This window comes from Thalassovita sp. ABM4_323, assembly GCF_056158665.1.
In genome coordinates, this window is the sequence record NZ_JBSWTS010000006.1 from 1 (window position 1) to 56,903 (window position 56,903).

The 56,903-nt window shown below is 58.2% G+C and carries 55 protein-coding genes and 1 pseudogene (1 of these 56 running past the window's edge); 15 read left to right on the forward strand and 41 right to left on the reverse strand.

The annotated features are described in order from the left end of the window. The 22 genes from ACXADQ_RS01830 to ACXADQ_RS01935 all read right to left on the reverse strand — a co-directional run. On the reverse strand, nt 1-384 hold a 384-nt coding region (locus ACXADQ_RS01830), incomplete at its 3' end, for a CoA transferase (RefSeq protein ID WP_475314532.1). Between the two features lie 9 nt (nt 385-393). After that, the gene (locus tag ACXADQ_RS01835) at nt 394-1,164 is read right to left on the reverse strand and encodes an SDR family NAD(P)-dependent oxidoreductase (protein ID WP_475314536.1); all 771 of its coding nucleotides are present in this window, start codon (nt 1,162-1,164) and stop codon (nt 394-396) included. A gap of 12 nt (nt 1,165-1,176) precedes the next feature. After that, a complete protein-coding gene (locus ACXADQ_RS01840) occupies nt 1,177-2,313 on the reverse strand; it encodes an acyl-CoA dehydrogenase family protein (RefSeq protein WP_475314541.1) in 1,137 nt (378 codons plus the stop codon). Nucleotides 2,314-2,327: 14 nt separating this feature from the next. Next, nucleotides 2,328-3,566: a thiolase family protein gene (locus ACXADQ_RS01845; protein WP_475314545.1), complete on the reverse strand. Its 1,239-nt coding sequence runs from the start codon at nt 3,564-3,566 to the stop codon at nt 2,328-2,330. Between the two features lie 13 nt (nt 3,567-3,579). Beyond that, nucleotides 3,580-4,362 (reverse strand): enoyl-CoA hydratase/isomerase family protein, encoded by a 783-nt coding sequence (locus ACXADQ_RS01850; RefSeq protein WP_475314548.1) that lies wholly within the window; start codon nt 4,360-4,362, stop codon nt 3,580-3,582. Between the two features lie 538 nt (nt 4,363-4,900). Continuing rightward, the gene (locus ACXADQ_RS01855) at nt 4,901-6,160 is read right to left on the reverse strand and encodes a TRAP transporter large permease (RefSeq protein WP_071974192.1); all 1,260 of its coding nucleotides are present in this window, start codon (nt 6,158-6,160) and stop codon (nt 4,901-4,903) included. 3 nt (nt 6,161-6,163) lie between these two features. Further along, on the reverse strand, nt 6,164-6,649 hold the full coding sequence (locus tag ACXADQ_RS01860) for a TRAP transporter small permease (RefSeq protein ID WP_071974191.1): 486 nt from the start codon (nt 6,647-6,649) through the stop codon (nt 6,164-6,166). A 12-nt stretch (nt 6,650-6,661) separates the two neighbouring features. After that, the gene (locus tag ACXADQ_RS01865) at nt 6,662-7,657 is read right to left on the reverse strand and encodes a TRAP transporter substrate-binding protein (protein WP_071974190.1); all 996 of its coding nucleotides are present in this window, start codon (nt 7,655-7,657) and stop codon (nt 6,662-6,664) included. 34 nt (nt 7,658-7,691) lie between these two features. Further along, nucleotides 7,692-8,774 (reverse strand): GlxA family transcriptional regulator, encoded by a 1,083-nt coding sequence (locus tag ACXADQ_RS01870; protein WP_475314552.1) that lies wholly within the window; start codon nt 8,772-8,774, stop codon nt 7,692-7,694. A 22-nt stretch (nt 8,775-8,796) separates the two neighbouring features. Further along, nucleotides 8,797-9,438: a hypothetical protein gene (locus ACXADQ_RS01875; protein ID WP_475314554.1), complete on the reverse strand. Its 642-nt coding sequence runs from the start codon at nt 9,436-9,438 to the stop codon at nt 8,797-8,799. A gap of 31 nt (nt 9,439-9,469) precedes the next feature. After that, a complete protein-coding gene (locus ACXADQ_RS01880) occupies nt 9,470-9,745 on the reverse strand; it encodes a BMC domain-containing protein (RefSeq protein ID WP_475314556.1) in 276 nt (91 codons plus the stop codon). A gap of 30 nt (nt 9,746-9,775) precedes the next feature. After that, a complete protein-coding gene (locus ACXADQ_RS01885) occupies nt 9,776-10,024 on the reverse strand; it encodes a EutN/CcmL family microcompartment protein (protein WP_475314559.1) in 249 nt (82 codons plus the stop codon). Then, entirely contained in the window at nt 10,021-10,467 is a 447-nt protein-coding gene (locus tag ACXADQ_RS01890) for a hypothetical protein (protein ID WP_475314561.1), read from the reverse strand. Before ACXADQ_RS01890 ends, ACXADQ_RS01885 begins: the two co-directional genes overlap by 4 nt. Then, nucleotides 10,464-11,084, reverse strand: a complete 621-nt coding sequence (locus tag ACXADQ_RS01895) for a hypothetical protein (RefSeq protein WP_475314563.1) — start codon at nt 11,082-11,084, stop codon at nt 10,464-10,466. The genes ACXADQ_RS01890 and ACXADQ_RS01895 overlap by 4 nt, the downstream gene beginning before the upstream one ends. A gap of 8 nt (nt 11,085-11,092) precedes the next feature. Beyond that, on the reverse strand, nt 11,093-12,577 hold the full coding sequence (locus tag ACXADQ_RS01900; protein WP_475314565.1) for an aldehyde dehydrogenase family protein: 1,485 nt from the start codon (nt 12,575-12,577) through the stop codon (nt 11,093-11,095). Nucleotides 12,578-12,591: 14 nt separating this feature from the next. Then, a complete protein-coding gene (locus ACXADQ_RS01905) occupies nt 12,592-13,644 on the reverse strand; it encodes a TauD/TfdA dioxygenase family protein (RefSeq protein WP_475314567.1) in 1,053 nt (350 codons plus the stop codon). A gap of 774 nt (nt 13,645-14,418) precedes the next feature. Further along, a complete protein-coding gene (locus tag ACXADQ_RS01910; RefSeq protein ID WP_475314730.1) occupies nt 14,419-16,434 on the reverse strand; it encodes a type IV secretory system conjugative DNA transfer family protein in 2,016 nt (671 codons plus the stop codon). Between the two features lie 8 nt (nt 16,435-16,442). Next, nucleotides 16,443-18,710: a relaxase/mobilization nuclease domain-containing protein gene (locus ACXADQ_RS01915; RefSeq protein ID WP_475314571.1), complete on the reverse strand. Its 2,268-nt coding sequence runs from the start codon at nt 18,708-18,710 to the stop codon at nt 16,443-16,445. Then, nucleotides 18,697-19,290 (reverse strand): transposase, encoded by a 594-nt coding sequence (locus ACXADQ_RS01920; protein ID WP_475314575.1) that lies wholly within the window; start codon nt 19,288-19,290, stop codon nt 18,697-18,699. Before ACXADQ_RS01920 ends, ACXADQ_RS01915 begins: the two co-directional genes overlap by 14 nt. Before the next feature lie 422 nt (nt 19,291-19,712). After that, nucleotides 19,713-19,940 carry a hypothetical protein gene (locus tag ACXADQ_RS01925; RefSeq protein ID WP_475314578.1) on the reverse strand — a complete coding sequence of 76 codons (228 nt, stop codon included), beginning with the start codon at nt 19,938-19,940 and terminating at the stop codon, nt 19,713-19,715. Then, the gene (locus ACXADQ_RS01930) at nt 19,937-20,296 is read right to left on the reverse strand and encodes a DUF2958 domain-containing protein (protein ID WP_475314582.1); all 360 of its coding nucleotides are present in this window, start codon (nt 20,294-20,296) and stop codon (nt 19,937-19,939) included. The genes ACXADQ_RS01925 and ACXADQ_RS01930 overlap by 4 nt, the downstream gene beginning before the upstream one ends. A gap of 70 nt (nt 20,297-20,366) precedes the next feature. Further along, complete coding sequence (locus tag ACXADQ_RS01935; RefSeq protein ID WP_090063199.1) at nt 20,367-20,567, reverse strand: hypothetical protein; 201 nt, start codon at nt 20,565-20,567, stop codon at nt 20,367-20,369. A gap of 303 nt (nt 20,568-20,870) precedes the next feature. Here ACXADQ_RS01935 and ACXADQ_RS01940 point away from each other — a divergent pair, with 303 nt between their 5' ends. Next, on the forward strand, nt 20,871-21,626 hold the full coding sequence (locus ACXADQ_RS01940; RefSeq protein WP_475314586.1) for a hypothetical protein: 756 nt from the start codon (nt 20,871-20,873) through the stop codon (nt 21,624-21,626). Nucleotides 21,627-21,788: 162 nt separating this feature from the next. Here the strand turns inward: ACXADQ_RS01940 and ACXADQ_RS01945 are convergent, their stop codons facing one another. Both ACXADQ_RS01945 and ACXADQ_RS01950 read right to left on the reverse strand, forming a co-directional pair. Beyond that, nucleotides 21,789-22,583: a hypothetical protein gene (locus ACXADQ_RS01945; protein ID WP_475314590.1), complete on the reverse strand. Its 795-nt coding sequence runs from the start codon at nt 22,581-22,583 to the stop codon at nt 21,789-21,791. Nucleotides 22,584-22,742: 159 nt separating this feature from the next. Next, complete coding sequence (locus tag ACXADQ_RS01950; protein WP_475314592.1) at nt 22,743-23,639, reverse strand: ArdC family protein; 897 nt, start codon at nt 23,637-23,639, stop codon at nt 22,743-22,745. A gap of 446 nt (nt 23,640-24,085) precedes the next feature. Between ACXADQ_RS01950 and istA the strand changes: the two genes are divergently transcribed. Next, entirely contained in the window at nt 24,086-25,651 is a 1,566-nt protein-coding gene (istA, locus tag ACXADQ_RS01955; protein WP_008335500.1) for an IS21 family transposase, read from the forward strand. Continuing rightward, the gene (gene istB, locus ACXADQ_RS01960) at nt 25,584-26,312 is read left to right on the forward strand and encodes an IS21-like element helper ATPase IstB (RefSeq protein ID WP_083783480.1); all 729 of its coding nucleotides are present in this window, start codon (nt 25,584-25,586) and stop codon (nt 26,310-26,312) included. The genes istA and istB overlap by 68 nt, the downstream gene beginning before the upstream one ends. Before the next feature lie 171 nt (nt 26,313-26,483). Here the strand turns inward: istB and ACXADQ_RS01965 are convergent, their stop codons facing one another. From ACXADQ_RS01965 to ACXADQ_RS01980, 4 genes are all read right to left on the reverse strand, one after another. After that, complete coding sequence (locus tag ACXADQ_RS01965; RefSeq protein WP_475314594.1) at nt 26,484-26,753, reverse strand: hypothetical protein; 270 nt, start codon at nt 26,751-26,753, stop codon at nt 26,484-26,486. A 39-nt stretch (nt 26,754-26,792) separates the two neighbouring features. Continuing rightward, the gene (locus ACXADQ_RS01970; protein WP_475314596.1) at nt 26,793-27,956 is read right to left on the reverse strand and encodes an ATP-binding protein; all 1,164 of its coding nucleotides are present in this window, start codon (nt 27,954-27,956) and stop codon (nt 26,793-26,795) included. A 71-nt stretch (nt 27,957-28,027) separates the two neighbouring features. Beyond that, nucleotides 28,028-28,630 carry an SMC-Scp complex subunit ScpB gene (scpB, locus tag ACXADQ_RS01975; protein WP_475314600.1) on the reverse strand — a complete coding sequence of 201 codons (603 nt, stop codon included), beginning with the start codon at nt 28,628-28,630 and terminating at the stop codon, nt 28,028-28,030. 2 nt (nt 28,631-28,632) lie between these two features. Then, nucleotides 28,633-29,517 carry a DUF1403 family protein gene (locus tag ACXADQ_RS01980; RefSeq protein ID WP_475314604.1) on the reverse strand — a complete coding sequence of 295 codons (885 nt, stop codon included), beginning with the start codon at nt 29,515-29,517 and terminating at the stop codon, nt 28,633-28,635. A 517-nt stretch (nt 29,518-30,034) separates the two neighbouring features. On the opposite strand from ACXADQ_RS01980, the gene ACXADQ_RS01985 reads away from it, so the two are divergent. The 3 genes from ACXADQ_RS01985 to ACXADQ_RS01995 are packed head-to-tail and all read left to right on the forward strand — an operon-like array spanning nt 30,035 to nt 31,718. Then, complete coding sequence (locus tag ACXADQ_RS01985; RefSeq protein ID WP_293706865.1) at nt 30,035-30,292, forward strand: CopG family ribbon-helix-helix protein; 258 nt, start codon at nt 30,035-30,037, stop codon at nt 30,290-30,292. 8 nt (nt 30,293-30,300) lie between these two features. Next, nucleotides 30,301-30,645, forward strand: coding sequence for a type II toxin-antitoxin system RelE/ParE family toxin (locus ACXADQ_RS01990; protein ID WP_293706867.1), 345 nt, complete (start codon nt 30,301-30,303; stop codon nt 30,643-30,645). A 29-nt stretch (nt 30,646-30,674) separates the two neighbouring features. Beyond that, nucleotides 30,675-31,718, forward strand: a complete 1,044-nt coding sequence (locus ACXADQ_RS01995; RefSeq protein WP_293706910.1) for a tyrosine-type recombinase/integrase — start codon at nt 30,675-30,677, stop codon at nt 31,716-31,718. Nucleotides 31,719-31,730: 12 nt separating this feature from the next. Here ACXADQ_RS01995 and repC read toward each other — a convergent pair whose 3' ends face one another. From repC to ACXADQ_RS02015, 4 genes are all read right to left on the reverse strand, one after another. Further along, nucleotides 31,731-33,014: a plasmid replication protein RepC gene (repC, locus tag ACXADQ_RS02000; RefSeq protein ID WP_293706868.1), complete on the reverse strand. Its 1,284-nt coding sequence runs from the start codon at nt 33,012-33,014 to the stop codon at nt 31,731-31,733. Between the two features lie 234 nt (nt 33,015-33,248). Beyond that, a complete protein-coding gene (locus ACXADQ_RS02005; protein ID WP_293706869.1) occupies nt 33,249-34,292 on the reverse strand; it encodes a ParB N-terminal domain-containing protein in 1,044 nt (347 codons plus the stop codon). Then, entirely contained in the window at nt 34,289-35,644 is a 1,356-nt protein-coding gene (locus ACXADQ_RS02010; RefSeq protein ID WP_367176498.1) for a ParA family protein, read from the reverse strand. The genes ACXADQ_RS02005 and ACXADQ_RS02010 overlap by 4 nt, the downstream gene beginning before the upstream one ends. A 226-nt stretch (nt 35,645-35,870) precedes the next feature. Continuing rightward, nucleotides 35,871-36,209 (reverse strand): DUF736 domain-containing protein, encoded by a 339-nt coding sequence (locus ACXADQ_RS02015; protein WP_293706871.1) that lies wholly within the window; start codon nt 36,207-36,209, stop codon nt 35,871-35,873. 400 nt (nt 36,210-36,609) lie between these two features. Between ACXADQ_RS02015 and ACXADQ_RS02020 the strand changes: the two genes are divergently transcribed. Continuing rightward, nucleotides 36,610-36,837: a DUF6429 family protein gene (locus ACXADQ_RS02020; RefSeq protein WP_293706873.1), complete on the forward strand. Its 228-nt coding sequence runs from the start codon at nt 36,610-36,612 to the stop codon at nt 36,835-36,837. 255 nt (nt 36,838-37,092) lie between these two features. On the opposite strand, the gene ACXADQ_RS02025 is transcribed toward ACXADQ_RS02020, so the two are convergent. Beyond that, entirely contained in the window at nt 37,093-38,958 is a 1,866-nt protein-coding gene (locus ACXADQ_RS02025; RefSeq protein ID WP_293706875.1) for a ParB/RepB/Spo0J family partition protein, read from the reverse strand. Nucleotides 38,959-39,079: 121 nt separating this feature from the next. Beyond that, nucleotides 39,080-39,448, reverse strand: coding sequence for a hypothetical protein (locus ACXADQ_RS02030; protein WP_475314627.1), 369 nt, complete (start codon nt 39,446-39,448; stop codon nt 39,080-39,082). Nucleotides 39,449-40,118: 670 nt separating this feature from the next. Between ACXADQ_RS02030 and ACXADQ_RS02035 the strand changes: the two genes are divergently transcribed. From ACXADQ_RS02035 to ACXADQ_RS02045, 3 genes are all read left to right on the forward strand, one after another. Beyond that, nucleotides 40,119-40,583 (forward strand): helix-turn-helix domain-containing protein, encoded by a 465-nt coding sequence (locus ACXADQ_RS02035; protein WP_293706878.1) that lies wholly within the window; start codon nt 40,119-40,121, stop codon nt 40,581-40,583. After that, on the forward strand, nt 40,580-41,149 hold the full coding sequence (locus ACXADQ_RS02040) for a PIN domain-containing protein (protein WP_293706880.1): 570 nt from the start codon (nt 40,580-40,582) through the stop codon (nt 41,147-41,149). Before ACXADQ_RS02035 ends, ACXADQ_RS02040 begins: the two co-directional genes overlap by 4 nt. A 147-nt stretch (nt 41,150-41,296) precedes the next feature. Continuing rightward, nucleotides 41,297-43,072, forward strand: a complete 1,776-nt coding sequence (locus tag ACXADQ_RS02045; RefSeq protein ID WP_475314637.1) for an ATP-dependent nuclease — start codon at nt 41,297-41,299, stop codon at nt 43,070-43,072. 54 nt (nt 43,073-43,126) lie between these two features. Here ACXADQ_RS02045 and ACXADQ_RS02050 read toward each other — a convergent pair whose 3' ends face one another. The 4 genes from ACXADQ_RS02050 to ACXADQ_RS02065 form a co-directional block, all read right to left on the reverse strand. Next, nucleotides 43,127-43,597 (reverse strand): hypothetical protein, encoded by a 471-nt coding sequence (locus ACXADQ_RS02050; protein WP_293706882.1) that lies wholly within the window; start codon nt 43,595-43,597, stop codon nt 43,127-43,129. A gap of 241 nt (nt 43,598-43,838) precedes the next feature. After that, a complete protein-coding gene (locus ACXADQ_RS02055) occupies nt 43,839-44,783 on the reverse strand; it encodes a toll/interleukin-1 receptor domain-containing protein (protein ID WP_475314639.1) in 945 nt (314 codons plus the stop codon). 8 nt (nt 44,784-44,791) lie between these two features. After that, the gene (locus ACXADQ_RS02060; protein WP_293706886.1) at nt 44,792-45,100 is read right to left on the reverse strand and encodes a WGR domain-containing protein; all 309 of its coding nucleotides are present in this window, start codon (nt 45,098-45,100) and stop codon (nt 44,792-44,794) included. After that, nucleotides 45,090-45,908, reverse strand: coding sequence for a BrxR family helix-turn-helix transcriptional regulator (locus tag ACXADQ_RS02065; protein ID WP_293706888.1), 819 nt, complete (start codon nt 45,906-45,908; stop codon nt 45,090-45,092). The genes ACXADQ_RS02060 and ACXADQ_RS02065 overlap by 11 nt, the downstream gene beginning before the upstream one ends. Nucleotides 45,909-45,980: 72 nt before the next feature. On the opposite strand from ACXADQ_RS02065, the gene ACXADQ_RS02070 reads away from it, so the two are divergent. The 4 genes and pseudogenes from ACXADQ_RS02070 (at nt 45,981) to ACXADQ_RS02085 (ending at nt 50,482) form a co-directional block, all read left to right on the forward strand. Next, nucleotides 45,981-47,126 (forward strand): exonuclease SbcCD subunit D, encoded by a 1,146-nt coding sequence (locus tag ACXADQ_RS02070; RefSeq protein ID WP_293706889.1) that lies wholly within the window; start codon nt 45,981-45,983, stop codon nt 47,124-47,126. Between the two features lie 17 nt (nt 47,127-47,143). Beyond that, nucleotides 47,144-47,788 (forward strand): annotated as a pseudogene (locus ACXADQ_RS02075) (AAA family ATPase); the annotation flags it as partial. Between the two features lie 2,014 nt (nt 47,789-49,802). Beyond that, the gene (locus ACXADQ_RS02080) at nt 49,803-50,177 is read left to right on the forward strand and encodes an SbcC/MukB-like Walker B domain-containing protein (RefSeq protein ID WP_475314648.1); all 375 of its coding nucleotides are present in this window, start codon (nt 49,803-49,805) and stop codon (nt 50,175-50,177) included. Nucleotides 50,178-50,329: 152 nt separating this feature from the next. After that, entirely contained in the window at nt 50,330-50,482 is a 153-nt protein-coding gene (locus ACXADQ_RS02085; protein ID WP_293706911.1) for an HNH endonuclease domain-containing protein, read from the forward strand. Nucleotides 50,483-50,559: 77 nt separating this feature from the next. Here the strand turns inward: ACXADQ_RS02085 and ACXADQ_RS02090 are convergent, their stop codons facing one another. From ACXADQ_RS02090 to ACXADQ_RS02100, 3 genes are read right to left on the reverse strand one after another with little or no spacing between them, the layout of a single operon-like run. Beyond that, complete coding sequence (locus ACXADQ_RS02090; protein WP_475314652.1) at nt 50,560-52,743, reverse strand: DEAD/DEAH box helicase; 2,184 nt, start codon at nt 52,741-52,743, stop codon at nt 50,560-50,562. Between the two features lie 9 nt (nt 52,744-52,752). Continuing rightward, complete coding sequence (locus ACXADQ_RS02095; RefSeq protein WP_293706894.1) at nt 52,753-54,063, reverse strand: ATP-binding protein; 1,311 nt, start codon at nt 54,061-54,063, stop codon at nt 52,753-52,755. Further along, nucleotides 54,050-56,641 (reverse strand): TerB N-terminal domain-containing protein, encoded by a 2,592-nt coding sequence (locus tag ACXADQ_RS02100; protein ID WP_475314661.1) that lies wholly within the window; start codon nt 56,639-56,641, stop codon nt 54,050-54,052. The genes ACXADQ_RS02095 and ACXADQ_RS02100 overlap by 14 nt, the downstream gene beginning before the upstream one ends. Nucleotides 56,642-56,860: 219 nt before the next feature. Here ACXADQ_RS02100 and ACXADQ_RS02105 point away from each other — a divergent pair, with 219 nt between their 5' ends. After that, a protein-coding gene (locus ACXADQ_RS02105; protein ID WP_293706898.1) for a beta/alpha barrel domain-containing protein crosses the window boundary here: on the forward strand, nt 56,861-56,903 show its 5' end (the start). The gene runs 713 nt beyond the window's last position; only the first 43 of its 756 coding nucleotides appear in the window; it begins with the start codon at nt 56,861-56,863; its stop codon lies beyond the right edge, outside the window.

Sequence of the window (56,903 nt, forward strand, 5' to 3'; positions counted from 1 at the left end):
CGCCAGCGGACCGCTCTGTCCCCAGCCAGTCATCCGGCCGTAAACAAGCGCGGGGTTGCGCCGGAGCACGTCATCCGGGCCAAATCCCAGCTTTTCCATCACGCCGGGGCGAAAACCCTCGATCAGGATTTCAGCCCGCTCCAGCAACTGCCAAAGATCGGCCCGACCATCTTCTGACCGCAGATCCAGAACCACCGATCTGCGTGAGCGGTCGTATATGTTGAACTTCTCCTTGATCGGGAAGGGAAACTTCTGGCCCGGGCGCGCGACCCGCACCACCTCGGCGCCGAGATCGGCAAGATGCATGGCCGAAAACGGCGCGGGTCCAAGCCCGGCCATTTCGACCACGCGAACACCTTTCAGTGGACCACTGCGAAGTTGCATCCGCCTACCTCACCGTGCTTTCAACCGGGTCGCCGCGTCGAGCCGCAGCGTCTCGCCGTTGACATAGGCATTTTCAATCAGGAAGGCGCAGGCATGGGCGAACTCTTCCATACGGCCCACGCGTTTGGGGGCCTCACAGGCCTCGATCAGGCTGTCGATCACCTTTTGGTCAAACGACATGACCATGGGCGTGCCAAAAAGGCCCGGCGCGATTGCGTTCACCCGCACACCATAGCGGCCCAACTCGCGCGCGGCGGGCATGTTCAGCCCGATCACGCCGTTTTTCGAACTGGCATAGGCCGCCTGCCCGATCTGTCCCTCGTATGCGGCCCCGGACGAGACGTTGATCACGACGCCGCGTTCCTCGCCATCCTCGGGGTCATTCTTGGCCATCTGGGCGGCGCATTTGGACATCATGTTGAAGGTGCCGACAAGGTTGATGTCGACGGTCCGGCGGTAAGCGTCAAGTGAGGTCGCATTGCCCTCGCGGCCGATGATCTTGCCCGGCGCAGCGACGCCTGCGCAGTTGATGCAGACATGCACGGCGCCGAATTTCTCGACCACCCGCGCGATCACATCTGCGGCTTCTTCGTCGCTGGTCACATCCAGCCGGGCGAACATGGCGCGTTCACCCAGTTCCGCAACCAGCGCATCGCCAGCCTCGGCATTCATGTCGCAGGCCACGACGTTGGCGCCCTTCCCGTGCAGGTAACGCATGGTCTCGGCCCCAAGGCCCGAGGCGCCGCCGGTGATGATGATGGTCTTTCCCTCGATTTGCATGACGGGCCCCCTTTAGAACGCCGCGATGCCGGTCAGGGCGCGCGCGATGATGAGTTTCTGAATTTCCGTGGTCCCGTCTGGGATCGGCCCAATCAGGGATTCCCGCGCCAGCCGTTCAACGATGAACTCCTTGGTCACGCCGTTACCGCCATGGATCTGCAGCGCATCACGTGCGGCGGTGATGGCAATCTCGGTACCGTACCACTTGGCCATGGCACATTCCGCATCACAGCGTTCGCCCGCGTCGATCATCGCGCCTGCCCGCATGGTCAACAGGCGCGCGGCGTCGATCTTGGTGGCGTTGGTGGCGATCTTGTCGGCAATCAACTGGTGCCCGGCGATCATCTTGCCGTGCTGGCTGCGTTCCTGACTGTACTTGATCGCCTCGTCATTGGCGCGACGCCCCACCGCGTAACCCCAGACCGCCATGTGACAGCGGGCGCGCTCAAACACCACCAAGGTCTGGCGCAGGGCCTGTCCGGCATCACCGATCACGTTGGTCACGGGCACCCGTACCTCGTTCAGGAAGACCTGCGCGGTGGATTGACCATTGAGCGCGATTTTCTTGATATCGCGGGTTTCGAATCCGTGTTCCTCGCGGTCGATCAGGATATGACTGAGCCCTTCCTCAGTGCGGCAGGTGCAGATGAAAATGTCAGCAAAGCGCCCACTGGAAATCCAGGTCTTTTCGCCCGAGATCACGTAGTGGTCCCCATCGCGCACGGCGCGGGTTTTCACCGCCGCGACGTCCGATCCTACGTCCGGTTCCGAAATACCGACGCTGACGAATTTCTTACCCGACAGCAGGTCCGGCACGTAACGGTCGCGCAATTCCGGCGGGGCAAGGCGGATCAGCAGGTCGGCGGCAACCACGTTGATCAGCAGCGGCACGGCCAGATCGAGCGAGGAATAGACCACCTCTTCGAACAGCATCAGGTGCGTCACCCAATCCATGCCATAGCCGCCATGTTCTTCGGGGTGGGGCGCGGTCAGCAACCCGAACTCGGACAATTGCCCGGCCCAATCGCGGAATTTCTCGTCCGGGATAACTTCATCGTCATATTTGCGGATTTCCGGCTCCAGTTTCTCGTCGAGAAAACGGCGCAGGCTGTCCACGGCCATCTGTTGTTCTTCGGTCTTGCGATACATGCTCCTGCCCTTCCTCAGCGTGCCAAAACGGTGATGGCCGCCACGGCCTCTTCCAGCCCGACAAGCCCGCCGCCGTTTTCGGCCACGGCCACATTGGCGCCTTCGACCTGCCGTGCACCGCATTCGCCGCGCAACTGGCTGACCAGCTCGTAAATCTGCCCCAACCCTGTCGCCCCGATGGGATGGCCCTTGCTTTCAAGCCCGCCCGACGGGTTCACCGGAACACGGCCGCCAATGGTGGTGACACCCTGCTCGGAGGCCGGGCCACCTTCGCCCAACGGCACAAGGCCAAGGTTTTCGATCTGAATGATCTCGCCCATGGCGGTTGCATCATGCACCTCCGCCACCGACACGTCTGACGGCGAAATTCCCGCGATTTCGTAGGCATCGCGGGCCGCGCGGGCGGTGATGTGATTGCTGAAATCCTCTGCCAGCCGGTCCGTCCCGGTGCGGATGATCGAGGCTTTCACCTCGATCGCCCGGTCGCGCGAGAGACCGAGCCGTTTAAGCCCCTCTTCGCTCACCAGCACTGCTGCCGCTGCGCCGTCCGAGATCGGGGCGCACATGGGCAGGGTCAGGGGATAGGTGATCGGCGGCGCCGCCAATACCTGTTCAACCGTATAGGGATCGCGATACTGCGCCTTTTCATTCTGGACCGAATGGCTGTGGTTCTTGGCGGCGACGGCGGCAATCTGTGCCTGGGTCGTGCCAAAATGCTTCATGTGCAGCCGGCAGAAGGCGGCGTAGACATCCATGAAAACGCTGTAAGGTTTGGGCGAGGTCGTGCCTTCGGGCACCTCAACCCCTTCACCAAGCGCCAGAAGCTGTGCCTTGTTGGCCTCGACCGTGGATATGTCCCAGGCGCCGTCAAAGACGCTGAACATCCGTTCGCGGTCGGTCGAAAACATCTTTTCAGCCCCGACAGCCAGGACAATGTCGCCATCACCTGCACGCAGGAACTGGTTGGCCATGGAAAAGGCCGTCGCCGCGCTGGCACAGGCATTTTCGACGTTGACCACCGGAATGCCGCCTACGCCCATGGCGCGCAGGGCGACCTGACCGGGGACCATCAACTGGCCTTCCATGTGGTTCTGGGTGGCGTTGGAAAAATAGGCGCCCTGCAGGTTGGATTTCTGGACCCCGGCATCGGCCAGCGCCGCATCGACCGCGTCTTGGGTCAAGGATTTCACCGTGCTGTCGGCCTGTTTGCCCATCCGGGTCATGCCGACGCCTATGACATATGTCTTGGTCATTCTTGTCTGATCCTTATTGCCCGGTGAAGACCGGTTTGCGTTTCTCGGCAAAGGCCGCGAGGCCCTCCTTGATGTCATCCGACCGGAAGTGATTGCGTAGCGTTTCCAGCTCGAGTTGCAGCGCGCCCGATTGCGACATTTCCATCGATTGGTTGGCGACCGATTTCATCCGGCGCAGCACCAGCGGGCTTTTCACCGCCAGTTTCTCGCCAAAAGTCTGCAGCCGCGCCGCCAGTTCGTCATCGGCCACGACCTCCTGCACCAGCCCCATCTCCATCAGGCGGCGCGCGGGCAGCGCATCACCGGTGAACAGCAGGTATTTGGCATTGTTGAGCCCGATCCGTTCAGGCAGCACCGCCGCGCCGCCGGCACCGGGGAAAACACCGAAATTCGAATGCGCGTCACCGATCCGGGCACTTTCACCGGCAATCAGAACGTCACAGCACATGGCAAGTTCGAGCCCACCCGCCATTGTGATCCCGTTCAGCCCGCCAATCACGGGCATCGGCACATTCCGCAGGCGCCTGAACAATACAGCAATCACATCAAGAAAATCTCGCTTGCCGGGCACGCCCACGGTATCGAGAACTTCTTTCAGATCCGCGCCGGCACAAAATGCCGAACCCGTTCCTGTGATCACCAGGGATCGTACCCCATCCTTTTCCTCGATCCGGCTTAGCGCGTCGGCGAGCTCATCGATCATATCGAATGACAAAGCATTCATCTGCTTGGCACGCGATAACCGGATCGTGGCAACGCCGTTGGTCTCAGTCACTGCGATGGTTTCGTACGCCACGTCGGCCCTCCACGTCTTGATTATTTATTAATTACCAGTCGGTAATATAAATCAATAGAAAAATTTCCCTCAAAAAACCAATGAGTTACGATGATTCCACCACAAGACGATGGTGTTTTACGGACTCCAATGATCTTCGGAGTCCTGACGATTTCCGATTCGAAAGACCGATTTTTTAGTGATGGTGCCGCGGGCGAACCGCGAACTATTGGCGCATAGCCTTGGCACTGGTCATATCCCCGACCCGCTGAATCCGTCCTGAACCAACTTTGCATGTTGGCACACGTGCGACACATTTCACGTGGCCTGCGTTTTCAGCGATGAAGACATCACTGACTTCGGCGGAACTGCACTCTTCAGAGCCCCATTGTCGCCATTGCAGAAGCCTGCAACACCGACTTTGACCGTTGCAGAAGGAAGCCATGCCGACGTTGAAGACGATCTAGAGAAGATCGACGAAAGCAGTCGCTGACACTCGGTCTCCACACAGTTCAGACAGGCCAATCTGGTCGCTACGTGGCGCTCGAAACACTTGGCCTCAACGAAGCAGCCAAAGCGAAATTCCCGGAATGAACGTAACCATCATCAACACCGTCACGATCAGGGCCATGAACGGCAAGACCGAAAGGCAGATTTCCGAGAACTTCTCGCGGAAGGCCGTTGTCGCAACGAAGAGGTTCAACCCGATGGGCGGGGTCAGGAACCCGATTTCCAGGTTGATGACCATCATCACCCCGAAATGGATCGGGTCGATGCCATAGCTCATCGCCGGAACCAGAAGCAGGGGCGCCAGGATCAGGATGGCCGAGATCACGTCGATGAAACACCCGATCACAAGCAACAGAAGGTTCACCGCAATCAGGAAGGCGATTTTGCTTTCGGTGATCGAAGTGATCCACATAGCCAGCTCGTGTGGCACGCGTTCGATGGTCAGCACCGACTTCAGGCTGAGCGCCACTGCTATGATCGGAAAGAGCATGCCCAGCATCACGGCCGTATCCAGCGTGGTCTTGCGAAAATCCGCGAAGCTGAGTTCGCGGTGAATGAAGGCTTCGACCAGGAGCCCATAAGCCAGCGCCACAGCCGCCGCCTCGGTCGGAGAGAAGTATCCGCTATAGATCCCCCCCAGAAGGATCACCGGCAAAAGCATCGACCAGATGCCCTCTTTCAAGGCAATCACAAAGGCCGGCAGATCAAAGGATTTCGACGGCAGATGCCGATTGACCCAGAACGAGTACCCAGCCAGCACCGCCGTCAGCAGGATACCCGGTCCGATGCCCGCAATGAACAGGTCGGCAACGCTTTTTTCCGTGACAAGCCCATAGACAATCAGCGGGATTGAAGGCGGGATCACGATCCCAAGGGTTCCCCCCGAGGTGATCGCTCCAAGGGAGAACCGTTTCGAATAACCCGCCTCGCGCAGGGCCGGATAGAGGATTGCGCCAACAGCCAGCAGAGTGACGGGCGACGACCCGCTGATTGCGGCGAACAGAGCGCAGGAAAGCACCGTCGCCACCCCCATGCCCCCGGGCAACGGGTCGGTGGCCAGCATCGTGACCCGGATCAGACGTTTTGCGATTGACCCGCGTGTCATGATGTTCCCGGCAATCAGGAACATCGGGATCGCCAGCAAGAGATCGTTGTCGAGGCTGATCCACATGTCCTCGACCAGGTATTCCAGCCGTCCATCCCCCCAGACCAGGTGGACATAGGCCACCAACGCCAAGAGCAGGACAACCGCGTTCATCCGGAAGAACAGGCAGGTAAAGACCAGGGCAAGAAGACCAGCAACATCCATGGATCAACGGTCCTGCGATTTGGATTTCAGAATGGGTGAAACACAGAAGGCAAAATGCCTGAGTGCCGATGACAGGAATGCATAGGGAATGATCAACTGGATCGGCCACAGCAGGAAATAAAGTACGGCGGCCCGATCGCCCGCGGCGCGGGTTTGGCCCACGAAATAGATTGCGTATCCTGCCAGGAACAGGAAAAACAACCCTGACAGCAGGTCTCCGATCCGATCAAACATCGCGCCCCGGCGGCCGGTGATGAGGTGATCGAATATCTCGGGCCGAAGATGGGCATTGTGATGGGTGGCCAACACGAGGCCCAAAAACCCGGCCACGATGGCGACATAGACCGCCACGGTCTTGATACCCAAAACCGAGATGCCGAACAGCTCGCGTCCGATGACATCGCCCATCAGGAGGATCGCCACGCAGCTATAGGCCAGCGTGGCGATCGCCCCTTCGATTGTGGTCAGTATGTCAATCGTGCGCTTCAAGACTGCCAGCCATCAGTTGGTGCAGGCAGCCTTGGCGGCCTGAACCCGGTCCCAGACTTCGGCGGCATTACCACCCATTTCCGAAACGATACGTGCCTGTGCAGCGGGGGCGACGGCTTTCCAGGCGGCCAGTTCGTCGGCGTCGGGATCATGCACGGTCAGACCTGCCCCCTTGATCTTGCCGATCAGCGCACCTTCCGCACCGCGGATGGCGCCCCGCAGGCCGTTCATCGCTGTGGCCGCTTCAATGACCCAGCCCATTTCCTGCTCGCTCAACCCCGCGGCGGTTTTCTTGGACATAGCCACAAGGCCCACCTGGTAGACATGGTTCGTCGTGGTCACGAAGGGCGCTTCCTGGGCGTATCCCACGGCAATGCCAAAGACGGTCGGCCAGGTCACTGCCGTGACGCTTCCGGTCTTCAACGCAGGCATCGTGTCAACACCGCCCAGCGGCACGGCAACCCCGCCAGCCTCTTCCATGAACACCGAATCCGGAATGGTCGGCGCGGTACGGATCTTGGTCCCGGCAAGATCGGCTGGGGTCTTGATCAGCGACTTGGAGAAGATGATCTGCTGGCCAACCTCAAAGTCCGCCAGTGGAACGATGCCCGCAGCATCAAGCTCCGCCCCGAAGGCGTCGCGCATATGTTTGTCATAAACGCAATCCGCCTGTTCAGGGCTATCAAAGATGTAGGGCGCCGACATCAAGGAATACTCGGGTACCAGTAGCGATATCGCCGTGTTGGACACGGCCACGATATCGACCCGGCCCCGGGCTGCCTGACGGACCATGGTCTGCTCGTCACCCAACTCCTGGCTCCAAAAGGGCGTGATGGTCAGCTCGCCACCCGACAATTCCGCGGTTTTTGCGGCAAAACCTGCAAGGAACTTGCCCCAGGGCGACCCCTCGGGGGCGGCTGTGCCCAGGCGCAGGGCGCCCGCGTCGGCAGCTGCGGCAAGGCTCATGCTCAGCATCGCAGCAACGGCCGTTTTGGTGAAAAGTTTCATTGATTTTTCCTTCCTGTTTTGGTTTGCCGCCCTGTCACGCGACAGCACGGCCTAGTTCATCTTCGGCCTCTTGGGACCGTTCGCTGAACAGGCTGAACCGTTCCCGGTATTCGCTGGGTTTGAGACCAACGAATTTCTTGAAAAGGTTCCTGAAAAAGGCGGTGTCGAAATAGCCAACATGGACGGCCACCGCCTCGACATTCATGTTGGTTGTCTCCAGCAGCATGCGCGCTTCTTCCACGCGCACCCGCTGCAGGTAATGCGTTGGCGGCAGACCGGTTGCGGCCTTGAATCGTCGTTTGAAGGTCCGGTCCGCCAGGGTCGAAGCCTCGATCGCGCCGGGCAGGACATCCTGCGCGGCATATTGCTCGTCGATCCACATCTGTGCTCGCGTAATCGCGCTGTCACCATGGTCGATCTTGGGTTGCCATTCGGAAAACGGAAGCTGCCCACTGCGTTGACCGAATATCGTATAGGCCCGCGCCGTCTGGGCCGCGACCAACGGCCCGGCCTCTTGCGAGATGATCTGGATCACCAGGTCCTGCCAACAGGTGCCGCCGCCTGCGACCCAGATCCGCTCGTCCTCGCCAACACGATAAACCGCCCGATCAAAGGAGAACCGGATTTGCGGATAAAGTTGGCTCAGTGACTCGGCCATTGTCCAATGGGTTGTTACCTCGTGCCCATCAAGCAGCCCCATTTCGGCCAGCAGGATGCCCCCCGACGAAATGCTGCATATGGTGGCACCACCGTCATATAGTCGTTGAACCCATTTCGTCATCTCTTCAAAGCCAGTAACGCCAAACCCCCAATCGGGGCCCAGTTTCCACTGGGCAATGAAGGTCGGCAGGATCACGTAATCCGCTTGCTGGATGTCCTCGAGTGCATGATCCGCCCGGGTTTTCAAACCCCAATAGGTGTCCAGCTCACCCGCCTGCAACGCCACGGTGGACACTTCGAAGATCGGCTTGCGTTCAACCCCGTGGCGCAACAGCGGCCAGACCACCCCAGCCGAGGACAAAACGTCATAGGGCCCGACAATAGCCGACGCCAGCACCCTTTCGGGCGCAAGGATCACCACCTTGCGGGGCGTGTTATCTGGCGTTTCTAAGGTCAAGATACTGGCCCTTCGGCTCCTCTCACTTGGCTTTCATCGCCTTGGCAATGTCTTTCAACCCGGCCTCGACGGCCGCGCGGGCCTTGGCCAGCCCCTCCGGCTTCCCGGCCATGTAGACCCGTCCGCTGGCGCCGATCATAAGGCATTCTACCAGCGTATTCTCTGGCGCCGCCTTTTCCGCCTCATTGGCCAGATAGGCACCGTAGAGCGCCGGTGTGACCTCCATGATCAATAACGACTGACCGGGCATGATCATACTGGCCTTTTTCGTCCGGTTGATCATCACCGCATGGCGGTCAGATATGTCCTCGATGATGTCGGTAAACAGCATCTCGGGCGGCACCTGTGCGCCAAGGTCGGTTTCCAGCCAATCCAGCATCGACTTGCCGGCCCGGTCAAGCTCGTCCAGGTCCTGGCTGTGGATCTCCAGCATACCGAACTGTCGTTCGACGGCCAGCATGCCGGGTTCGACCCCCGGTTCGGTCTTCAATGCCTGGTCCAGCATCCGTTCGATGGACAGGCCGGGGGCGATCTCGATGAAAAGCGAGTTCGTCCCCTCAAGTGGCACATATCCCCGGGCGGGCACGGGTGAACTCAGAAAGGCAGCAAACTGGCGCTGCAAATCCCTGAGTGGCAAATAGACCCGCAACTGCGGTTTGCTCATGTCAACCTCCGGCTTTCGGTTTCAGCGGGCGTTACTTGCCGGTGCCGAATGCCTTGGCGACCTCGAGATGCGGACGCGGGATCACGTGCAGCGAAACCACTTCGCCAACCTGGTTGGCGGCTTCTGCACCGGCCTCGGTTGCGGCCTTCACGGCACCCACGTCGCCTTCGACTTCGACGGTCACAAGACCCGCGCCAACTTCGCGCTTGCCGGTGATTTTCACGTTGGCGGCCTTGACCATCGCGTCAGCGGCGGCATAGGCGGCAATGAAACCCTTGGTTTCGATCATTCCGATGGATTCAGACATGGTTTTCTCCTTTAACTGTCTGGAATTAGGTTAATTCTGGTTCTTGTCGAGCGATCCGACGACGATGGCGTCGACCACGGTGCCCTGGCCTGTGACAAGGTCCGCCGCGCCGTCGTCTTCCGATATGATGACACGTTCGCCTTCGCCGCAGCCCAAGGTATCAAGCGCGACGATCTTGCCCTCGCCATCATCGAGTTCCACGATCAGCAGCGCCCCGGGGGGCAACTGGGCGAGTTTCTTGGTGGACCAGACCCGGCCCGTGACGGTTCCGAGTTTCATGACGCGGCCTTTCTGATGTCGACCCCAAGCCGCCGGGCCAATTCACGCGCCAGCGGGGTGATGACCGCCTTGGCTGGCACCTCAAGCGTGTTGCCTTCGTTCTGCTTGACCAGACGCTCGGTAATCACGCGCGCATCGGTGGTGACGACCTGCACCTGCGGCTCCACTGGTGCAGGTGCAGGTTGTGTCGGCGCATTGGCCGGTTTGGCCTGTGATTGCCCAGCGGCGCCATTGCCCTTGGCACAAAACCGGATCATGCGCTTTTCAAGCAGATCACCCAGCGTCGGCACCGAGGCGACCGCCAGGATCAACTCGATGAAAACTTCATTGTCGGCAGGCGTATCAAGCCGGACAGGGATCACGATGCCCCCATCGTTCGCCGGGGTATTGTGAAACGCTTCGGCCGCAACCTCGCGCACAAGGGTGGAAATCTCGCCACTCATCCTCCGATCCTCCCTGCAATGGCACGCAGGGCGTTTTCGGCCGCCTCCTGCGCGCTTCTGACACCGGATGCGGTGCCCGACATGTAAATCCGCCCCGCTGCCCCCATCCACCGGCACTCGACCAGCTTCACATCCGACACTTTCTCGGCCTCGTTCACCGCCAGAAGGGCATAGGCCGCCGGTGCGGTTTCCAACATGAACAGCGATTCCCCGGGCAACAGCATCGAGCCGGTCTTGTTGCGGTTGATCATGAAGGAATGCAGGTTATCGACCCTGTCGACGACCGTTGACGACAGCACCTCGGGCGCGATTGCATCTGTTTCGCGCGCGCCAATGGCGTGCAAAATCTCGGACCCTGCCGCCTGCACCGAGGCCGACAGTTGGGCGTGAAACTCAAGGTAACCGAACTGCCGTTCAACCACGAGGTTCCCGGGCTTCACATCGTTCTGTTTCAGCGCGATGTCGGTCAGGTATTCGATATCCATCCCCGGCGCGACCTCAACCACCATGGCCGCATCATTGGCCCGCGGAAGGAAGCCCCGCTGGTTTGCGCCGAGAAAACACATGGTCTGCGGCTGAAGCTGATCGAGGAAGATATATGATCTCAGTTGCGTCATCGTCGGTCCTATTGGTTCCTTGCCAGCTCTTCGCGCAACAGCGCGCGCAGCTCGTTCTTGACTGTGTCGGAAAGCGTGTCCGGTGTGGCAGCGGGGGCAGGTTGCGCGGCGACCTTCGCTTGCGGGACATCGACCGGGTTGGTCGCGAACACGACTTTCTTCCATTGGATCAGGTCGGTGGGCTGTACATTGTGGCCAACCGAACTGCCCCCGGCAAAACCGGTTCCGATCATGGCCGATCCCTTCAGCGAATTGTTGTCCCCCAACGCGCCGACAACGACACCGGTGTTCACGATGATCCGGTTATAGGTCAGCGCCCCGCCGAACCGAACGGCTTGTTCCGCGTTCTCGGTATAGAGATTGCAGGAATGGCCATTGCCCGCGTAGCTGAGCATCTCACCAGCGATATCAATCGCATCATCCAGGCTGTCCACCTCGATGAAGCCACAGATGACCGAGAGTTTTTCCTTGAGCAGCCTTTCGCTGCGATCCGGCTTGCCAGGGATCGGGCAATAGATCGCGCGGGTGCTGTCAGGCACGTTCAAGCCGGCAATCTTGCCAACCTTGGCCGGGCTCTGCCCCACGATAGCAGGGTTCAGAGAACCACCACCAAAGGCGCATTCGCGCATCTTGTCGGTCTCGGCCGACGTCAGGAATTGCGCCCCCTGGGCACTCATCTTTTGCTTCAGTTGCTCGGCAATTGCCCGGTGCGCAAAAACGACCGACGGCGAAGAACAGGGCGTGCCATATTCGAATTCCTTGTCAGTGACCGTGCAATAGGCGGCCAGGTCCAGATCGGCGCTTTCATCCACATAGACCGGCACATTGCCGGACCCAACGCCCAGTGCGGGCGTGCCCGAGGAGTAGGCCGCCCGCACCAGGGGGTTACCACCTGTCGCCATGATCAGGTTACAACCCGGGTTTTTCATCAGGGCCTGTGTTGTCGGCAGGGTCGGCCCGTCAAGGATTTGAACCGCATGCTCCGGGGCACCCGCCGCCCGTGCCACCGCAGCGATTTCCTCCACCGCAGCCACCGAACAATCGTTCGTCGCCGGATGCGGGCTTACGATGACCGCGCTGCGCGTCATGATCGCCATCATGACCTTCCAGATGATGGCCGGAACGGCCGTGGTCGATGGTACGATGGCCACGATCACCCCAGCGGGGTAGGCTATTTCCACACATTTTTCATCCTCGTTGATCCGGGTTCCACCCAGCTGCACATCATTCCAGTCATTCAGCGCACTGGCCACGATGGCGTCATGTTTGGCGACCTTGTCCTGCACCCGGCCATAGCCGGTTTCGCGTAGTTCCCATTCGGCGTAGAACTCGCCCCGTGGCATCATCGCCTGACCGATCTTGGCAGCGATGGCCTTGGCCGCGCTTTCGTCCAGCCGGGCCAGATCCGCCGCCGCCTTGCGCGCATTGCGCTGCAGCACCCGGACCCGTTGCAGGGCCAGAAGATCGCTGTCGAGTTCGGTTTGGTCGAGCATCGTGTCTCTCGCCCTTATCCGTTGCGCGCCAGGGCGTTCAGATCAGTGGATTTGAGCGCATCAAAGATCGCATCGACCGCCGCGCGTTCCTTGGGGCTGGCATTGGCCAGGCGTGATTGGTCAACGATGCTGTCCAGCGCCTTTTGTGCCGATGGTGAGCTTTGCCAGCTTGCCGGGCGCACCTCGGCCGCAACGGTCGAACGATCCAGAACCGGGGTGAACTCGGCGGTTGTCATGCGCTGCATCTCGCGGTAATGCGGCGCATAGTCAAAGACCGCATAATGCTGCGTGGCAAGGTTGTCCCAGATCGCGATCGAGTCGTTTTCCCAGGTGAACCGGCACATGAACTCGGGCTTTTTGACCCATTCCCACAGCATCTGCATAAACGCATCGGACAGGTCACGGTGCATGCCGACAAAGTCGCGCGACCAGGCCGAGTTCACGTAAAGCGTCAGCTTCTTGGTGATCGGGTGATTGACGATGGCCGGGTGTATCTTTTCCGGGTTCGCCTTCATCATCTGCATTTCAAATTCTTCACGAGCGATACCCTTGGCCTTGGCCATCTTCTCGAACTGTCCCATACGACGGAACAGGGCCGGTAGATCGTGAATAACCTCGAGATCCAACAGCAACGTCTGCATTGCCGGATGCAGGCTTTCGAAAGCCAGGTTACAGTTCATCCACATCGTATCGCCGCCGGATGGCGGGATATCCACCGCCCGCAGGATCGAGATCAGGCTCGGGTTGTCGCGGAAGCTGACATCGTGGTGCCAACGGTCCGTGTCCGGTGCGTCAAACCCCTGGTGTGAAATCTTCTGGATCTGGGGATATCCCTCGGGATGCGGAAAGAACTCGTGCGTTTCCGGCTCACCAAAGGCTCGACCAAGTTTCAGGTAGGCTTCTGGCTCAAGAGGCTGCTTTCGGAAAAAAATGACACCATGCCTCCACAGCGCTTGTTTGATTTCCTCGTAAACCGCCGGGTTGGTGACATTGTTCAGATCGACCCCGCTGATCGTGGCACCGATATTGGGGTTCATCGGCTCAACAGTGATATGCGCATATTTCATTTCAACACCTCATCAGCGGCTTCCATGCCCGGCATGGAAATTTTAACAATAATATCCGTTGCTTAAGGCTGAATTATTTCAGCCAAGCCGGAAAGATTCTTCGTGTGGGAACGTGAATTCCCTCCCATCAGCGCGACTTCTTGCCGCGTCTTGTTCTGACAGTGGATTGATTCCCGATTTCGCGGCAAGTGGACAATCTGGCCAAAAAAATGACTACCCAAGGCATTGGTTTTCCATGGAAAAGAGAAACTCAATATGGCTCAATAACAGACTTACATTGGTGATTTGGCCATATTGCTTGATGAACAACCACTCATTCACCCGGCTGAGCACTGTCAGGGCAAAAGCGAGTGCCCCGGCAACTATTGTTCAGGATGCGGCGGATCACCGGGTTCAAAGCTTACAGGTTCGCAAGCGGATTGATGCATGCAAGCAGAGGGTACTCACTTCCAGGCCCTCTACCGACCTGAACTTTGCGCTTGGCGGTTTTCAATACCAAGGAACGTGCAATGCCTTTGTCTCGGCAGGATTTAACCCTCGGCAATTGCTGCATAGTTGGGGAATAATCAGTTTGTCTGGTTTCCTCCGCGATCTGTGAATTGATCCCTCCGACTTGCTGAGCTTTGCATGAACGGCGCCTTTTCACATCGCGGCACGGCACGATGGTTCACGCAATCGCAGCAAAATTCGTGCCGCGTGCGCACGCAGCGAGAATTTCAAATTCACGAGAAGGGCTCTCCCCTGCCATTCTCTGCATTTTGCCCCAACAACCGCTTAGCCCGAGACCAGCCTTTCGGTTCGTTCCGCACTCGAACCTGAAACACCTAAAATCTCCCCCTCCAATCTGTCCAGTGCACTCAAGGCGTCCTCGACCTGCTCAGAGTCCGCCTCTGTTGGATTATCGAACTGAAGCGCTTCTCGGCTCCCAAAATCCATCTCAAACTGGCGCCGATCCTCTGCGATGACAGCGGCACGGCTGTGCTGGGCCACTGTGGCGGAACTTGGGTCGATAGGAGCGTTTCCAATGGGCTCTGTGAATCCCATCCTGGCTTCAAAATCGCGTTCCGACAAACCTGTCGCCCGCGGCGCTGTCGGCATCGCCCGAACACTCAATGGCAACTCACCCATCGGCCCGACCGGCCCTTTTGGAAACGGCAACTCTCCCTCCTGCGCCGCATGGATGCCCTTGAAGAACGGATCCTCATAGTACACGATCCGCTTCGCCCGGACCGGCATCTGTGCATCGACCACAACGATAACCTCGTCGAGCGGCAGGCGGCGTGCCTCGTCCTCAGGTAGGAGCGAAACCTCTTCGGTCCGCTCGGACTGGCTGCGGCCTTCGAAGGGGTTTTTCCCAACCGCGCGGGATCGCGTGACCACGGTCTTGGTGGTCTTGCCGACCGCCTTGCTCAACTCCTCGACAGTCTTCTCGTCCGAAGGTGTCAGGTATAGCTTGATACCGGCGTTCCCCTGCAACGCACGCCTCGTGTTCTCACCGTAGATTTCATCGATGGCGGGGATGGTCTGTGTCACCACTGCCAGGTGCCCGCGATAGGCGCGCAGCACTTCGATGCTTTCGGCGACGATCGGCATCTTGCCCAGCCGGTTGAATTCATCGAGCATGATCATCACCGGCCAGGGTTCATCCGGACCGGGTTCCTTGTCCTGCAATGCCGAAAGCAAATCGGAAAAAAACAGCCGAATGAGCGGCGCCAACGGCTTTATCATGAGCGGCTGAACGACCAGGTAGACGCTGAAGGGCTTCTTGCGGATCGTCCGGAAATCAAAATCCGACACCGCTGTCGCATCATCAATTGCCGGGTTCTGCCACTGATCCAGACCCGAGGTCATCAGAAGCGAGACATAAGACGTCAGAGTGTCATTGTTGGTCGAGGCCAACCGCGTGAATATCAATCTCGCCGCCGCATTCTGAACCTCATGCGAGCGGGCAAGATACTCCGTCTGCTTGTTCCCACCGGATGCGGCAATGCGGTAGATTTCGCCCAAGGTTGGACATTTGCGCTGGAAGGCCAGAAGGCCGGCGGCAACGAATAGATCAATGCCACCTTTCAGGAGCCCCTGCACCCGATCATTGTCGTTCTGCAGGAAGAGGGTTGCCAGGAGCTGCAACTCCATCTGCTGGCGCGCCGGGTCCTCAAGCTCATAGATGCGCAGAAGCGGATTGTACCGATGGGTGCGCTTGTCCTCCCAATCCGTCGGCGCGAAGCGATAGACCATGTCACCTTGCGCGCCGCGATGGCGGGCGGAGGCTTCGAAACATTCGCCCTTCACATCGAGCACCACGGCCGATCCCTGCCAGGTGAGCAGGTTCGGAATGACAAAACCGGTGGTCTTGCCACGCCCTGTCGGGGCCACGATCAAGGCATGTGGGAATACCCTGGAACAGAGGAAAGGCGCCCGTGATATCGGTTTACCAAGCTTACCAATCACGAACCCGGCGCCGGGATTGCCAAAGAACCCGTTGCGTTTCATCTCGCGGCGGGTTTGCCAATGGGTATAGCCGAAGCGGGTGAGCGCTGAGCCGGACATCGCCAGGCTCATCATCAGACCCGCGACCCCTGCGCCACCCATGATCAGGTTGATCAGTTTGAAGTCGTCGGGTCGAACCTTGCCAATGGCCCGGTAGTTCTGTGCGATATAGAAAAAGTCGATCTCGGCCTGGAACCCGAGGTCTTTGAAGGTCAGAACCGTGGATGCGATGACATAGCCAATCGCGGCGGCCACAAGCGTGACCAATAACACGCCGATGGCAAGACGGCCTCTCCGCATCGATCCCATCAATGGGTCTCCCCGCGCTCAAACTCACCATCGACAAGATCGGCACGGTGCAGTTGATACTCGCGTTCCGCGATCTCCTCGACCACGGTTCGTGTCGCTTCACTGTTGGCGGTTGCCTCATTGGATTGCAGATAGACCTTGGCCGCATAGAGCCGGTCGAGCCGATCCTCGATCTGATCCTTTAGCACGTCGGCATCACCATCACGCAGCCGGGCGATCTGATCTTCATCAAGCTCCCGCTCGACCGCATCGAGATACCTTGCCTGCTGATCGGTATTCTCGAAGGGCGAGGACAGAACACCGGCGCGCTCATGATTGACGACATGTGCAAGTTCCGCAGACAAACGGCGCGGACCGTCGCGCATCTCATCCTCGCGGCGAACCTCATTGATGGCCTCGGTATCCCGTGCGTCGGCAACGGCTGCATAGGTTGCGCCAAGACCCTGTGCGAGATGAGACGGCATATCCGGATATCGGGTGCGGAAGTCGGCCGCAACGGCATCTGCGACGGGGGTTCGGGTATCGTGTTCCACCATGATCCGATCAACCTCGCGGGTGATTTCCCGCACGCGGGCATCATCGGTGATATGTTCCCGGTACGGCTCGGACCGATCAATGACCTCGCCAGGCCGTGCGAGCAGTTGCGGATGGGCATCAAGGTAGCTGCGCTGCTCAGCCTCAACCCGGCGCTCGGCACGAGACGCAACCTGCCAGACACGATCTTCGATCTGCTGCGCGGTCAAACCTTCCGTGCGCATCTCCTGCCGGATCGTTCCTTCCATGGCCCGGACCGCCTCGGGATGATAATGGAACCGCTCGGTGACGGTCGGCTCTTCCACAACGCCATCCTCCCGCAACACGCCCGCCCGCTCCAGTGCCGTGCCCAGCTGAACATGGGCCCGGTTGAGGGTTTCGCGAGCGGTCTCGAGATCAGCCCTCCGCTCGAGATTGAGCCCGTCCTTCTCGGCCACCCGCGCCAGATCATCGGCGATCCACTGCCGCTCAAGCGCCGCGTTCTGCGCGCCGGTCTCCATCCGCGCGACGACAACCGAAGAACTGATCCCCGTGCCGCGAAGGGCGGTATCGACCTGCGCCCGGACCTCCGGTTCGCGCAAACGATCCAACTGATCGCGGTCGATATTGACCTCGGAATAGACCCCGCCCTCGGACGGCTTTTCGGTGAGGGTCACGGAGCGCAAACCCAGCGGTTGCATATGGGCCAGGCGTGACTGGATTTCGTTGAGGCTGCGTTCCAGACGCGGGCGTTCCGCCTCCGGCTTCTCTGCGATCATGCCCTGGATACGCTCGACCTGATCGGCATAGCGGGTTCTCAGATCCTCGAACGATTGTTCCTCGGCCATATAAACCCCTCCTTCAAGATTGAGCTTGCCCCCTTGCGCCAGGACCTTTCCGGCCCGGAACAAGGCGTCGGCAATATCCTCGCGATTGTCATGGGACGCTTCGGCGGCAAGCGAGTGATAGATGATCCGCGTGTTCGCAATCTCTTCGAGCGCCCGATCCAGATCGGCCCCGACGCGCGCACGCGGTTCCGCCACCCGGCCCTCTTCCTTGGCGGCGTAGACCTCGCGGGTGCGCGGCGCGTAATGCACGATACCCCGATCCAGCCGACGCGTTGCCTCAAGGCGCACCCCAAACTTCTCGGCTTCCTCGACCATGGCGAGGCGGAAGTCGTCGTAATTGAACCTGTGATCCCGGCCCAGGAAGAAGAACTCGCCCTCCTGCGACCGGCGGTTCAATACGAAATGCGCGTGCGGGTGATCCCGATCCTCGTGCACCGCGATAATGTAGTCGAAATGCCCCTCGTCGGTTTGGAAGAACCGCTCCGCCACATTGGACGAGATGTCCCGCACATCTTCACCGCGGGTGCCTACGGGAAAGGACATCAGCATATGCGTCGTCTGGCCGAGCTTGGGTTTGAACCCGGCACTCCAGCGCTTCGCAAACCGCTCGGTGAGGTCCTTCACCTCCTTCGCCTCGAGCTTCACTTTCCCATCCAGGAAGCCGCTTGAGTCAACGATATGCGTGGACTTGGTCGTGAGGTATTCGAGCTGGTTGGCAAGCTGGGATTTCGTATGGGTGCCCCCGCCCCGGATCGCCTTGAAGACCGCAGCGCGGTGCCCTGCGGCGGCCCGCACGAGCTGCTTTTGGCGCCCAGCCTGCAGCCCCTGCATCGAGCCCCGGATACGGCTCCAGCCGTCCCGGAATACCTCGCCGGTCACGTCATGGACGGCATCATTCAGCCGCATGGGCAAACTCCCTCAGCACGGCAGTGGCAGAGAGCTGCATCGCATCCCGGCGGCGACGCAGGAGCAGGTCAATCTCGTCAGCACTATCCAAGATAAATCGCGCCAGCCCGCGCATCTGTGCAAGCCGTAGTTCGGAGAACTCGGGCCCCGCCCCATCACCGGCCCCCTGCCCCATACGGTTGGCCTGTGTCATCTGTTTGGCGATCTGCGCGACGCCATTGCCAACCTCATGCAAGGACGCCCGGTAGCGCGCCATCTCGGCGGCCAATTGGGCGTCCGGAACGAAGGTCCCGACCGCCATTTGGATAAGCCTTCGCAGCCCCTCTGTGCGCGTCTCAATCTCCGCCGCGGCCAGCACCTCATCGAAGGCGGCCAACTCCTCGGGCGTCACTTTCACACTCACGGCAGCAACCGGAACCGCCGCATCCCGCTGGCGTTCTGCGTCCGCCTTCAGAGTGTATTGGATCGCTCGAGGCGTCACGCCAAACCGCTCCGCGAGCACAGACGTCGAAACTCCCTCGGCGGCCTCACGCAGAATCTCTGCCTTTTCAGCATCTGTCAGTCTCCTGGCCCGGGACATGCGAAGAAAGACCCCCTATTTCCTGCCAACTTCATTCAAGGTCACGTTCATCTTACGATACTATATGTCGTCGTCAATACTATATTTTTGTAGATTCAGTTGAAGTGATCTTGAATTCCGCTTCTCGCCTGCCCCGCCAGGGGACAGGCTACCGAGCCGGCGGCTCGGACAACAAGGAGTCTGAGGTTCGCACTCCGGCCATGGCAACGCCTCGAACCTCGCCTTCTGCAATCTTCCCGGCAGTGTCCGAAACGGCATTTGAAAATGCTTGCATTGACCCCATGGCTTGCAACCGAGACGGCGACCCGTTGAGTTAGGCAGGCCCGGCATTCCTTTGAAGTCGCGCGCGCTGAAAGCAGATAAGCGAAAACCCAACCGTCGCATGAGACGGTTGGGTCAACCTGTTGCTTCGGAGCGCTGCCTCAGGCAGGTGTCCCGTTGTGATCGGTAAGAACCATGCTTTCCGTGACACCGACAAAGAGCGGCGTGATTTGGTACTCGCCCTCGTCGCTTCCAGGCGGCATCACGGCAACGATTGCCACGGCTGGTTCGCCATCGAGGAAGCAGGAGAACAGCGCGAAATTGTCGTGCTCTCCGGAAGTCAGCGCCTCAAAGGCGCTGATATGTTCAGGTCGAATGTTGGTGCTCATGTGACGATCTCTCCGGCTTCGCGGGCGCGTTCGACATAGGTGCCGAGCGGCGCGTTTGGTTTGAAGTGGAGGTCCCGTTCGATCAGTAGGCCGAGACGTCCACGATGCGCCTTGAGAACGCTGAGCCGAACTGAGCCAAGTTCGGGATAACCAAGGCCGAGGTCGCAGAGACCGAAAGCGATGTCCGCGTCTACAGGGTCGGTTTCGCTGAGGAGCCATGTGGCGCCGCCGTCAGGTGTGAAGAGCTTGGCGACCGGGTGATGGTCGATGGTGTCTTCACCGGCTTCGATGCGCGCCTGGTTGGCGCGGCCATTGGCGGCCAGCTGGTCGAGGATGGATTGGGGCAGAAGTTCCATTGTGTCTGTCCTTCGTGTGAAATGTCGGTGAGGTTTGGCGGGAGGGGCACAAGGCCCCTCCCCGGCCGGGTCATTCGGTGACCTGGCCGTCGTCGCTGTCGGCTTTGGGCTCGAAGAGGACGAGCTCGCCATTCACCGGGGTTGCGAAGAGCTGGATGGTCATGAAGGACTTGGCGCCTTCGTTCTGCGGGAAGGCGACACCCACCTTGTGGAAGCGAGTTTTGCCATCCTTGCCGGTGTCAGGGGTAGTGACGGTGTAGTACTTGGTCATATCGGTTCTCCTTCGTTTTCGATGCAAACGGGAGACCGTGACCGTCCGGACCGGCTGTCAGGCTGAACTTTGGGTCGCGAGGAATGGGCGCGAAGCGCACAGGGGAAAGTTCTGCTTGAAGGGGGTGGCTGAAAGCCGCGCCCGGCAGACGGGCCAGATCACGGAGATTGCATCAGGAAGAAAACGAGAGGGGAACCGAGGTGGCCGGGCAACGTGCCGATCGCGCCAGACCGAAATGGTGGTTGGATGCTCCCAAGGTGGCCGATGCCTGAACTTGGATGAAGCTGCCACGACCGGAATGACATGTCCCTGCGCAACCTGATATGGCGGGGCATGATCAAGCTTCAACCCATTGCCGATCACGACCCTGTACTGGACCAATCCCGGCTGCTGCGGGCCATGGAGCTCGCCTTCGCCTATGCCGACACAAACGGTGGGGTCGGACTGACACAGACCAAGGCCTTCAACCGGAAATTCGCGCACTGGATGGCGGAGAACTCGCCCTGGCCAGACTACAAGGCAGAAGAACTGCTGCGATTGAACAAGGTCCTCAACGAATGGGATGTCGCGCCAGCCATGGTCGTGCATGACCTCATGATAGTCATGAAGCTTGGGCGACACGTGAAAGGCAAGTTCCAGGTCTCGAAGAAAGCCAGGGCCTTAGCCTCAAACCGCGGTGCCTTCTTCGCAGACCTCGCCGAGACCTATCTCTACCGCTACAACCACGCCCGCACTGCCAGGACCGAGTTCACCGCGCCGGGCAACTGGGACATCTTCCTCAACATCATCAATGTAGAGGCGGAGGAAGGCCTGACCGAGCCGCATCTGGTGAAGACGCTCTACGGATTGGAACGGCAAGGTGTCTATGATCGGGAATACTACGACCATGCGGGGTTTCTGTTCACCCATGTCTTGCGGCCCCTAAGCTGGATCGGGTTTCTGGCAGAGAATTCCGGCAGCGAAAGGAGGTCCGACAAGACCTATTGGAAGACGCCGCTTTGGCGTGCATGCCTGCAACTCAGTACAGATGAGATGGTGGAGGCCCCGTCGCGTCATTGAGGCGTCCAGGGTGCCTTTGACTTGAGAACCACTTTCCCGTCAGCGGCCATTCGTTAAGCGTGCGGCTAAGGTCTCAAATGAGCCCAGAGTGACGGATGCCGCGCTGTGCACGGATGGCAGCTTTCGGGTTCCTGAGATGCTGCGGCTTCAACTAGGGTGGGTTTACGGGTGTTCCCCGGTCCAAGCACAATGAGCACAGACAACAGTGGCTTTGTAGTTTCTGAAAAGAGCATCGGTTGTTGAATCAAGAGGCCCAAGTCTCGATTTCAGGCGTGTAATCGTTTGTGGTTGGGTTCGAGGTTTGGCGATACTATTGGCGTTCTCGCAGGTCTTTTTTTTGTAGTCGGCGAGCAAATCTTCTGAGTAACCAAAGACATCGTCGTTTCGGTAGATGCCAATCTCGGTGCCAAGCAACCACCATTCATGATCGCCACTACAGGTTGGGCATTGGAAGCCACCATTCTCTCCGAGCGCAAGCCACTCAGCGAGATCGATCTCGCCTTCGGCCGCAGCCAGGCCGGATGCGAACTGGGAAGATGGATGCGCCTTAAAGGCCTTGATGGACAAAGCTCCAATTTGCGGAAGGCTGTTTTTGAATCCCGACGCTGCCGCCTGGCCAATAGGTGTTTTCAGCCATGCGTTGTCCGGCGTGCAGGAAACACCAGAATAACCGGTATGTGCTGGCTGGTGTCCGGCCAAGGCTAATCCACCCAGTAGATTTGCAATCATAAGTAGCGGTTCACCGGTCTTGTTTTCGGCAAGGCGTAACAGATGCGGGATCGAGAGATAACTCGCGGGATAGGTCGTGCCTTGATGGAGAAGCGCTGAGAAAAAAAGGTAGTCGGCGGCATCGTCGCTCCACTCTTTTTCCAATTCTGCCAAAAGCACATTTGCCCCAACCCCATAGCAGTGAGGCGCCTGGTCCCAAACAGGGTCTTCATACGGAAATGCTGTCATCGAACTTCATTTACCAAAAACGCCAGATATTCAAAACGGTCATTCGCGCAGCCGCAGCGAAAGTCAACTTCGTCCCGCATCTTACCAGTTCGTGCACGGCGCGGCGAAGGTCCGCAATCCCGGTACTGCACATCGCGAACCTGCCCGAGTTGAGGCCGCCTATGCGGCAACCTCATCCGTGTTTGGCTGCAACCCATGCAGGTAATCGACGGCCTTCTGTGCATGAGCAGCGGCCTGGAAGATGAACCGCTTGTCGTTGCGAAGACCTTCGAGCCAATGCGCGATATAAGCAGCGTGCTCTTCACGCGGTTCAGGTGAAAGGCCCAAATCAGCTGCCAGAAACGCAGCGCCAAGCTCGGCAACCAGCTCTTCCTGGGCATAGCCTTCATCGCCCCAGCGTTTGCAGCCAAAGCTGCGATCAAGACGTTTCGGGTGGCGAGTCCAGTGTGTGATTTCGTGCCCGAGGGTCGAAAAATACGCCTCTTGGGTTTCGAACGTCTCGAAGGGCGGCATCTGCACGTAGTCGGGATCAACCGCATAGAAGGCCTGGTTGCCACCATGGCGTATATCGGCGTCGGTCGCGGCGAAGAACGCTTCCGCAGTGGCATCGCGCTCGGCGGTCTCGGGCATCGGCTCAGACACCTCGTAGTAGGTCTCAGGCAATCCCTCGATCTGATCGACGTTGAAGACCGTGTAGCCCTTCATGAAGGGTATCTCGACCTCGCGGTCCTGGCCCGCATCATCGGTCTCCGTCTTGCGGAGCTTGTCTGCGTAAATGACGAGTTGGCCCTTGGAGCCTTTGCGGACCTGCCCGCCGAGCTCGAGTGCCTGACGGTAAGTTATCCAGGTGGGTGCAGCATAGCCATGGGCGACGGACGCGGCCCAGAGCAGGATGATGTTGAGGCCGCGATAGGCGATACCGTTGTGGCGCAGGGGCCGGGTAATGCGACCGGTGAGATGATCGGCACTCCAGGGCTTGTGCCAGGGCCGGGTGCCAGCCTCGAGATCGGCAATGATCTTTTCGGTGATGCGGGTGTAGATGTCGGGCTTTGCCATGTGATCCTCCATTGTCTCATCCCCGTGCGGGACGCGGGAGGAAATGGCGGACGCAACAAGCCGCTCGTGCATGGTCAACACGGGAGCATCAGCGAATGGAGCGGGCAGACCATTGCGCGGGCGGCGGCGTCCGCCAGACCCGCGATCCCCTTGCTCGCACGGGGATGAGACGGTGGAGGTTGATGGTGGGAAGCTGAAATCATCCGCAGCGCCACAACGAAAAATCGCGCTCGCGCAGGATCACCTAGTCTGACAGTTCACGCTAGGTTCACGAAACCGGCCATATTCACTGTTTAGCAAATTTGAGCTTGGCCGTTTCTTCAAACTCAGCGTGTGAACCGGCATGCAAGATTGACCCCTGTATTGGGGTAATCGGCGTCCAAAAGTGACCCCCCTGATATTTCTGTTCAGAAGCTTCCTCAAAGGATTGAGGGAGCGATTTGGGGATGTTGGTTGTGGAGACGATTGCGAAGATCAGGCGGGCGCATTTCATCCAGGGGAAGTCGATCAAGCAGATCTGCCGGGAGCTGCGGGTATCACGGAACACGGTGCGGAAGGTGGTGCGGTCCGGGGCAACCGAGTTCAGCTATGACCGGTCCACGCAGCCCCGCCCCAAGATCGACCCGTGGCGGTCCGATCTGGATGAGATGCTGGCTGAGAATGACCGGCAACCCAAACGCCAGCGGCTGACACTGGTTCGGATTTACGAAGAGCTGCGCAACCGGGGTTATGACGGCAGCTATGATGCGGTGCGGCGCTATGCGGCGAGTTGGTCGAAGGCGACCCGGGAAGCTTCCGCCGCTGCCTACGTGCCGCTGAGCTTCGACCCGGGCGAAGCCTATCAGTTCGACTGGAGCCATGAGGTTGTCCTGATTGACGGCGTGACCACGACGGTGAAGGTTGCGCATGTGCGCCTGAGCCACAGCCGGATGCCGTTTGTGCGGGCCTATCCCAGAGAGACACAGGAGATGGTGTTCGACGCCCACGACAAGGCGTTTGCCTTCTTCGGTGGGGCCTGTGCGCGGGGCATCTACGACAATATGAAGACCGCCGTTGACGCGATCTTCATTGGCAAGGATCGGGCCTATAACCGGCGGTTCCAGCAGATGTGCGGCCATTACCTGGTCGACCCGGTGGCCTGTACCCCGGCCTCGGGCTGGGAGAAAGGCCAAGTCGAGAACCAGGTCGGCGTGATCCGCCGGCGCTTCTTCGTGCCGCGTCCGAAGTTCAAATCCTATGCCGAGTTGAACGCCTGGCTGGAGGATCGCTGCCTGGCCTATGCCAAGGCGAACAAACATCCAGAGTTGCGCGACAAGACGATCTGGGAGGTGTTCGAGGACGAGCGCCCGAGCCTTGTGCCTTACGTCGGCCCTTTCGATGGATTCCATGCAGTTCCCGCATCGGTGTCCAAGACCTGCCTCGTGCGGTTCGACAAGAACCGCTACTCGGTCGATGCCCGGGCGGTCGGGCGGCCGGTGGAGATCAGGGCCTATGCCGCCCGGCTGGAATGCTGGCAGGATGGGCAAATCGTTGGCCAGCATGAGCGGGCCTTCGGGCGGGACAAAACCATCTTCGATCCCCTGCATTACATCCCCGTTCTGGCCCGCAAACCCGGCGCCCTTCGCAACGGGGCGCCCTTCAGGGAATGGGAGCTGCCGGTGCCAATCCGCCGCGTGTGGCGCAAGCTGGAACGCCAGCCGGGCGGTGACCGGCAGATGGTCGACATCCTGAGCGCCGTGCTGACCGACGGGATTGATGCGGTCGAGGCGGCCTGCGCCGAAGCCCTGTCGCACAATGTCCATTCCGCAGGCGTCGTGCTGAACATCCTGGCCCGGCACCGCGAGCCGCCACCACCCCTGACAATCACCACCCCGGATGCGCTGAAGCTGGCCTGCGAGCCCATTGCCGACTGCAACCGATATGACAGCCTGAGGAGAACACAGAATGGAAAGATCCGAGGTAATCGACGCGATGGGAAAGCTGAGGCTCTACGGAATGAGGGCCGCCTATGACGAGGTCCTGACCACCGCCGTCAAACGCCAGCACGAGCCGCAACAGATCATTGGTGACCTGCTGACCGCCGAGATCAGGGAGAAGCAGGCCCGGTCAGTCAAATACCAAATGACCATCGCCAAGTTGCCGCTCGCCAAGGAACTGGAGGAGTTCGACTTCGAGGCCGCCGAGGTTAACGAGACCCTGATCCGCGACCTGGCCAACGGCGACTTCCTCGACCATCAGCGCAACCTCGTCCTGATCGGCGGCACAGGCACCGGCAAAACCCATCTTGCCGTCAGCATCGCCCGGACCTGTATCCGGGCAGGGCGCCGGGGCCGGTTCTTCAACGTGGTCGACCTGGTGAACAAGCTCGATGCCGAAGCCCGCGCCGAGCGCCAGGGCCGGACCGCCGACCTGATCTCCCGCCTCGACTTCCTGATCCTGGACGAGCTCGGCTATCTGCCCTTCGCCCAGACCGGCGGCCAATTGCTGTTCCACCTGATCAGCAAACTCTACGAACGCACATCCATCATCGTCACCACCAACCTGGCCTTCGGCGAATGGCCCAGCGTCTTCGGCGATGCCAAGATGACCACCGCACTGCTCGACCGGCTCACCCACCATTGCGAAATCGTCGAAACCGGTAACGAAAGCTGGCGCTTCAAGAACCGCGCATAGCGCCAACCCGAAACCCCGCAGGCCCGCCGCCGCTGCGCTATGTGAGGGCTACGCAGCGCCGGGCCTGCTCACCACCAAGGGGGTCAATATTGGATGCCGATAGGGGGTCAAACTTCAATGCCGATTGACACTCAGCGGTTGTCGAAGAGCTCTCGTACAGTTGGCAACATGCTAAGTATGGCGTCGCGCGAGAATGGCGGGGTTCTGGCCGGACCAGGCTGCGAATGCCTTCGCTGTCTCTATCAAGGGTGCTTCCTGAACGCCATGCAGCTTCGCAAATGCCAATTGGTCTGCGACGGTGACTTCCATGAAGAACGAATTCACCTGACCTATTGTGATGTCGCCCGCAGTCAGCGCCGCCGCCAACGCGCGACCATCCAGGTAAGTCTGATATGGCGCGTTCACGGTTGTGAGCAACGCTGTTAGCGTATCCTGCTTCATAGCGATCCAACCATGGTGGCTTCACCTGTGAACGGCCCTCTAGGCGGACGCGAGCCGCTCTAAGGCACCCATCAAAGGCATTGCACGAACACCACCCTGCCCCGGCACATCCTTTTCATCGGCATAGACGAGGACCCGTTCCGAGACGTCCAACTCTTCGGCTGCGATGTGAAACCCTCGCGTGACTTTCGGCGATGTCGTCCGCTTGATTTCAATGCCCCAAATCTGGCCTCGAGGAAGCTTCAAAACCAGATCAATCTCCGCACCGGCTGATGAACGATAGAAGCTTGCCTCGGTTCCGCGGGGTGCAGCAGCAATTAGGTTCTCGATGCAGAACCCCTCCCAGCTGCCGCCAACAACCGGATGTCCCAGTAAGTCTTCCTGTGCTTCGATCCCAAGAAGAGCGTGGGTCAGTCCGGAATCTCGTATGTAGACCTTGGGCGATTTGACCAGCCGCTTGCCCGCATTGGAATGCCAGGGCGGCAATCGCCGCACCAGCATCAGATCGACAAGCAGATCGAGATACCGAGCAACGCTTTGCCCCGAGACACCGAGATTACCTGCAAGCTTGGCTGCGTTGAGAAGCCCCCCTTGCTCGTGCGCGAGCATGGTCCAGAACCGGCGCAGCGTCTCAGTGGGGATGCGCAACCCGAACGAGGGGATGTCGCGCTCAAGATAGGTCCTGATGAAATCTTCCCGCCACGTGAGGCTGGCCCGATCACTCTTCGCGAGATAGCTGTCAGGAAAGCCACCACGCAGCCAGAGAGTGGACATCGCATCCGAACCAACCTCCGGCAGCATGAAGGGCGTCAGTTCGTGATAGCTGACCCGGCCAGCCAGGGATTCGGCACTTTGATGCAAGAGTGTATTCGATGCAGATCCCAACAACAGGAATTGCCCGGTCCGATGCCCCTGCCTACGCCGACGGTCGATTTGTCCGCGCAATGCGCTGAACAAATCTGGCAATAGCTGAACCTCGTCGATCACGACGAGGCGCCCCACCTGTTCGTCAAGATAAAGATCCGGTTCTTCCAGAACCTGGCGATCCGCGGTCCGCTCCATGTCGAGATAGACCGCATCGCGGCTTTCCGCTATGTCCTGAGCAAGCGTCGTTTTGCCAACCTGCCGCGGCCCTAGCAGGACAACTCCCGCTTGGTTTTCCAGTGCTTCTTCGACTGATTTTCTATGACTACGCTCGATCATACCTTGCATTTATTCCATGCAGTGGAAGATTCGCAAGGTTATTTTCAGGATGTTCGTCCAATTGAAAGGCTTCAAGAAGCCGCAGCTTCAATCATTCCCGCATCTTCCAACTGTTCCCGATCCGGGAGGTCAGCGAGGCTTTCCAACCCGAACGCGACCAGGAACTGCTCAGTTGTCACGAATGTATATGGAGCCCCTCGTCTGGGGGCGCGCGGACCGGTCCCGATCAGGCCGCGCGCATGCAATCGCCCGATCAGGTCGCGGCTGATTTCCTTGCCGAAGATATCCTTCAACCCGTCACGGGTGATCGGCTGATGATAGGCAATGGCGGCCAGCACGGCGACATCGAACTCGTTCAGGTCCAGAACCTGCTCGCCCACATCTGCCGCAGCCCGGATCGCCGGGGCATAGGCTGGCCGCGTACGCAGCATCCATCCGCCCGTACCCTGCGCCACCTCGAAAGAGCGACCCTCCAAATCAGCAGCAAGGTCTTCGACCAGCAGATCGACCGAGATCCCCTGCCCCACAACCTTTGCCAAGTCCTCGCGCGGCACCGATGACGCGCTGGCAAAGAGCACCGCCTCAATCCTGCGCAGCCATTCCCGCCAACGCAGCTCGGGCGGCAGGTCTTCCAATTCGCGGTCCAGCTCAGGTTCAGAACGATCCTTCGCCATGCTCAGACCCCATAAAGCCGGAACGTATCGCGGCCGGTCAATTCATGGACCGCGCCAAGCTCAACCAGCCGGTCGCACAACCGCCGCGCTGCCCGGTCCGGCAAAGGCAGAGCCGAGGGTGCGACAGCATCACGCGTCAGGAACATCTCAACGGCGTCCCCGGCGCCTTTCGCTCGAAGCTTTGGCGCGACCACCTTCAAATGCGCAGCCCTCCGCGCCAAGTCTGTCGCCTGACCTACAGCTTTCTTCACAGAAGAAATCACGGCGCGATGACAGGCCAGCCGCAACGCGTCGTCACGCTTGCGCGGGTCGGCACGTTTCAAGCCCGCAGCCAGCAAAGGCACGACTTGTTTCCAACCGAGCGCCTGCCCCAGCACCGCATCCGCCAGGATCAACGCCGGCAACTCCTGTCGCGGTGCCCGCGTCAGCACGGCCTCCAACACCATCGCGGCACGAGTGACTGGCGCGCCCTGCCCTGCATCTAACCACTCGGCGATCTGTCCCGCCTCTATCCCGGGCAGCGCCCGATACAACGCCTTGATCGAGACCGGCCACTCCACAGCGCGTCGCCAGGACAGGTAGGTTTCTCCCGCCGGGCCGGGCAGGTCACCCGGCTGAAGAAAGGCCACCGCATCCCGCAACTCCCCTGCCCTTTCCGGTCTTCCTGTACGTGCTACGCAAGCCTCAGCCGCGCGCAGTGCCAGGCGTTCCCGCAACAAGGACTGGGGGACCTCATCGCGCCCTAACACAAGATGCAGGTGGCTCAGCGCCGCCCCTGACAAAAAGGCCACATCTTCAGGGGTTTGCGCGCGTGCCGAGGTGACCCAAGACGGTATCCGGGGTAGGGTCTCAAGGTCGTCGATGTGATCATGCCGGGCATATGTCATGCCACAATACTATCCCAACCCGGCGCTTTTGCCTACTATATACTGTGCAAACCGCCCCACCCTGCGCTTGCCTGTTATGTCCAATAAGTTTGCATTATCGGACATAATTGGGATAGGCTCCAAAACATGGATGTCAGCTCATGTTTCACCAGTGGACTCGCCCGAAATCGGCTCTCTGGCCGAGTTCGTTCGTATTTCATTGCTGGACAAGGCTTTAGGTCCATCGTTGGACTCCCGACGCCGAGCCAAATCGGTTCAATGTGGTCCAAGTTCACGACGGTATTTGTGAGACTGGACAGGCCGGAATTCGTGAGACTGGCGTCGTTTGGAGGCTCTTTAGCAACCTGGCGCTCTCTCGTCGCGCTGAGTGCGCTAATACCGGGCAGAGATGCGTCGTTTCAACGAGAGAGGCCACGATTGAGGAATCAGAACCCCCGCTCCTTGAGTGATCTTCTTGACAGCGCAAGCGGTCCACCTACATTGTAAGACAACTGAACTCGAGGTCCAAAACAGCTTCATGGCCACAACATCTTTCACCACCCGCATCGACACCGATCTCAAAGCACAGCTCGATCGTATCGCGCGCTTCGAAGATCGCTCATCTTCCTATATGGCCAATCAGGCGATCAGGGCCTTTGTCGAAGAACGCCTGGCGACGCGTGATCTCGTTGAGACCGGGCTTGCCCTTGTCGAACGGAATGCACCCTCTCTGGCTCCGGATGCGGTCCACGATTGGCTGAAGGCTGATGACGACGCCCCCTTCCCCGACGCGTGAGTCCACGCATGGACCTTCGATATCTCGAAACCTCTGAGCCGGGCTTGCGCTGGTTCAGAGCCTATTACCGCCAAAACCCGCAGCTCAACCTGGCCAAAGCCATTGATGCCTTGATCCAGGCAGAGCACATGCTCAAGGAATTTCCTTTTTCGGGGCCGTCCTTCGAGGATTTTGACTTGGTGCGCGAATTCAAGATCAAGGGGACCGCGTTTTCGCTGCTCTACACAGTCGCTCGAGACACCGTCTGGGTCATTGATTTGCGGGATCAACGTGGACAACGCAGTGCAGAAGCTATCCGATTGCACGCCCAGGAACTCCAGGCCCAATACGGAATTGGGGAGGGTAGCACGTGACACGACGCCTACCAGCCCAGGGTCCCGCCATACCGCACGAGACACCGGCAGAGGTTTCGGACAGTGCCATCGCCCTGCCATCTCATGTGGCCGGATCCGGCACTCTCGATCGCCTTGTCGACACTGCCCGCGACTATGCCAAGGCCTCAACGGCCGAGAACACCAATAAGGCCTACGCGGCCGACTGGAAGCACTTCGCGCGGTGGTGCCGCCTGAAAGGCACCGATCCCCTACCCCCGTCACCGGAGATGATCGGTCTTTACCTGACCGACCTGGCCGCGCCATCAGGCTCCTCCCCTGCTCTTTCGGTCTCGACCATTGACCGTCGCCTCTCCGGTCTCGTCTGGAACTACGCGCAGCGCGGATTCGCGCTCGACCGCAAGGACCGGCACATCGCCACCGTGCTGGCCGGGATCAAGCGCAAGCATAGCCGCCCGCCGGTGCAGAAGGAAGCAATCTTGCCGGAAGACATCCTCGCCATGGTGGCCACCTTGGGTTTCGATCTGCGCGGGCTACGTGACAGGGCCATCCTGCTTCTGGGATATGCTGGCGGGTTACGTCGGTCCGAAATCGTTAGCCTGGATGTCGGGAAAGACGACACAATCGACTCTGGCGGTTGGACCGAGATCCTCGACGACGGCGCCGTGCTGACGCTGAACGCCAAGACCGGATGGCGTGAGGTGGAGATCGGTCGCGGATCCTCGGACCAGACCTGCCCAGTCCATGCGCTCGAACAATGGCTGCATTTAGCGAAGATCGACTTCGGGCCAGTGTTCGTGCGCACCTCCCGCGATGGCAAGAAAGCCCTGGAAGCTCGTCTGTCGGACAAACACGTCGCGCGCCTCATCAAAGCCACCGTCCTGAAATCCGGCATCCGCGCCGAGCTGCCCGAGAATGACCGCCTCGCTCTCTTCTCGGGCCATTCCTTGCGCGCCGGGCTCGCCAGCTCGGCAGAAGTTGACGAACGCTACGTCCAGAAGCAGCTCGGGCACGTCTCGGCCGAGATGACCCGCCGCTATCAGCGCCGCCGGGATCGGTTTCGGGTGAACCTGACGAAAGCCGCGGGTCTCTGATCCGCACTTCCATCACGCTGCCTGTCCGCTGAGCCTGCCGTAGAAACTGCGCTCGAGATGCAACTCCCCTGCCCCGGCTTTCTGGACAATGCCCCGCAGGTACCCGCCCGGAGAGGCCACTTCGCCGGCGCAATGCTTGTCGAAAGTCAAAACCAACGCTGCGGTTGCGATTTGAGGCCCAAGCCGGTCCTGAGCGAGGTTCCAGGCATGTTCGGAAACGCCGATCATCGGCCTCAACTGCCCTGCAACCCGGTGCAGATCGCCCCAATCCTTCATATATCCGCCTATATTGCGCGCCCAGGAGGCAAATTCCGGACAAGCCTGCATGACTGTCGGCAAATCGAGTGCTACACCGCGTTTCTTGCGCGTTTCCGCAACCCAATCCTCCAACTCCCTATCCAGCTGCTCTTCGGGTGGCGCATTGGGCACCACGCCCGCCGCTTGCTCAGTTTCTGAGCGATTACAGGTTACAGGATTAAGTTGGGTTGTAATTAGTATATGAGGTTCAGAATTGACCTCCCTGGGGTTCATTTCTTGAGTTTTTTCACTGACTTGTTCATTGGTTTCCGGCGTGTTTTCCACAACTTCATCTGCACGAACTGCCTTGAGATATGCCGCTTCGACGCGCTCCTGAAGCTCCCTGAACCATGCCAGGAGTCGCTCAAGCGTCTCAGAGGCCGTGTTCCGGCGCGGAAGACGGTCCAGGAGGTCCTCGAACAGCCCTGAAAGATGATCCCAGGGGCCTCTCAGCGCCGCGTGAGACGCCGCTTCGATCCGGGCGCGGATCATCCGACGCGCGACCGTAATCTGACGCTTCAGGCGCTGACAGAGCTCACGCTCGGCCTGCAGCTCGGCCTGCAGGTGCTCGAATTCCTCGACACGGGCCGACAGCGGCGACAGATCGAAGCCATAGGCCTCAATGATGCGCCCGTCAGCGTCTCTGTGACCCCAACGTTTACCATTGGGGCTGTCCTTGAAGGAAATCACGCCGATCTCGGCCAGGCGCCGGGCATGGCGCTTAAGCGCCGAGAGCGAAAAGCCGGTCTGCTCCATCAGGTAGGCGTTTGACGCCCAGACGATCGGGCGCTGCCCCTCTTCCCAGTCCTGGGCCTGTGTGAAGGCCCCAAGCGTGTCGAGAAGCAGCATGTCGCCGGCCTTGAGGCCGATGTGGGCTCCTACGCGCTTCACCGCCACAAAGGCCTGTGTTTTGGGAATAGCTATCACTTCACCGGCTTGGGCAAATTGCTCTGCAATGCCAAGGCCCGGTGTCGGCTTGCGCCAACCAGAATGTTTCATGAGATGTTTTGCCTCCTCTGCTCGATGGAAGGCAAAAGAAACCCGTTCGCTCAGGAGCGTTCGTCGTTGACAGTGATTCGCCGGAGAACTATCTTGATAGCGACCAAACAATCTTGATTAGCTCTCAGGCCCTCAGCTTGGGGGCTTTTCTTTTGCCGTTATCTCAAAGCATACGCGCTCCTGTTTCTTACCTCGTTTTTGATCGAAGATGACCGTCTCCGCGGCTCCTGCCTCTTACTTCGATCCATGTTTCTCCAAATACTCGGCGATGACATCGCCTAACCCATTGAGGACATCTTCATCCAATGCGAGCCCCGTGGCGGCAACAGAGAGCTTCCCGCCCTGCCCCGTAACACTCAGCTTCCGGGAACCGATCTTACGTTGCACTGTGAGCTTTTTGGGTTTCGTTGACTTCTTTTTCGCCGGCTTAGCGGCCTTGCCAGACAAGTCATTGAGGACCTTTTCGAGATCCCGATGGCTGAGATCGTAGACGTTTTTGCACGCGTGCAAAATCTCGTCCCTGGCCACAAAAACTGCACGGCCGCGCGAAACGGCACTGTTATGAACTCCGACACGTTTAGCAAATTCGGTCGCAGTCAATTTCTCATCTGGTGTTGCTTCCTGAAGCCGCTCAAACATTTCGCCGATGGATACAAGTCGCTCAAACGCACTAAGGTTTTCCCGTTCCTCATTTTCCCGAAACCGCATGAACAGCATTTCAAACTGCTCTTCGCGAGAACCGCGAGATGCCTGCGGAACGAGTAAGGCCCGAACTGGTAGGCCCAACGCTTGAAGGATCGCATGGCGTCTACGCCCTACGATCAAATGAAAGGTTACTCCGTCGACATTCTCGGGTTCGCGCTCATCTGGGCGCCAGTCCGGGTCCGCGGGCCAAACATGAATAGGCGTGTCTTGCCCATTATTCGTGATGCTTTCTTTGAGCCTTTCGAACGCATCCTGGTCACGCCAATCTTCACGCCGATCGGATCCAATCACATCGATGATCTGAGACGGATCGATCCGAAGCTCGTGACGACCAGACAGGATTCGTTCGACAACCTGTGTCCGTTCGACTTGAAGGATTTGGCTCGCATCCGATAAAGCTCCGGCTTTCCAGGCACTGCCGGAACCGCCCAACCGAGGTTTGACCCCACCAACAAGCTTGGAGTCACCCCCAGAAACCCGCTCGGTCGTTTCGGCCTCAGAAACAACAGCCGCATCGTCATCAGGACGCACGGCTCTCTTCTTGAGGACCGAACTGCTTAGAGTTCTTTTCATCCGGCTTCCTCCTCAAAGTCGTAGAATTTCTGCATCCATTCATCCGCGTATCCGCGCTCGAGCCCAGGCCAAAGCCGCGAAACGATCGCATCGTTCACAGCGTCAGCGTTTTCAATGAAGCGATTGATGCCCTTGCGCTTGCCAGGCGTATCGGGGTCATACTCATAGACCGACTGATAGACGTCAGAGGCGTTCGAAATGGCATCTGAGCGGAGGTAAAATACCGGAAGGACTTCATCGGGGCAGTTTTCAAGGAGGTTACCCACTTGAGTGAGGTCCTGCTCATTTGTCCGCTGAACAATGGTAGGCAATAGCATGTGCGCCGCTCCACCCATATCGATACGATCCGTCGCGAAGATATGGCGCAGCATCGTGAGGAGACCTGTCACAAATGTGGACAAAGTCGCAATGTCGAAACCCTTCATTGTCTGGGGAATAATCAACGACGTTGAAGCCATGACGTTGTTCAATTGGAACAGTGTCAACGCAGGCTGATAGTCGATGATGATACAGTCCAACGTTTCGTTCAGGGCCTGATCTAGCTTTCCTTGATCAACCATGCCGTTGCTCACCAGCTCGTTTGGTCGTGTGACAGGCGGATGCCCTTCCTTCCACCGATCGATAGAGTCCCTCAGAAACCGATAAAAGCGTTTCTCGGGCGTGCCAGCCCGCAACAGTCGGGCGATTTGGATTTCACCTTCGGACGTCTCTCCATGGGCCGGAACCAACCTCACGCCCGGCCAAGACGTTTTCTTGAAAAAGCCGTCTAGAGTTTCGGCATCGTAGTCAGTGTAAGGAACGGCCTCGTCAGTTTGAAACAAACCCGCAAAGTCGACCATCGTTGGTGTCTCATCATCGGGCAGCGCGGGCATTTCTTCACCCCCGACAAAATAGAGAGTAATGGTGCTCTGCGGGTCCGCATCCATAACGCCTACGCGCATTCCGTAGTTCAGGCTCAAATACTGCGCAAAATGAGCCGCACTCAGGGATTTTGCAGTGCCGCCTTTCTGGCTTGCGAATGAGATTACAGGCAAAGGATCGTCAGGCTTTCGCCATGCGAGGAAGTGCTCAGGTCTCTTGGCGGACGCAGCCATCAATGCCCGGATATGCATCAGCTCGGCAAGTGTGAAGACTCGTTCCCGTCCAACATGCTTTCCCGCAGGAAAATCCTCATTGTCTTTGGCAAACTTCGTCAGATGCTGATGACTGATGTTCAAGAAACGAGCACACTGGCGCATGGACCAGGAACGCTTAATTCGCTCCCTCATCGTTAGCTCTTTGTTGACCGAGACCATCGTCCGACCAAGGCCTCGCTCGAGCTCCTGGAGAAATTGTTCTATGCTTCCGCCCATAACACCGCTCTCTTTCAATTCTCTCTTGGAATCGCTTCCAGAGATAAATAGCACGGTTTTTGACGAAATGTACATATATTGTACGCCTACGGGAATTTTGGCGCACAATATGGGCTGCACTGGAGAGAAAACCGAACAGCAATTGGCCGTCAACTTGGGTTTTGCACGCGTGCAAAATAGCCCGCATGGGAAAAGAGCTGGCCGGTTTCCCGGCCAGCTAAAAGCTTCAAGCAGCTTCCTTCGGACCCCAAGGGATCACGGCCTGAACCGTGTCATCATCCTGGTTTGCGGCCTTGCCGAGATTGGCGTTGAAGCCGAAGTCCCGGATGCTCAGAGTGAAGTAGTCAGCGCCGGTGTCACGGTTCTGCTTCTTCCAGATGCCGCCGCATTCGACCAGGCGGCCGCGTGGCGAGCGGCCGAGAACACGGTGCGTGGGGGCCATGGGATTTTCACTTTCGACCGGCTCCACCGTGATATCGATGTCGAAGGTCAGGGTGGAGATCGAACCGACGCCTTTGGCAGTCTCGATGTCAGCGGTTTCGAATTTGATGCAGTTGGTGGTCATTGCTTTGCTCCTTTTCTGGTGTTGCAATGATGGTCACCCGGCAAGGGCAAAGGGCCGGAACACACCAATGGCGGAGCGCAGCGAAGAAGGGCAGGGGGACTGAATTTTGTTTCGCGAGGAATGACCCGAAGGGGCAGGGGACAATTCTGGCAACCGCCCTTTGTGTTCAGGACAGACCTTGCGACCAGCATGTTATGCAACACAGGACAATGGAGCATCGTAGACACCACGCACAATGCAAGAAACGGCTGCGATAACTGGGCAGCTAAAGGTGCCGAGCGTCGCCACCCGAGAAGCGCGACAATCGACGGACCAAGACCAGGCGTCGATTGTGTAGAATTGCGTCAGCGCCGGTTTCGCCATCAAATGCGATAACGAAGGTGGACAACGGATTCAGGCCATGGACATTGACACCGACAAACTGGATGCCGCCGCATTGGCCATTCTCAGCCTGACGCTTCTTGACGGGTCGCGGGTTTGGAAGGGGATAGACTGGGACGTCACGGATCGGCTCTATCAGAAAGGCCTGATCGAAAACCCGACGAGCAAAGCAAAGTCCCTCGTTCTCACAGCACAGGGTTTGGAACTGGCCAGGCGCGCTCTGGAAGAACAATTCGGCGAAGGCTGAAAAGAGCATCGCCTAAATCTCTCAAACTTTCGGGCAACAGAGCAGAACGATCAAATCCCAAGACGCGTAGCGTCTGAACCCCGCACCGCCCAGGCGGTGCTCCCGCGCGGACAGCGCCGGTCCTGCGGCGGGGCAGGGGGCTTGTCCTTCTGCCCCGCCGCAGGACAATATTCCAGGCCCTGCCTATGGATAAACGCTGAACAAAAAGAAGCCCCGCCGAGGCGGGGCCAGTTGGGTCTCCCCACGAAGGAGCCGTCAGGTGCAGTCGGGCACCCATTTCTCGAGTTTGGCTTTTTGATCCGTTGTCAGCCCCATGAGCTTCTGGGTGGTGGGATCACTGACCAGTTTTTCCATCTTCTCGGCCTTTTCCGCTTTCTTGAGCTTGGCGAAAGCAACGACCCGCTCGTCGCGGGCGTCGCAGTCGATGAATTCGCAGAGCAAATCGACCAGATGACCCGCTGACACTCGCGAGAAGAAATTCTCTGCCGTGGGCGTCCAGTGCTTGCGGATATCGGCCCCGGCCTCGTCCGCGATCAGGTCGAAGAACTCCGCGCCGCCAGCCTGGTAGGGCAGGGTGCGTGCGATCGCCTCGGTAATCTGGGCGTTGCGGGCTTTCTTGCCGTCCTCGCGGAATGCCGTGAAAGCCTCGGAAAGGTCTTCAACACGGGTGCCGTTCTGCCAATATTCGCTGGCGTCGATCCCATGCTCGAGGCGCGGCTCGTGGTCAAACCCGTCCTGAACGCTTGGCGCGTTTGTCGGGCGGCCCAACCGAATACCGAACACGCTCTCAAAGCTGCCCGACGCCTCCGACAGTCCAAAGCCCAGCAGGTCCAGAACCAGTTCCGGCTTGGCCAGAAGCGCTGCCTGAACCGAGGCCAGCCGGATCGCCTGCATATCCGCCACCAACTTCTGCGAGTAGGGGGATTTCGGGGTGTCTGATTTGGTGGTCTGCGGTGCTTGCAGGACTCCTGCCTCGATGGCGGCTTTCTTGTCCTCGGGACGGACCAGACCGGCAGTGATCTCGGGTTTGCCCGACCCATTCACAAGGATGATGCACCCCGCATGGGCCTTCTGGTCCTCAGAATAGTCACCATCGAGAATGGCCTGTAATTCGGAGAGCCGCGCTTCACCGTCCTCGTCCAGAACCCCTCCATTGGCGAGGTCAGCCAACTCGTCGTATTCTTGCGTCTCTTCCTCGCTCAGATCGCCTTCGATGGGATAGAGACGGGCCAGCTTCATCTGATCGAGCTCATAGTAGTTGAGCCAAGCCTCGCTGCGGGTCTCGGCCCATGCCCAGGCTTGGGTCTCGACCAAATCGGCCCGTGCCGCTTCCAGCTTCTCAGCTAAGAGCCGATCCAGAAGGGCAGGGGAGGCGAGGAAGACCTCGTCGGAGAAGAGATCGCGCGTGACCGTCCCGCCCTCGGCCTCGTAGGTCTCAAGACCGACGAACTTGGCGCGGCGGTCTGTGGCCTTGATCGCATCGGGATGCAGCGCGTTCTTGATTGCGCTCTCAGAGACGGCTTGACCTTTGACCTGATCCAAAAGGTTCAGGGTGAGCGCTTCATCATCGGAGAGGGTAAAGGCCTTGGCGGTGCCGAGGCTGATTTCACCCGCCGCAAGCGCCTCGAGCACTGGCTCGGGCAGGCCTGCCAGTGCCAGCCGCTGATAGACGCGGGCCTCGGTGACGGCGAAGGCGAGGGCGATTTCCGGCACGGAGGCCCCGCGTGACTTCATGCGGCCAAAGGCGCAAATTTCGTCGGCGGGGGTCATGTCTTCGCGGGCCGCGTTCTCGGCGCTGGCCCAATCCTCGGCCTCAGTCGCATCAGCGGCCAGCTTGACCGGCAACGTCGTGAACGGATGGGCCTTGGACCGCTCTGCAATCATCTGGACCGCGCGAAGGCGGCACCCACCCGCGACGATCCCGACTTTGCCGTCCTCGTCCATGAGACCGGCGAGATTGTGGATGAGGCCGAAACGCTCAATGCTGTCTGCGAGGCTTTCAATATGAGCATCAGAGACCGCCTTGCGCGGGTTCAGATCGGAGATGTAGAGCATCTCCAAGGGGATTTGCAGGATCACGGCGCTGGCGGTGTCGGTCTGGATGGGTTGTTGCTTGGTCATAGGATTGTCCTTTCTAATGGATGTCAGGCCCGCCCAGAGCGCAGCACAGGCGCTCGGCGGCTGGTTTTGTTAATGGGGTAGGGGAGGGGGCCGGGGCGTCGGAGACCCCAGCCCGATGGCGTCACCACCAGCAGGAATAGATCACGGTCGATCCCTGTTCGATCTCGGCCCGCGCCCAAGCGCAGAACTCAAGATCGTAGTCGCGGGACTCGGCTGCCACCTCGTCTTGGAACTGGTGCCCGTAGAAGAACCCGCCCTCGCACTGGGGCAGGGCGCTTCCTTTCACGGCTTGCTCCAGCGAGTTGATGTCGGCGGTTTCCAGATTCAACTCGCCACAGTTCAGATCGGACGCCGAAAGCCCGGTCCGCTCGGTGTAGAGCGCCTCCATAAAGGTTTGCAGCTTGGAATGCTTGCGCCAGACGAATTTCGGGCTTTCGCCCTCGTCGCCGCTCTCGGGGGTTTTGACATATGCGTATTGATCAAGGCCCATGGCCTGCTCCTTTCGTGGTTAGAGCGGCGCGGTATCTTCTTCTTGAGACCTCTCGGTCTTGTCGTGGATTCGGGGTAACGCTCCACTGGAGCGTTCCCTGATCCTCACCACTCCGCCAGTGGCGGAGGCCTCGACTGATCTGTCAGTCCGAAAAGCCCCCGTGCTTTTCGGCTGGGCAGAGCAGGGGAGGGCGAAGCCCGTCCTGCGGCCGGACGGCGACCCGACACAGGGGGCCGGAGCGGTGAAATCGGGAGGGACCCACGCGCCCGCGTGGGAGGAACCAGATTTCTCCGCAGAGGCTGGTGCGGAACGCGACACCAGAGCCCCTGTTCGGGACACCGGCCGGATGGCAGGCGGAATCAAACAACGAAAACCTGCCAGCCGGGTTAGAGCGGAGCGGAGACCCGGCTGACCGCTGGCTCAAGCGATCGCGGTCTCGCCCGCGATCTCACCTGAGACATGCACGAAGGATCGGCACCGAATGGCGGAGACGCGAGTCACGCGGCTCCGGGCGCAGCCAAGAGCCTGGTCAGCGCCAATGCGCTGGCGTGCCAAACCAATCATTTCTAACAACCAGATTCACCGAACAATGCATGATCTACACTTAATTCATTTGTTGCATTTATTGCGTTTATGCCTATATTGAGGTTCGCAGCAAAGGAGATGGCACATGAACATGATGGCTCACCGGCAATTGCCTCCGAGCGCCCAGGAGGCCGCAATCGCACGCGCATCCGGGCAGCTCCTGTCGCGCTATGCACGGAGCAAAGCGCCTCTCAAGCTGCGTGTTACTGATGGAGAGCAGGCCGAACCAATTGAACTGCCGGCAGGCGCCGTCGCGCTTCTGATGGATATCCTGGAAGCCATGGCAGCGGGGCAGGGGGTCACGATCATTCCCGAGAATGCCGAGCTGACCACGGTTCAGGCAGCTGATGTGTTGAACGTCTCCCGTCCCTTCCTGATCAAGCTTCTGGATGAGCAGAAGATCCCGCATCGCAAGGTGGGCAAACACCGCCGTATCCGGATGGAAGATGTGATGGCCTACAAGGCCTCCATCAATGCCGAGCGGGAAAGCGTGCTCGATCAACTGGCAGCTGAAGCGCAAGAGCAGGATATGGGTTACGGCAAACCATGAGCCACTATACGGCGCTTCTCGACGCCAACGTTCTCTATCCAGCGCCGATGCGCGACGTGCTCATGCAGCTCGCTGTGACCGATATCTTCAAGGCCAAATGGTCGGAAGACATCCACCGTGAGTGGATCGACGCTCTGATGCGCAACGAGCCGCACAGAGACCGCGAAACACTCGAGCGCACGCGGGATCTGATGAACCACGCGACACGAGATTGCCTGGTAACAGGCTACGAAGCCCTGATCCCGTCGCTTGACCTCCCCGACCCCGACGATCGGCATGTCCTGGCAGCAGCCATCGTCGGCAGATGCGATGTGATCGTGACGCAGAACCTGAAGGATTTCCCCGAGGACGCCCTCGAGCCTTACGGCATCGAAACGCTGCATCCGGACGACTTCCTCAGCAACCACCTTGCGCTCGCGCCGGGCCTGTTCTGCTCAGCCCTTCGCAAGGTCCGCGCGCGCCTCAAGAACCCGCCTTACTCAGCCGAAGACTACCTCGCCATCCTCACCCAGCAGGGGTTGGTGGCGACGGCGGCCGAGTTGGAGCAATTCAGAGATTTGATTTGAAGGATTGCCGAAAGGCGGACATGAATTTCGGCAAGAGCCTGAAGAGAGTTTTGTCGGCATCCACGCCGCGCCTACAAAAGCCGCCACCCGTTGCAACTCTGCAACCGATAGGAGAAAGTTGTCTCGCTTTATTTGTGTGAGGGTGAGATGCACCGAATTTCTAAAATCAAGATCGAAAACTTCAAATCCATCAAAGAAATCGAATTACCCCTTGCAGCCTATACACCGATGGTCGGCTACAACAACGCGGGCAAAACGAATATCCTTCAAGCGATGTCTTGGGTAATCAAGAAATCCTCGTTGCAAGCGTCCGATTTCTTTGATCCAGAATTTCCCGTTGTTATCACCGCCGTAATATCAGGAATAGACGCCGCCGTTCTCGAAGCGTTGGAACAGAACCACCGGAACCGTGTTGAACCACTTGTAGTGGACGGCACAATTCAGTTGCGTCGAACCCAAGCGGTACCTGGCGTAAGCGCCACCCAAATTCGCTTGGAAATCAAGCAGGAGCAAGAAGGTGAAGAGCAGTGGGTCGTGAACCCAGCTGGTATCGACCAAGCAATAGCAGCGATGTTTCCCGAACCGATCTTCATTGGCGCAATGGAGAACGCGACGGAAGACGTCGGCAAGTTCGCCTCAGGAACCACAATTGGAAAGTTGATCAAGGAGATTATTGGTCCTGTTGCCGAACGGAATGCAGGTCCTGTCACGGATGCGCTCGCACAAGTCTCCAGCCGACTATCTGCCGAAGGGGCCGAGAAGGACGAAACACTGGTTGAACTCGACAACCAGATCCAGACTGAACTTGGTCGCTTCTTCCCGGGCGTCGTTGCTAAAACCCACATTCAAACACCTGAGTTTTCCGACTTCCTAAAAAGTGCAACAATCAAAATCTACGACCAGCAGTTCGATCACGAAACAGGTCGAGATGCGTCGTCCTTCGGACATGGGGCTCAGCGGTCGGTTCAAATTGCCCTAATCAAATGCTTGTCCGAAATCCGCAGGCAGGCGATTGCCAATGAGGCGCGGACAACCTTGCTGCTGATCGACGAACCTGAGCTCTACCTGCACCCCCAAGCCATTGAAGTTGTTCGGGCATCGCTAAGCCGCCTTTCAGAGGAGGGTTATCAAGTCGCATTTTCAACTCACTCGGCCAACATGATTGCTCGATCGGATGCACCGAACGCACTACTGATCCGCCGCACGCCTGAGGATGGAACGATTTGTTTTCCCAGGATGGCAGATGCCGTTCAAGGCGCAATTGCCGATGCCGAGCATCAGTCAACAACTCTTTTTGCATTATCAAATTCGACCAAGCTGCTCTTCTCAGAAAAGGTGGTACTGGCCGAAGGCAAGACCGAGCAAACGCTACTACCGGACCTGTTCCAGCATGAGGCCGACTGCTCGCTTGAGGAAGACAAATTGGGATTGGTTTCACTTGGTGGCTCGAGCGACGTGCCCAAGGCGTTGCCCGTACTTGCGGCAATGGGAATCCCTACAAAAGCTATCGTCGATCTTGATTTCGCATTTAGACCAGCCATCCAGCACGGCCTGATTGGCAACGACAACGCAGCTGTAGTCGGGTGCAAGGCGGTGCTGACGCGCCTTCAAGGTGAGGGGAAAATCGACCTGGCCGAAGACGGTTTTCCAAAAAAGTTCGGCGAAGTTAACGCAGCTAAAGCGTACGAGATCATGGCTGCTGAGACAGACGCTCGTGAGCACGTGTATGCCATCCACGAGCACTTCAAAGAACACGGCATCTGGGTTTGGACGGACGGCACAATAGAAACGCATTTGGGCTTGGAAGGCAAAACCGCGTCAGTACACAGCACCTTTTTATCTTCATTCCCAAACGAGGAATTTCGGGACGCGCTCCCGAACTACGAGAGTGTCCAAGGGATGTTGAATTGGCTGAGGCAATAATAGTTGTTGTGCCGCAATCCTGATCACTCCCCTCTACCAAGCTCTCGACCGCAGCTAGGGGTTGCCGCTGTCCGGCATCGACCACACAACGCGCGTGTTTTGTCCCTCTCCGACAACGACCTGCCACTTCGTAAACGCTGCCTGATATTCACCTGCTGACGTGAGGTTGTCGTGAAGCGTAATCAGCGTCGAACGCCCAAATGATCCCTCGCTCTTGCCTGCCACAACGAGCCTTGTGTCTATCCTTGTCACAGATAGAAACGGTGCGTCTGTGTTATAAGCGTCAACACAGCTCGTTTCATCTATCTCAATACGAACATCCGGGATGATTAGTCCACCCCAACTCTTGTTCCCCTCGCTTTCAATGAAAAGCGCCTTGTGGTGCCCAGTGAGAAATACTGCCACCGCAGCTTTGTTGGATTGGCCAACAAGCATTGTTTCTTCGTACTTGCTTGTAGGCAAGATCAGGCTAAGCGGCTTTGCATCCTCGATTTTTCCGATTGTGAATTCATATGGCGATAGCATTTTTTCTCTCTAGCTCAAGGTCGTCAGGTGACAAACGTGAAGGTAAAAAACAGTGCCATAGACCTTGGTTCTCCGGTATCCTGATCAATCCCAACCCCGCCGAATGTCGGTGCGGCGGCACTCAGGGCAATGCACTGCACTAGTTGGGCGATCTTCACGACGGGCTTCTCGGCGCTCAGCTTCATCAAGCACATCGGCTTCAAAGCGATGCCCACAATTTTTGCAGCGGAAGCGGGCGCGTTCAGGCATGGGTGATCCCCGCTTGTTCGATAAACTGGTTCCACAGGTATTCGGCCGCTTGCTCAAAGTTTAGCCGCTCTGGTGCGTTCCCGAACATCGCCATAGTGACGACTAGGAACTGCTCGTACTCGTCCGAGGAGACGTTGAACCCGCCATTTGCGGTGTTGTCGCCGGCGTTTTCGTTGAAGGAATAGTAAATATCTCCCAACGCGAATCCTGCGTTTCGGCAGTGCACCGTGATGTGTGCGGTTCCGTGCTGACGACCGCGGTTAACAACCGTGCCGCCAAATGAGTTCGCACCTCGGTCGACAAATCGGCCCCGCAGGCCATCGACCGCATCTATTTCGCTAATCGCCCGTTGGAAATAGTCTTTGATGGTGGCGAACGCCGCATCGCGATACTCTCCACGGTCAATCTCATCAAAGTCACGTTGAACTCGGTAGCGTGGAATGCCGTGTTGCGGTGCAGTCGGCACGAATTCATCCCCTGCAAGTTCGGGAGTTTCAATCTCTACTGCATCAACAATGCGGCGGATCTCCTGCACAACATCAAGATAGGCAGTATTCGCGTTCGCCCATTCAGATATCGGAACACCGTCTTTTGGGATTGCTTTCAGTTGTCGAAGTTGTGGCATCGCTGCCCAATCACACGGTTCGACGATGATCGGCACAACCCGCACTTCCCCAGCGTCATGCCGTTGCAACGCAAACCGCATTTCGTTTTCGACACAATAGTTGGACGCAATAAAATCGGGACTGACCATTAATAGGAATAAGTCGGCTACTTCAAGTTCTTGGTTAATCTCATCGTCCAAAACGTCTCCCGCCAATATTTCGCGGTCGTACCATGTTTCGATCCGGCCTTCCCTTTGAAGGTTGGCAAGATGGACGTGCAAACGGTCAAGCGCGGCTAAATCTTGGTGGGAATAGGATATAAATGCTCGCATTTTCTGGCCTAGTTATCTTTAGTTTCATTTTGTTTTCGCGCAAGCGAAGCGACGAAACCGATGAGATTGTTGTTGGGCGGTTCCCTTGTTTCTATAGGAGCGTAACCTCTTTTCAGTTTCGCTTTGACCAGTTTGGTCATTGCCGAGGACGCATCCATTTCGCTTTGGTACCAATCAAGCCGATGCCGCCCCGAGGTGCCACGTCGACCCCAAAAACGCTCGACGCCTGCGTCACCGAAGATCCCTTTTGTCAGTTGAACGTAATAGAACCTGTTCATATTCACGTCAGGATCGGTTCGTGCCAGATCAACCCTCATGGATCTCATCCTCGGTCATGGCCTCATAGTCACGAGATACACATTTAAGCCGCGGGTTTTCCTGATCGAGGCCCCATCTTCGTTCCGTGTAAAATTCTAACGCTTTGCGAATGCGAATTTCGAGACAATCTCCATCAAAACCAAACTCGATGCGCACGACCCTCTTTTGATCATCCGTTAGATCGTCGTGTGGTTTCAGTTTCAAAATCGCCCAGGAATACCAGTCGTCATCTTTGGGCACATCCGACGCGGCTCGTCGGTTGATGAAAGACCTGGACACATCAATGCGTGAGGGTATGAAATCGCGAAATCCCTGCCGAGTGTAGCACCATGCCCGCAAATGGAGGCGCACACCATCAGAAGCAAAACGGAGTGGCGCAATCCAACGCGTTTCAGGTTCCGGGTCGCGCATGGATTGGTAGACGATCTCGATAGCCTCGTTGGCCAGAACGGCGCGATAAAGAGGTCTAAATACTCGGACATTCTGTGTGCGTTGCAGGTCAGGCAACATATCATACAGAGCCCCGCGTCGACCCCCCAGCAATTCCTCAAGCTCGTCCGTGGAAGCTTCGCCGCTTAGTCGGGAAAAGCGCTCGGTCGCCAGATACCGCTTCGAGGAGGCATCATATTTCAGCGCCTCGCGGCCTGCGGCTTGCAGGTACATCTTGAAGTCCAGCGCCGCTTGCGGGTTCGAGATCCCGAACCGATCGATAAGCGAACTCCGTGTCGCCGCGCCATCCCAAAACAGCAGACGATCAAGGTACTCGAGACGTTCTTTTTGGGCATGTTTAAGGTCGTCAAAAGCCATGTTTCATTCCTACCTTGACTCAGCCAAAATGTCCATCTAAAAATTATACGTATAAAAATTATTGGTGCGAAAATGAGAGTACTTCACACAGCGGACTGGCATCTTGGCAAGACCTTGCGAGGCGTATCACTTCACGAAGATCACGCGTACGTACTCAATCAGATCTTTGAAACGGTCGTGGCTGAACAAGTCGATGTCCTAATCGTCGCGGGTGACGTTTACGACAAGGCCTCTCCATCCGAGGCCGCGATAAAACTCTACAGCGATTTCCTTGAGCGGGTTCATATTGAGACTGAGGCCGCCATTGTGGTGATTGCCGGAAACCACGATTCAGGACAGCGGCTTGGAGCGGCATCGAAGCTCTTTGACCGGAACCGCATCTTAGTGCGCGGTCCTGTCTCGAGCGATGAGTTGCCGCTCGTGCTCGAGGACGGTGCTGGTCCAGTTGCTATCTCTGCGCTTCCATATGCGGAGATTTATGCCGCTCGTCGTGCCTTCGGAGACGAAAGCATCCGCTCGCCAGAAGACGTCTTGCGCGCACAGATCGCTGCAGCCAAGGCGCACGTCCCAGAGACCGCCCGCTGGATTGTCGTCGCCCACGCCTTTGTGACGAATTGCCAACCATCCGAAAGCGAACGGACGCTTTCCGTAGGCACAGTCGAAACCGTGCCAAGCTCCATCTTCGACGGCGCGAACTACGTCGCGCTTGGTCATCTGCATCGCCCGCAGATCGCGGGTCGTGACTCGATCCGATACAGCGGGTCGCCTTTAGCCTTCGGGTTTGACGAGGCCGGAACCACAAAATCCATGACGATCTTCGATCTCAATCCGGATGGACAGATTGTTGACCTTAGAACTGTCGCCTTCGAACCCCTGCGGCACGTGCGAGAGGTGAAAGGACATCTGGCCGATTTGGTCGCCGACGCGGCTAAGCACCCCAGCGACGACTACATCCGTGCAATCTTGCTTGATGAAGGTGCCTTAATCGAGCCGGCCGCTCAACTTCGACCCTACTACCCCAACATCCTGCAGACCCTTCGAGAGAAAGCCCGTGAGCTCGTGATGAGCAGTGCGGGTCGTGCCCAATCCAAGTTAGATGATCCTATCGGCGTGATCGGCGAATTCCTCGAATACGTTCGCGGAGAGGGATCGACGGACCAGGAACTCGAAGTAACCAAGGAAGTGCTGGATCAACCCATTCTGGAGGACACCGAATGAAACCGATCCGTCTGACAATGACCGCGTTCGGGCCTTACGCGGGCACCGAGGTCGTCGACTTTTCAGCTCTCGAAGCGAGTATTTTCGGCATTTATGGGGAAACCGGTGCCGGCAAGACCACGGTGTTTGACGGAATCTCTTTCGCTCTTTTTGGCCAGTCTTCTGGGGCAGAAAGAGCGCCTGAAGATATGGTGTGTCATCATGATCATGCGAAAGATATCACTAAAGTAGAACTGGTCTTTGATCTGGGAGAGGACCGCTACGTCATCCGGCGTATTCCCGTCCAGCAACGCGCTGCGCTTCGCGGTTCCGGCACCACAACGCAGGCACACGAGGCTTATCTCTTCCGGGCGACGGGAATGAAACTCGAGGAAATCTCCGAGGACAATCCAGGTGAAGTACTTGCGGAAAAGAAAGTCGGCCTTGTTGACGCACGGGTCGAAGAGCTTCTCGGATACAATGCGAAACAGTTTCGGCAGATCATCTTGCTGCCGCAAGGGGATTTCCGTCGCATCCTGACTGCCAGTTCAGACGAGCGCTCACCAATCCTGAAACAGCTCTTTGATGTCGGGCTTTACGAGACATTCGCCGCCCAGATTAAGGCCAGGGCAGCCACGCTTTATCGTCAGATCAGCGACGAAAAAATCCGACGCTCAACTCTTCTTGACGATCAGAGCGAAGACCAGCTCTCGCAAGCGATCCAATCAATGATCGATGAGATCGCCGTGCTCGATACGACCATCGAAACTGAAACAAGGGTACTTGAGAAACGTCAAAAAGGCTTGTCTGCGGGCGAGGTACTTGCCCAGAAATTCAAAGCCCTTGCAACCGCACGAGAGGAAGACTTGGAGTTGCAGGCAGAATGCAAAACGATCGATGCCGTGCGCATCCGGCTAAAGCAGGCGCGTGCCGCCCAACACGTTCTAGTTTCCGAGGCGGCACTGCAGACTGCCCGCGACGAAAGCGCCACAGCGGCGGCCCGCGAACACGAGGCAAGAGACAACCTAAAGAGCGCAACCGATGCCATCATGCGGGCACGGGAAACGCTGTCGCGTACCCATATGCAGAAAGAGGAGCGGGAAGACGCACAGGCCAGGGTGTCAGAACTTCAACGTCAACAGGTGACGCTCGATCAATCCAAAGCACTGCTGGAAGAGTTGAATGCTGCGAATTTGACCTCACAAACGGCTGAGGAAGCCAAAGCCGCCGCCGACCAGAAGAACGTAGAAGCCCAACAAGCATTGTCGGCCCTGCGCGACCTGCAAAAGCAGCACCCCCAACACGTACGCGCGCTTCAGGAAGCAACAACCGCAATGAGCGCACTTGACGCAGAGTCGCAAGCCCTGGATCAGTTTGAGACTGCCGTTCTCAAGCGGGACCGTCAGTCAAAGGAGGTGGATCGCCTCTCGATCCAGCATGACGAGGCGCTTGAACAACTTGAGGCAGCCAAAGCGGCCTTTGAGCATGCGGAACAGGACTTAACCGAAATTCAGGCGCTTCACATCGCCCGAAAACTGAAGCCAGGCGAGCCCTGCCCAGCCTGCGGAGCCCTAAACCACCCCGATCCCGCCAGCGGGGATCCAGAGCGTCGTGGTCGGCATGATGAATTCGAGCGAGCAGGTAAGATACTGCGCTCCGCCGAGAACGACGAGCTTGAAGCCAGAACCACGTTGGCGGCGGCGAAAGCTACGCTTGTCGAGCGGCAAAATGAGGTGGATGCGCTTGAACGCCCCAAGAGAGATCGCGTGGCACTGGCCCCGATCCTCTTGGCGGCACGCGAGGAGAAAACTGCGCTCGAAGCTGATAACAGATTTGCGGATCTCGAGGGTGAGATTTCTTCCGCCGAAGCTTTCGCCAGCAATGCAGCCCAAGCACTAGAAAACGCAAAGTCGGCCGAATCGGATGCCAAAGGTGTCGAGGTCCGGGCACAGACCGCCTATGACACGACGCTCAAAGGCGTACCCGATGAGCTGCGCCCCGTGAACGCGCTTTCTGAAGCGCTCTCGGCAGCTATTGCAAAGCACGACGAACTGGCCGCCGATCATGAAGCTGCCGTTGCCGACGAAAAGGATGCGGCCGTTGTCTTCAGCGCAGCCGAGGAAGCCGCAAAGATCGCGCAGAACGGTGTCGCAAAAACATCCGAGGGCTTGAAGAAAGCACAAGGTGAATTCTTCGGCCAACTCGAAAAAGTCGGGCTGAGCGAGGAGGCTTTCCAGGCAGCAAAAGACGATGTTGCCCAGTACTCCGTTCTAGAGGCACAGATAAGCGACTACGAAAATCGTGTTGCAGCAATTACCGCACGGCTTCGTGGATTGACGGAGGACATCGGGGATCAGCCCACTCCTGATCTCTCCTTGCTGACCAAGGCTCGAAATGAAGCGCGGGCAGCGTTGGAACAGAGCCGGGATGCCCAGTCTCGCCTGAAAAACGAACTCGACGGACGGCAACAGGTGCTAGGTCAAGTTCAGCGCCTGACCACGCAAATCAATGACCTTGAGAAAGAGTATGGGCCCGTTGGTGGGCTTTCGGACCTGGTCAACGGAAATAACGATCGGAAAGTACGTCTCCCGGATTTTGCCATCGCTGCAATGTTTGACGAAGTGCTTTTGGCTGCCAATCACCGTCTCGGGCCAATGACTGAAGGGCGATATCAATTGATGCGGCCCGAAGTCACCGGTGGCGGCCGTCAAAAACAAGGTTTGGAAATCTCTGTCTTCGACGGGAACACTGAAAAATCAAGACCTACAAAGACCCTGTCAGGGGGAGGGGTTCCGGGCATCGCTTGCACTTGCCCTTGGACTTTCAGACGTTGTTCAGCGCAACAGCGGTGGCATCAAGCTGGACGCGATCTTCATCGACGAGGGCTTCGGAACACTCGACGAGGACACGCTGAATACCGCTCTCGAGACGCTTTATGACCTCACCAACGACATGCGTTCGGTCGGTTTGATCTCCCACACCGAACAGGTGAAGACCATGATCACCGAAGGCTTCGATATCGAGATCACGCCGACCGGCTCCCACATTCACCCACGAAGAAACGCTGCCTAACGAAAGGAAAATTTATGCCCTATTCAAACAACTGGAAAGCTCAGCACGCATGGGCCAAAGCGCCCCGCGTCAAGGGAAAAAACCCAAACCTCTATCGCAGGGATAGCCAGGGTAACGTAATCTACAAACCGGCCTATGGCAGAAACAGCCCTATGGGTTGGCAAGTCGACCACATCTGGCCGAAGTCAAAGGGCGGAACCAACGCGCGGAGAAACCTCCAGGCGCTACAAACTCGTGCCAACCAGCGAAAGTCTAACAAAACACTTACACGCACAAAGTCACCCTATCGGAAACGTAGTTGGTAAACCTACGGAAACTGGCGAAGATTTTGCGATGCCGAAAAAACGCAAAAAGCCTGATACGAAAGCCATTTGCGGCTCCTTCAGATAGTTGCTTTCTGCGCTCGCAAATCTGAACAAAGGCTTTGCAAGCAGGAGCGGTCTACCCGCGCGGAAAGTGCATCCAATTTCAATAGATCAGGAGTGAGGTAGGAGTGATACTTCTCAAAAATCAGGTTCGGCGAATGGGCGAACAAATCAGGGGTCGCTGCGTTGGCCATTTCTGATAGCACCTGATCCAGAGTTTGCTCTGCTTCACCGGATTCAACCAGCAGAAACCCATCGTGCTGAGTTATCTGAAAGCCCTCGGCACCTAACGCCATTGCCAAAGTAGTGGTTTTCACTGTGCCGCAGCGTGTTGCTAGAATCCAAGCTCCGTCACCCATTTCGACAACAGGCGTTTCAGCAAATCTCCACCGCTCAAAGTTGGCCCGTGCCTCGCTAAGCAGGCGAAGGGATATCTTGTCCATGTAGCTTGGCTCAACCTCTCCCTCCAGAACGTCAAACATCTTTTCGATGACGCGATCATGGATCATGCCAGGGTCGCCGCCGAATAGTGGCGGAACCCCTGCCTTTGCGGGCTTCACAAGGATGACTTTCTCCAGATCATGAATTTCCTGCACGACCCACCTGCGCCCCGAGAAGATCAGAAGCATTCCAGGTGTCAGAATATTGTCGATCGGCAATGTGCCCAGTTCCTTGCCATCGGCAACAAGGCGGAATTCCTCGGGCGTCTTGAATACTGCATAGAAGCTATAGTGCTCGACAATTCGCTCGCCTGCCGCACCGAGCAACAGCAAGCCGTCAGAGGATTGTTCTATCAATTCAGCCTCAGGTCGCCCCATTGCCCGGAGAACGTCCAGAAACAACCCGGTGTCCACCCGCCGGAACGGTCCTTCCTGACAAAGGACGCGATACAGCCTGTTTGCCTGCGCACCGCCTCTCTCAGCAATTACCGACAGGATCTGATGCACCAACGTGGAAAGATGGAGGGCCTCAGGTCTTGGTGGCTCACACCAGCCCTCCAGCAATAGCTCGATCATGGCAATCGCGCGGATCAGTCCGAGGCGGAGTTGATCGACAAAGCTGCTTTCGCTATCCAATCTGGCCTCAACCGAATATTGGCGCAGGATTGCAGGCTGCCCTTCGCGGCGCCCGGAACGTCCCAGCCGTTGACGCAGGGCTGCCACGCTGAACGGAGCACCTACCTGGGCCACACAGGCCACGTCACCAATGTCGATGCCCAGTTCCAACGTCGAGGTGCAAACGGCGGTTGTTGGAAGGTTCGCATCTTTCAGGCGTTTCTCGACAAAGTCCCGATGTTCCCGTGCGAGACTTGCGTGATGCGGGTAGAACTCCTGCGGCAAATGAGCCTTTTCACAGAGGTTGCGCAACCGGTCGGCATAGATTTCGACCCATTGTCGCGCTCCGGCAAACACCAAGTTGTCACTACCGCGTAAGTGCTTGAACAAGTGCTCGGACACCGCATCCGTGGCAGATGGCGCGTCTTCATCCTCACCGCCGGACACATAACCGCGCAGCTGCAGGAGCAGCTCGGCCTCTCCACCTTTGGCCTCGATCAGCTGCACAGCCTCTGCATTATCAGGTCGCAAATACGCGCTCGCCATATTCATGTCACCGAGCGTAGCCGACAGCCCGACACGCCGGATCGGACGCTTCACGGCTATCTCCAGTCGTGTCAACAAAGAGCGCATCTGAACACCGCGCTCGCTGTCCAGAACGCTGTGCAACTCGTCGATCACAACCGCCCGCGTGGCTCCAAACAGGCGCGGGATTTCCAACCCCCGGCGCACGAACAGCGCTTCCAGGGATTCAGGCGTGATCAGCAGGATGCCCCTGGGGGCCTTTAGGGCTCGCGCCTTCACGCTGCCCGACACGTCCCCATGCCAGGGGTAGACAGGCAAACCGGCCTCTCGGCAGATGTCTTCGAGCCGCATCGCCTGATCGGTGATCAGCGCCTTCAGCGGCCCGATATAAACCAGATCGAACCCGTCGCGCTCCGACGGAGCGTCCAGAACCTGCGAGATCAGGGGCAAGAAGGCAGCCTCGGTTTTGCCGCCCGCGGTCGAGGCTGAAACGATCAGGTCGGCATTGCCATCCATGACCACATGAACCAAATCCGCCTGTATCTGGCGCAGTTCCCGCCAGCCTTTGGAGCGCACCCATTTTTGAACCGGACGTGCCAGCTTGTCGAAGGCAGAACTCATTGCACCAGATCAGAGCTTGAAACTGACCAGATCGTCGTCGCCCTCGGCTGGCTGTGACCCGGTTGCCTCGTCAATATCACTCATATCATCGCCCTGATCGTTAGCCACGTCCAGATCATCGATCAGGTCCGACCATTCCACACCGGGGTTTTGCTCAAGCACCGCAAGCAGGTTGACGAAAGCTGTCACAGTGTTGCGCGGGGTACGGAAATACGCTTCGCCTATCCGCTCGGAACAATGGGTCATGAAGGCTTCCAGCGCGGTATCGGGCAAGGCTGTGTCTTCGCCCTGCATCACCCGGCGCACATTGGCCAGCAGAACGAACAGATCTTCGGGGGTCAGGCTGGCCAGACGGATTACAGGGCCGGAAAGATCCACAAGTCCCTCGCGGGCAAAGGTGTTTTCCGCTAATCGCGATTGCAGAGCCTCATAGCTGTAAAGTCCCCGGCGCGTGTTCATCAGAAACTCGGGCGTTCCGCCCATCAGGAAGCCCAGATTCTCAGCGCTGCCTTGCAGAACATCGTTCAAGATGCGCAGGATTTGCTCGTAATTGGCATTGCGGGCCTGCGATGAGGTGAGCTTGTAGAGGTTCACCATCTCATCCATGCCCACGAGCAGCCCTTTGTATCCGGCCTCGACCACAAAGGCGGACATCAACTTGAGATGGTCATAAACGCTGGCGTCATTGATGATCGTGCGCACCCCAAGCGCCTTGCGGGCGTCGGTGCGGGTGGCGAACTCACCGCGCAACCAGCGTAGGGCCGAGGACTTCAACTCCTCGTCCCCGTTTTCATGCCCCTCCCAATAGCGGCGGATAACCTCCGCAAACTCGAACCCGCCGGTCAGTTCCTCAAAATGGGCCAGCTTCTCACGGATCACATTGCCAGTGGGCAGATCGCGAGCCTCAGCCTCTCGATGGGCGGTTGATACAAATCGCTCCACAACACTGGCCAACGCCCCGCCATCAGGCTTGGTCCGGGTCGATAGGTTCCGCGCCATTTCAGCGTAAAGCCCTCGCGCCTGCCCGCCGGTCGCGTGAATGCGACGATCCGGGGCTAGGTCGGCGAACATCACCACCAGCCCTTTTTCCAGCGCAACAAGGCGGATCAGGTTCATAAAGAATGTCTTGCCCGAGCCATACTCACCGATGATGAAGCGGATCGCAGACCCACCATCCGCAAGGCGATCCATGTCCTTGACCAGTTCCTCGATCTCGCGCACCCGTCCGACCTGAATATGCCGCAGCCCCAGCTTGGGCACGACACCCGCCCGCAGGGCCTGAACAATTGCATCGCGTTCACGGGGTTTAAGCCTCGACATGGGGCATCTCCTCTTCAAATTTCTTTTTCAACTGCGCGGCCAGGTCGGGCGAAACGTCGTAACCATCATATTCATCCAGCAGCGCCTCATCATAGGTGTCATAGGCCCATTCATTGATGTCTTCGATGGCACCCGAAGCAAGAAGCCCTGCAGCGCGGCATAACTCCTCGAACGCTTCTTCCGTCCAATGATCCTGAGCGATCAGGGCTTTTACCAGATGCGAGTGCTTGGCGTCCAAACCACCAAGAATCGTTTCATCCGGCTCAGCGTCCTCGGGCACCTCCGGCGTATCATCGAAAATTTCCCCCAATACCGAAGAGACCCGCGCGGTGTCGGATTGGATGGCCGCGATCCGAGCGGCATCCAGCTTTGGCAGCCCGGAAGAGGCTTCATCAGGAATGGTCTCTCCCGAAGCACCGGGTTCAGCGGCGCGAACTCGCACCGGGCCGTCACTGACATCCCCGGCATGAAGGTCAGAATAGACCAAGGCCGGGTCCAGCCCCAACGCCTTGTAGATCTTCTCGATGCCAGCTACCTCCTCGGATTGGATCATGCCATCCGCATGGGCTGCCGCAACCAATGCCGACCTGATCGACGCCATGGCCTCTGGCCCAGTGTCCTTGAGCTTGCGCCGGAGCAAAGCCACGTCCGGCGCAACTGCCAGCATCCATTCCACATTCGCAGCAAGGCGGCGGTATTCCTGCCCACTCAACCCATCTACGTCCGTGGCCTTGGCCAACAACGACTTCCTTTCACTTTCTGTAATCTGCCCATCTGCATGTGCCACAAACGATCCCAACGCAGCCTCGACCAACGCGGCGCGGTAGTCATCAGACACGTTTTCCAGCTGCCCGACAAATTCACCCAACTCAAACAACACCACAGGTTCATCCAGCTTGGGTGAGCGCAGAGCGAACCGAGGGTCCGGGGCAAAGCCATAGCCGATCCGTGCCAACGCATCCGCTGCGCCGGTGAGGATACGCTTGCTCAATTTCTCTGGCCGCGTTCCTTCAAGGCGTTCAACAACGTCGAGAACAGGGATTAAACCACCACAACCAACACGATCCGCAGCCCAAGTCTTGAGTCTTTCCAATTCTTCGCTGGGAAACAGCTCCCACAATTCCTGAGGCAAAAGGGCTTGTGCCTCTACGCTACCCCGTCCATCGGGGTTCCGCCCGAGATAACGGCTGAGCTTGTCGAGATCGTCCATGACCTCATCTGCGATTTCCTGTGCGATCTCGACGGGTTTTCTAAGTCCAGAAATATCTGGTACCTTGGCTCCATCCAACGTGGGTTCAATTTGCGCCTGAAATTCACTTGATGCGGATTGATAGGTGGATTTAAGCGATTTACGCGGCTTGTTCACCTTGAGCCCCTCAGGAAACCGCTCTTCAAACCGCAGCCTGAATAGAGCGTGGAACTCTTCTACACAACGTGTCGCAGGTGTGCGCAATCGGCGCTCAGGATGGCACAATAGCCAACTGAGAGCCCAATCTGCCGAAAGGAGTTCTCCGCGCCCCACGCGGCTCCCGATTGCGACTTTCAACGACAGGGGCAGTTCCCAGCCTCGGTAGTCGAAAACCGGCTCCAAATCGCTATCGTCGTTCACTAGTGATAATTGCGCTAGCTGAATGAATTCCCCCAAATACCGCTGCACCGAGCCGTTATCCGGATAGAGACTTTTCAAACGCCGGACTTCCTGCAAGATTTCCCGCTTTTCAGCATCTAAGGGTTGGTCCAAAACGAAACGGCGCTCCAATCCATAGAAATAGAGGAACATGTAGCCCGGATCATATGATGGATCGGAACGTCCACCTGCCAGCCAATCCAAATAGGTTGCCCGGCACTGCGATGGGATTTCCGAGTAGCCAGGCCAATAGGGCATGTAGTTCCCCACCTTGTCGGTGCCTTCACGGGCGACAGACAGGGAGGGGTCAATGTAGGCCCGGCACTTGTCCCGATAACCATAGTCGTTCAAGCGCGGCGGCGTGCCGACATAAATCATTCCGCCAATCTCTCGCCCGCCGATACTGACAGATTCAGATGACGGAACCCATCCGGCGCGTCGGGTGGCTTTGCGGGTGGCGCTTCTCGCGCGTTCCTTCCTGTCAGCGACTTGAGAGAGATCCGCTGACGACGCTCTACCTGCCTTTACAATGGCGGCATAGTCCTGCTTGGGCGGCTGATATTTTGGCTTATTTTCATCCACTGGTGTGTGCAGGCTACGAGAGGAATCCGAAAGGATGGCGTCGCGATTGCGTTCCATCAATGCCTGTTCTCGCCTCTTGGCTCGCTCGTTTTGGTCTCGTCGATCACGCCGTTCCGCCTTGGTTTGTGGTTTGGGTGATCTTCGTGCCAGTTCGGCATCCGCTCGAGGAATGTCGTCTTTTGATTGTGACTGCCGATTTGCTCGCCTTTTCTCGCCCCACCAAACCATCGCAATTGGCGTCCCGAACGAAAACAGCATCTGTGCGCCATCGGGCCAGTTTTGAAAAATGGTCGTCACAGCAATCATGCAGAGGACGAAATACAAAATGAGAAAGAAAACTATCCTGAATACTTTTATGATCATCGACATCTTAAACGAACCTTTTCGATCACCCTAAGTCGCAGGAGATCGTTTGCAACAGCTATCGCTTAAGTTGCTGAGTGTTTCCTCGGAAAGCACCACTACATATGCTCAGCTTGGCGCGAGGTCATTTACTTAACATAATAAATCTTACGCGCCGATATACTTTCAGTTGCGATAGTATATTTTCGCATGTATGTTTGGAGTCGCCTTCCGAGGAGCCAAAGCATGCATCTCCCTTTCAAAACCCTCGTTTTCCCGTTGGCGGCGA

Bases quoted from the DNA above. Each gene is read 5' to 3' on its own strand.
- ACXADQ_RS01835 (WP_475314536.1), bottom strand. From the start codon at position 1,164: ATGCAAATCGAGGGAAAGACCATCATCATCACCGGCGGCGCCTCGGGC.
- ACXADQ_RS01840 (WP_475314541.1), bottom strand. From the start codon at position 2,313: ATGTATCGCAAGACCGAAGAACAACAGATGGCCGTGGACAGCCTGCGC.
- ACXADQ_RS01845 (WP_475314545.1), bottom strand. From the start codon at position 3,566: ATGACCAAGACATATGTCATAGGCGTCGGCATGACCCGGATGGGCAAA.
- ACXADQ_RS01855 (WP_071974192.1), bottom strand. From the start codon at position 6,160: ATGGATGTTGCTGGTCTTCTTGCCCTGGTCTTTACCTGCCTGTTCTTC.
- ACXADQ_RS01865 (WP_071974190.1), bottom strand. From the start codon at position 7,657: ATGAAACTTTTCACCAAAACGGCCGTTGCTGCGATGCTGAGCATGAGC.
- ACXADQ_RS01875 (WP_475314554.1), bottom strand. From the start codon at position 9,438: ATGAGCAAACCGCAGTTGCGGGTCTATTTGCCACTCAGGGATTTGCAG.
- ACXADQ_RS01880 (WP_475314556.1), bottom strand. From the start codon at position 9,745: ATGTCTGAATCCATCGGAATGATCGAAACCAAGGGTTTCATTGCCGCC.
- ACXADQ_RS01885 (WP_475314559.1), bottom strand. From the start codon at position 10,024: ATGAAACTCGGAACCGTCACGGGCCGGGTCTGGTCCACCAAGAAACTC.
- ACXADQ_RS01890 (WP_475314561.1), bottom strand. From the start codon at position 10,467: ATGAGTGGCGAGATTTCCACCCTTGTGCGCGAGGTTGCGGCCGAAGCG.
- ACXADQ_RS01895 (WP_475314563.1), bottom strand. From the start codon at position 11,084: ATGACGCAACTGAGATCATATATCTTCCTCGATCAGCTTCAGCCGCAG.
- ACXADQ_RS01900 (WP_475314565.1), bottom strand. From the start codon at position 12,577: ATGCTCGACCAAACCGAACTCGACAGCGATCTTCTGGCCCTGCAACGG.
- ACXADQ_RS01905 (WP_475314567.1), bottom strand. From the start codon at position 13,644: ATGAAATATGCGCATATCACTGTTGAGCCGATGAACCCCAATATCGGT.
- ACXADQ_RS01910 (WP_475314730.1), bottom strand. From the start codon at position 16,434: ATGCGGAGAGGCCGTCTTGCCATCGGCGTGTTATTGGTCACGCTTGTG.
- ACXADQ_RS01915 (WP_475314571.1), bottom strand. From the start codon at position 18,710: ATGCGGCTGAATGATGCCGTCCATGACGTGACCGGCGAGGTATTCCGG.
- ACXADQ_RS01920 (WP_475314575.1), bottom strand. From the start codon at position 19,290: ATGTCCCGGGCCAGGAGACTGACAGATGCTGAAAAGGCAGAGATTCTG.
- ACXADQ_RS01925 (WP_475314578.1), bottom strand. From the start codon at position 19,940: ATGAGCACCAACATTCGACCTGAACATATCAGCGCCTTTGAGGCGCTG.
- ACXADQ_RS01930 (WP_475314582.1), bottom strand. From the start codon at position 20,296: ATGGAACTTCTGCCCCAATCCATCCTCGACCAGCTGGCCGCCAATGGC.
- ACXADQ_RS01935 (WP_090063199.1), bottom strand. From the start codon at position 20,567: ATGACCAAGTACTACACCGTCACTACCCCTGACACCGGCAAGGATGGC.
- ACXADQ_RS01940 (WP_475314586.1), top strand. From the start codon at position 20,871: ATGTCCCTGCGCAACCTGATATGGCGGGGCATGATCAAGCTTCAACCC.
- ACXADQ_RS01945 (WP_475314590.1), bottom strand. From the start codon at position 22,583: ATGACAGCATTTCCGTATGAAGACCCTGTTTGGGACCAGGCGCCTCAC.
- ACXADQ_RS01950 (WP_475314592.1), bottom strand. From the start codon at position 23,639: ATGGCAAAGCCCGACATCTACACCCGCATCACCGAAAAGATCATTGCC.
- istA (WP_008335500.1), top strand. From the start codon at position 24,086: ATGTTGGTTGTGGAGACGATTGCGAAGATCAGGCGGGCGCATTTCATC.
- istB (WP_083783480.1), top strand. From the start codon at position 25,584: ATGGAAAGATCCGAGGTAATCGACGCGATGGGAAAGCTGAGGCTCTAC.
- ACXADQ_RS01965 (WP_475314594.1), bottom strand. From the start codon at position 26,753: ATGAAGCAGGATACGCTAACAGCGTTGCTCACAACCGTGAACGCGCCA.
- ACXADQ_RS01970 (WP_475314596.1), bottom strand. From the start codon at position 27,956: ATGATCGAGCGTAGTCATAGAAAATCAGTCGAAGAAGCACTGGAAAAC.
- scpB (WP_475314600.1), bottom strand. From the start codon at position 28,630: ATGGCGAAGGATCGTTCTGAACCTGAGCTGGACCGCGAATTGGAAGAC.
- ACXADQ_RS01980 (WP_475314604.1), bottom strand. From the start codon at position 29,517: ATGACATATGCCCGGCATGATCACATCGACGACCTTGAGACCCTACCC.
- ACXADQ_RS01985 (WP_293706865.1), top strand. From the start codon at position 30,035: ATGGCCACAACATCTTTCACCACCCGCATCGACACCGATCTCAAAGCA.
- ACXADQ_RS01990 (WP_293706867.1), top strand. From the start codon at position 30,301: ATGGACCTTCGATATCTCGAAACCTCTGAGCCGGGCTTGCGCTGGTTC.
- repC (WP_293706868.1), bottom strand. From the start codon at position 33,014: ATGAAACATTCTGGTTGGCGCAAGCCGACACCGGGCCTTGGCATTGCA.
- ACXADQ_RS02005 (WP_293706869.1), bottom strand. From the start codon at position 34,292: ATGAAAAGAACTCTAAGCAGTTCGGTCCTCAAGAAGAGAGCCGTGCGT.
- ACXADQ_RS02010 (WP_367176498.1), bottom strand. From the start codon at position 35,644: ATGGGCGGAAGCATAGAACAATTTCTCCAGGAGCTCGAGCGAGGCCTT.
- ACXADQ_RS02015 (WP_293706871.1), bottom strand. From the start codon at position 36,209: ATGACCACCAACTGCATCAAATTCGAAACCGCTGACATCGAGACTGCC.
- ACXADQ_RS02020 (WP_293706873.1), top strand. From the start codon at position 36,610: ATGGACATTGACACCGACAAACTGGATGCCGCCGCATTGGCCATTCTC.
- ACXADQ_RS02025 (WP_293706875.1), bottom strand. From the start codon at position 38,958: ATGACCAAGCAACAACCCATCCAGACCGACACCGCCAGCGCCGTGATC.
- ACXADQ_RS02030 (WP_475314627.1), bottom strand. From the start codon at position 39,448: ATGGGCCTTGATCAATACGCATATGTCAAAACCCCCGAGAGCGGCGAC.
- ACXADQ_RS02035 (WP_293706878.1), top strand. From the start codon at position 40,119: ATGAACATGATGGCTCACCGGCAATTGCCTCCGAGCGCCCAGGAGGCC.
- ACXADQ_RS02040 (WP_293706880.1), top strand. From the start codon at position 40,580: ATGAGCCACTATACGGCGCTTCTCGACGCCAACGTTCTCTATCCAGCG.
- ACXADQ_RS02045 (WP_475314637.1), top strand. From the start codon at position 41,297: ATGCACCGAATTTCTAAAATCAAGATCGAAAACTTCAAATCCATCAAA.
- ACXADQ_RS02050 (WP_293706882.1), bottom strand. From the start codon at position 43,597: ATGCTATCGCCATATGAATTCACAATCGGAAAAATCGAGGATGCAAAG.
- ACXADQ_RS02055 (WP_475314639.1), bottom strand. From the start codon at position 44,783: ATGCGAGCATTTATATCCTATTCCCACCAAGATTTAGCCGCGCTTGAC.
- ACXADQ_RS02060 (WP_293706886.1), bottom strand. From the start codon at position 45,100: ATGAGGGTTGATCTGGCACGAACCGATCCTGACGTGAATATGAACAGG.
- ACXADQ_RS02065 (WP_293706888.1), bottom strand. From the start codon at position 45,908: ATGGCTTTTGACGACCTTAAACATGCCCAAAAAGAACGTCTCGAGTAC.
- ACXADQ_RS02070 (WP_293706889.1), top strand. From the start codon at position 45,981: ATGAGAGTACTTCACACAGCGGACTGGCATCTTGGCAAGACCTTGCGA.
- ACXADQ_RS02085 (WP_293706911.1), top strand. From the start codon at position 50,330: ATGGGTTGGCAAGTCGACCACATCTGGCCGAAGTCAAAGGGCGGAACC.
- ACXADQ_RS02090 (WP_475314652.1), bottom strand. From the start codon at position 52,743: ATGAGTTCTGCCTTCGACAAGCTGGCACGTCCGGTTCAAAAATGGGTG.
- ACXADQ_RS02095 (WP_293706894.1), bottom strand. From the start codon at position 54,063: ATGTCGAGGCTTAAACCCCGTGAACGCGATGCAATTGTTCAGGCCCTG.
- ACXADQ_RS02100 (WP_475314661.1), bottom strand. From the start codon at position 56,641: ATGTCGATGATCATAAAAGTATTCAGGATAGTTTTCTTTCTCATTTTG.